The organism is Azospirillum sp. OGB3, from assembly GCF_014192915.1.
GTDB lineage: Bacteria > Pseudomonadota > Alphaproteobacteria > Azospirillales > Azospirillaceae > Azospirillum.
Genome location: NZ_JACHYN010000009.1, coordinates 1 through 55,448, shown reverse-complemented (window position 1 = coordinate 55,448; position 55,448 = coordinate 1). Strand labels below are relative to the sequence as shown.

55 protein-coding genes (1 of these 55 running past the window's edge) are annotated in these 55,448 nt (G+C 69.7%); 27 read left to right on the top strand and 28 right to left on the bottom strand.

Annotated features, from left to right (window positions below):
* Positions 1-349: the 5' end (the start) of a glutathione binding-like protein gene (locus FHW79_RS18300; protein WP_183180286.1), read on the bottom strand. It extends 353 nt beyond the left edge of the window; the window shows 349 of its 702 coding nt (coding positions 1-349); the start codon lies at positions 347-349; its stop codon lies off the left edge, out of view.
* Positions 350-517: 168 nt separating this feature from the next.
* On the opposite strand from FHW79_RS18300, the gene FHW79_RS18295 reads away from it, so the two are divergent.
* Positions 518-694, top strand: a complete 177-nt coding sequence (locus tag FHW79_RS18295; protein WP_183180285.1) for a hypothetical protein — start codon at positions 518-520, stop codon at positions 692-694.
* Positions 695-704: 10 nt separating this feature from the next.
* Here the strand turns inward: FHW79_RS18295 and FHW79_RS18290 are convergent, their stop codons facing one another.
* A complete protein-coding gene (locus FHW79_RS18290) occupies positions 705-923 on the bottom strand; it encodes a hypothetical protein (protein ID WP_183180284.1) in 219 nt (72 codons plus the stop codon).
* Positions 924-1,138: 215 nt separating this feature from the next.
* Here FHW79_RS18290 and FHW79_RS18285 point away from each other — a divergent pair, with 215 nt between their 5' ends.
* Positions 1,139-1,627, top strand: coding sequence for a response regulator (locus FHW79_RS18285; protein WP_183180283.1), 489 nt, complete (start codon positions 1,139-1,141; stop codon positions 1,625-1,627).
* Between the two features lie 66 nt (positions 1,628-1,693).
* On the opposite strand, the gene FHW79_RS18280 is transcribed toward FHW79_RS18285, so the two are convergent.
* The 5 genes from FHW79_RS18280 to FHW79_RS18260 all read right to left on the bottom strand — a co-directional run bounded on the left by FHW79_RS18280 (position 1,694) and on the right by FHW79_RS18260 (position 11,463).
* Positions 1,694-1,852 carry a hypothetical protein gene (locus FHW79_RS18280; RefSeq protein WP_183180282.1) on the bottom strand — a complete coding sequence of 53 codons (159 nt, stop codon included), beginning with the start codon at positions 1,850-1,852 and terminating at the stop codon, positions 1,694-1,696.
* 178 nt (positions 1,853-2,030) lie between these two features.
* A complete protein-coding gene (locus FHW79_RS18275) occupies positions 2,031-2,510 on the bottom strand; it encodes a cupin domain-containing protein (protein ID WP_211108365.1) in 480 nt (159 codons plus the stop codon).
* A gap of 5 nt (positions 2,511-2,515) precedes the next feature.
* Positions 2,516-5,284, bottom strand: a complete 2,769-nt coding sequence (treY, locus tag FHW79_RS18270; protein WP_183180280.1) for a malto-oligosyltrehalose synthase — start codon at positions 5,282-5,284, stop codon at positions 2,516-2,518.
* A gap of 129 nt (positions 5,285-5,413) precedes the next feature.
* Entirely contained in the window at positions 5,414-11,068 is a 5,655-nt protein-coding gene (treZ, locus tag FHW79_RS18265; RefSeq protein WP_183180279.1) for a malto-oligosyltrehalose trehalohydrolase, read from the bottom strand.
* Between the two features lie 80 nt (positions 11,069-11,148).
* Positions 11,149-11,463, bottom strand: coding sequence for a hypothetical protein (locus tag FHW79_RS18260; RefSeq protein ID WP_035677092.1), 315 nt, complete (start codon positions 11,461-11,463; stop codon positions 11,149-11,151).
* A gap of 352 nt (positions 11,464-11,815) precedes the next feature.
* On the opposite strand from FHW79_RS18260, the gene FHW79_RS18255 reads away from it, so the two are divergent.
* Together FHW79_RS18255 and FHW79_RS18250 are read left to right on the top strand one after the other, a co-directional pair.
* Complete coding sequence (locus tag FHW79_RS18255; protein ID WP_040134426.1) at positions 11,816-12,250, top strand: DUF983 domain-containing protein; 435 nt, start codon at positions 11,816-11,818, stop codon at positions 12,248-12,250.
* A 54-nt stretch (positions 12,251-12,304) separates the two neighbouring features.
* Entirely contained in the window at positions 12,305-12,445 is a 141-nt protein-coding gene (locus FHW79_RS18250; protein ID WP_183180278.1) for a hypothetical protein, read from the top strand.
* A gap of 111 nt (positions 12,446-12,556) precedes the next feature.
* Here the strand turns inward: FHW79_RS18250 and FHW79_RS18245 are convergent, their stop codons facing one another.
* The 7 genes from FHW79_RS18245 to FHW79_RS18215 all read right to left on the bottom strand — a co-directional run bounded on the left by FHW79_RS18245 (position 12,557) and on the right by FHW79_RS18215 (position 19,103).
* Positions 12,557-12,808 (bottom strand): hypothetical protein, encoded by a 252-nt coding sequence (locus FHW79_RS18245; RefSeq protein WP_040134425.1) that lies wholly within the window; start codon positions 12,806-12,808, stop codon positions 12,557-12,559.
* Positions 12,809-12,908: 100 nt separating this feature from the next.
* Positions 12,909-13,064 carry a hypothetical protein gene (locus FHW79_RS18240; RefSeq protein ID WP_014197509.1) on the bottom strand — a complete coding sequence of 52 codons (156 nt, stop codon included), beginning with the start codon at positions 13,062-13,064 and terminating at the stop codon, positions 12,909-12,911.
* 66 nt (positions 13,065-13,130) lie between these two features.
* Positions 13,131-14,309, bottom strand: coding sequence for an FAD-binding oxidoreductase (locus tag FHW79_RS18235; RefSeq protein ID WP_183180277.1), 1,179 nt, complete (start codon positions 14,307-14,309; stop codon positions 13,131-13,133).
* Between the two features lie 89 nt (positions 14,310-14,398).
* The gene (locus tag FHW79_RS18230) at positions 14,399-14,731 is read right to left on the bottom strand and encodes an HNH endonuclease signature motif containing protein (protein ID WP_183180276.1); all 333 of its coding nucleotides are present in this window, start codon (positions 14,729-14,731) and stop codon (positions 14,399-14,401) included.
* A 35-nt stretch (positions 14,732-14,766) separates the two neighbouring features.
* Positions 14,767-16,128, bottom strand: a complete 1,362-nt coding sequence (locus FHW79_RS18225; RefSeq protein ID WP_183180275.1) for an ATP-binding protein — start codon at positions 16,126-16,128, stop codon at positions 14,767-14,769.
* Between the two features lie 30 nt (positions 16,129-16,158).
* Positions 16,159-16,857, bottom strand: a complete 699-nt coding sequence (locus FHW79_RS18220; RefSeq protein ID WP_035676932.1) for a response regulator transcription factor — start codon at positions 16,855-16,857, stop codon at positions 16,159-16,161.
* An 89-nt stretch (positions 16,858-16,946) separates the two neighbouring features.
* On the bottom strand, positions 16,947-19,103 hold the full coding sequence (locus tag FHW79_RS18215; protein ID WP_183180274.1) for an ATP-binding protein: 2,157 nt from the start codon (positions 19,101-19,103) through the stop codon (positions 16,947-16,949).
* A gap of 324 nt (positions 19,104-19,427) precedes the next feature.
* Here FHW79_RS18215 and FHW79_RS18210 point away from each other — a divergent pair, with 324 nt between their 5' ends.
* Both FHW79_RS18210 and FHW79_RS18205 read left to right on the top strand, forming a co-directional pair.
* Positions 19,428-19,634 (top strand): cold-shock protein, encoded by a 207-nt coding sequence (locus tag FHW79_RS18210; RefSeq protein ID WP_014197503.1) that lies wholly within the window; start codon positions 19,428-19,430, stop codon positions 19,632-19,634.
* Between the two features lie 154 nt (positions 19,635-19,788).
* Entirely contained in the window at positions 19,789-20,046 is a 258-nt protein-coding gene (locus tag FHW79_RS18205) for a hypothetical protein (RefSeq protein WP_183180273.1), read from the top strand.
* A 40-nt stretch (positions 20,047-20,086) separates the two neighbouring features.
* Here FHW79_RS18205 and FHW79_RS18200 read toward each other — a convergent pair whose 3' ends face one another.
* A complete protein-coding gene (locus FHW79_RS18200; protein WP_183180272.1) occupies positions 20,087-20,599 on the bottom strand; it encodes a MarR family transcriptional regulator in 513 nt (170 codons plus the stop codon).
* Between the two features lie 140 nt (positions 20,600-20,739).
* On the opposite strand from FHW79_RS18200, the gene FHW79_RS18195 reads away from it, so the two are divergent.
* The 5 genes from FHW79_RS18195 (at position 20,740) to FHW79_RS18175 (ending at position 27,143) form a co-directional block, all read left to right on the top strand.
* A complete protein-coding gene (locus tag FHW79_RS18195) occupies positions 20,740-21,612 on the top strand; it encodes a branched-chain amino acid aminotransferase (RefSeq protein WP_183180271.1) in 873 nt (290 codons plus the stop codon).
* A 217-nt stretch (positions 21,613-21,829) separates the two neighbouring features.
* Positions 21,830-23,968 carry an excinuclease ABC subunit UvrB gene (gene uvrB / locus FHW79_RS18190; protein WP_183180270.1) on the top strand — a complete coding sequence of 713 codons (2,139 nt, stop codon included), beginning with the start codon at positions 21,830-21,832 and terminating at the stop codon, positions 23,966-23,968.
* A 97-nt stretch (positions 23,969-24,065) separates the two neighbouring features.
* On the top strand, positions 24,066-24,344 hold the full coding sequence (locus FHW79_RS18185; protein ID WP_183180269.1) for a neuropeptide-like protein 29: 279 nt from the start codon (positions 24,066-24,068) through the stop codon (positions 24,342-24,344).
* 148 nt (positions 24,345-24,492) lie between these two features.
* Positions 24,493-25,608 carry a DUF2336 domain-containing protein gene (locus FHW79_RS18180; protein WP_183180268.1) on the top strand — a complete coding sequence of 372 codons (1,116 nt, stop codon included), beginning with the start codon at positions 24,493-24,495 and terminating at the stop codon, positions 25,606-25,608.
* Positions 25,609-25,826: 218 nt separating this feature from the next.
* Positions 25,827-27,143 carry an MFS transporter gene (locus FHW79_RS18175; RefSeq protein ID WP_211108364.1) on the top strand — a complete coding sequence of 439 codons (1,317 nt, stop codon included), beginning with the start codon at positions 25,827-25,829 and terminating at the stop codon, positions 27,141-27,143.
* 46 nt (positions 27,144-27,189) lie between these two features.
* Here the strand turns inward: FHW79_RS18175 and FHW79_RS18170 are convergent, their stop codons facing one another.
* From FHW79_RS18170 to FHW79_RS18160, 3 genes are all read right to left on the bottom strand, one after another.
* Entirely contained in the window at positions 27,190-28,437 is a 1,248-nt protein-coding gene (locus FHW79_RS18170) for a hybrid sensor histidine kinase/response regulator (protein WP_183180267.1), read from the bottom strand.
* Between the two features lie 201 nt (positions 28,438-28,638).
* The gene (locus FHW79_RS18165) at positions 28,639-29,088 is read right to left on the bottom strand and encodes a DNA polymerase III subunit chi (protein ID WP_183180266.1); all 450 of its coding nucleotides are present in this window, start codon (positions 29,086-29,088) and stop codon (positions 28,639-28,641) included.
* Positions 29,089-29,159: 71 nt separating this feature from the next.
* Positions 29,160-30,662, bottom strand: coding sequence for a leucyl aminopeptidase (locus FHW79_RS18160; protein ID WP_183180265.1), 1,503 nt, complete (start codon positions 30,660-30,662; stop codon positions 29,160-29,162).
* 226 nt (positions 30,663-30,888) lie between these two features.
* Between FHW79_RS18160 and lptG the strand changes: the two genes are divergently transcribed.
* The 3 genes from lptG (at position 30,889) to pdxA (ending at position 34,593) form a co-directional block, all read left to right on the top strand.
* The gene (lptG, locus tag FHW79_RS18155; RefSeq protein ID WP_183180264.1) at positions 30,889-31,983 is read left to right on the top strand and encodes an LPS export ABC transporter permease LptG; all 1,095 of its coding nucleotides are present in this window, start codon (positions 30,889-30,891) and stop codon (positions 31,981-31,983) included.
* Positions 31,984-32,122: 139 nt separating this feature from the next.
* A complete protein-coding gene (locus tag FHW79_RS18150) occupies positions 32,123-33,568 on the top strand; it encodes a peptidylprolyl isomerase (RefSeq protein ID WP_183180263.1) in 1,446 nt (481 codons plus the stop codon).
* The gene (gene pdxA / locus FHW79_RS18145) at positions 33,568-34,593 is read left to right on the top strand and encodes a 4-hydroxythreonine-4-phosphate dehydrogenase PdxA (protein ID WP_183180262.1); all 1,026 of its coding nucleotides are present in this window, start codon (positions 33,568-33,570) and stop codon (positions 34,591-34,593) included. The genes FHW79_RS18150 and pdxA overlap by 1 nt, the downstream gene beginning before the upstream one ends.
* A gap of 19 nt (positions 34,594-34,612) precedes the next feature.
* Here the strand turns inward: pdxA and FHW79_RS33290 are convergent, their stop codons facing one another.
* Complete coding sequence (locus FHW79_RS33290; RefSeq protein ID WP_281390035.1) at positions 34,613-34,735, bottom strand: hypothetical protein; 123 nt, start codon at positions 34,733-34,735, stop codon at positions 34,613-34,615.
* Positions 34,736-34,856: 121 nt separating this feature from the next.
* Positions 34,857-37,163: an MHYT domain-containing protein gene (locus FHW79_RS18140; protein WP_348984208.1), complete on the bottom strand. Its 2,307-nt coding sequence runs from the start codon at positions 37,161-37,163 to the stop codon at positions 34,857-34,859.
* A 195-nt stretch (positions 37,164-37,358) separates the two neighbouring features.
* Here FHW79_RS18140 and FHW79_RS18135 point away from each other — a divergent pair, with 195 nt between their 5' ends.
* The 5 genes from FHW79_RS18135 to rsmA all read left to right on the top strand — a co-directional run bounded on the left by FHW79_RS18135 (position 37,359) and on the right by rsmA (position 41,243).
* Positions 37,359-37,883, top strand: a complete 525-nt coding sequence (locus FHW79_RS18135) for a hypothetical protein (RefSeq protein ID WP_247884487.1) — start codon at positions 37,359-37,361, stop codon at positions 37,881-37,883.
* Positions 37,884-37,959: 76 nt separating this feature from the next.
* Complete coding sequence (locus tag FHW79_RS18130) at positions 37,960-38,769, top strand: transglycosylase SLT domain-containing protein (RefSeq protein WP_183180260.1); 810 nt, start codon at positions 37,960-37,962, stop codon at positions 38,767-38,769.
* 28 nt (positions 38,770-38,797) lie between these two features.
* On the top strand, positions 38,798-39,649 hold the full coding sequence (locus tag FHW79_RS18125; protein ID WP_183180259.1) for an alpha/beta hydrolase: 852 nt from the start codon (positions 38,798-38,800) through the stop codon (positions 39,647-39,649).
* A 107-nt stretch (positions 39,650-39,756) separates the two neighbouring features.
* Positions 39,757-40,323 (top strand): hypothetical protein, encoded by a 567-nt coding sequence (locus FHW79_RS18120; protein ID WP_183180258.1) that lies wholly within the window; start codon positions 39,757-39,759, stop codon positions 40,321-40,323.
* Positions 40,324-40,376: 53 nt separating this feature from the next.
* Positions 40,377-41,243 carry a 16S rRNA (adenine(1518)-N(6)/adenine(1519)-N(6))-dimethyltransferase RsmA gene (gene rsmA / locus FHW79_RS18115; RefSeq protein WP_247884486.1) on the top strand — a complete coding sequence of 289 codons (867 nt, stop codon included), beginning with the start codon at positions 40,377-40,379 and terminating at the stop codon, positions 41,241-41,243.
* Between the two features lie 128 nt (positions 41,244-41,371).
* On the opposite strand, the gene gmk is transcribed toward rsmA, so the two are convergent.
* Both gmk and FHW79_RS18105 read right to left on the bottom strand, forming a co-directional pair.
* The gene (gmk, locus tag FHW79_RS18110) at positions 41,372-42,019 is read right to left on the bottom strand and encodes a guanylate kinase (protein ID WP_137104855.1); all 648 of its coding nucleotides are present in this window, start codon (positions 42,017-42,019) and stop codon (positions 41,372-41,374) included.
* A gap of 24 nt (positions 42,020-42,043) precedes the next feature.
* Positions 42,044-42,910, bottom strand: a complete 867-nt coding sequence (locus tag FHW79_RS18105; protein ID WP_183180257.1) for a YicC/YloC family endoribonuclease — start codon at positions 42,908-42,910, stop codon at positions 42,044-42,046.
* A 124-nt stretch (positions 42,911-43,034) separates the two neighbouring features.
* On the opposite strand from FHW79_RS18105, the gene FHW79_RS18100 reads away from it, so the two are divergent.
* Positions 43,035-43,796, top strand: a complete 762-nt coding sequence (locus FHW79_RS18100) for an SDR family NAD(P)-dependent oxidoreductase (protein WP_183180256.1) — start codon at positions 43,035-43,037, stop codon at positions 43,794-43,796.
* A gap of 10 nt (positions 43,797-43,806) precedes the next feature.
* Here FHW79_RS18100 and FHW79_RS18095 read toward each other — a convergent pair whose 3' ends face one another.
* From FHW79_RS18095 to abc-f, 3 genes are all read right to left on the bottom strand, one after another.
* Positions 43,807-44,421, bottom strand: coding sequence for a phospholipid N-methyltransferase (locus FHW79_RS18095; RefSeq protein ID WP_014197477.1), 615 nt, complete (start codon positions 44,419-44,421; stop codon positions 43,807-43,809).
* A 143-nt stretch (positions 44,422-44,564) separates the two neighbouring features.
* Positions 44,565-45,266 (bottom strand): exopolysaccharide biosynthesis protein, encoded by a 702-nt coding sequence (locus FHW79_RS18090; protein WP_183180255.1) that lies wholly within the window; start codon positions 45,264-45,266, stop codon positions 44,565-44,567.
* A complete protein-coding gene (abc-f, locus tag FHW79_RS18085) occupies positions 45,263-47,158 on the bottom strand; it encodes a ribosomal protection-like ABC-F family protein (RefSeq protein WP_183180254.1) in 1,896 nt (631 codons plus the stop codon). Before abc-f ends, FHW79_RS18090 begins: the two co-directional genes overlap by 4 nt.
* A 202-nt stretch (positions 47,159-47,360) precedes the next feature.
* On the opposite strand from abc-f, the gene ndk reads away from it, so the two are divergent.
* Both ndk and FHW79_RS18075 read left to right on the top strand, forming a co-directional pair.
* Positions 47,361-47,783: a nucleoside-diphosphate kinase gene (gene ndk, locus FHW79_RS18080; RefSeq protein ID WP_145623832.1), complete on the top strand. Its 423-nt coding sequence runs from the start codon at positions 47,361-47,363 to the stop codon at positions 47,781-47,783.
* A gap of 183 nt (positions 47,784-47,966) precedes the next feature.
* Entirely contained in the window at positions 47,967-48,446 is a 480-nt protein-coding gene (locus tag FHW79_RS18075; RefSeq protein ID WP_183180253.1) for a hypothetical protein, read from the top strand.
* Between the two features lie 42 nt (positions 48,447-48,488).
* Here FHW79_RS18075 and FHW79_RS18070 read toward each other — a convergent pair whose 3' ends face one another.
* From FHW79_RS18070 to purM, 3 genes are all read right to left on the bottom strand, one after another.
* Positions 48,489-48,638, bottom strand: coding sequence for an aa3-type cytochrome c oxidase subunit IV (locus tag FHW79_RS18070; protein WP_109072472.1), 150 nt, complete (start codon positions 48,636-48,638; stop codon positions 48,489-48,491).
* Positions 48,639-48,720: 82 nt separating this feature from the next.
* On the bottom strand, positions 48,721-49,404 hold the full coding sequence (gene purN / locus FHW79_RS18065; protein ID WP_183180252.1) for a phosphoribosylglycinamide formyltransferase: 684 nt from the start codon (positions 49,402-49,404) through the stop codon (positions 48,721-48,723).
* A complete protein-coding gene (gene purM, locus FHW79_RS18060; protein WP_183180426.1) occupies positions 49,392-50,474 on the bottom strand; it encodes a phosphoribosylformylglycinamidine cyclo-ligase in 1,083 nt (360 codons plus the stop codon). Before purM ends, purN begins: the two co-directional genes overlap by 13 nt.
* Before the next feature lie 108 nt (positions 50,475-50,582).
* On the opposite strand from purM, the gene FHW79_RS18055 reads away from it, so the two are divergent.
* From FHW79_RS18055 to FHW79_RS18035, 5 genes are all read left to right on the top strand, one after another.
* The gene (locus FHW79_RS18055; RefSeq protein WP_183180251.1) at positions 50,583-52,034 is read left to right on the top strand and encodes a DUF2066 domain-containing protein; all 1,452 of its coding nucleotides are present in this window, start codon (positions 50,583-50,585) and stop codon (positions 52,032-52,034) included.
* Between the two features lie 105 nt (positions 52,035-52,139).
* Positions 52,140-52,700: a CDP-alcohol phosphatidyltransferase family protein gene (locus tag FHW79_RS18050; protein WP_183180250.1), complete on the top strand. Its 561-nt coding sequence runs from the start codon at positions 52,140-52,142 to the stop codon at positions 52,698-52,700.
* Positions 52,697-53,758, top strand: a complete 1,062-nt coding sequence (locus FHW79_RS18045; protein ID WP_183180249.1) for an AI-2E family transporter — start codon at positions 52,697-52,699, stop codon at positions 53,756-53,758. Before FHW79_RS18050 ends, FHW79_RS18045 begins: the two co-directional genes overlap by 4 nt.
* 13 nt (positions 53,759-53,771) lie before the next feature.
* Positions 53,772-54,536, top strand: a complete 765-nt coding sequence (locus FHW79_RS18040) for a DnaA/Hda family protein (protein ID WP_247884485.1) — start codon at positions 53,772-53,774, stop codon at positions 54,534-54,536.
* On the top strand, positions 54,475-55,254 hold the full coding sequence (locus FHW79_RS18035; RefSeq protein ID WP_114858152.1) for an SDR family oxidoreductase: 780 nt from the start codon (positions 54,475-54,477) through the stop codon (positions 55,252-55,254). The genes FHW79_RS18040 and FHW79_RS18035 overlap by 62 nt, the downstream gene beginning before the upstream one ends.
* Positions 55,255-55,448: the final 194 nt, after the last annotated feature.

The following is a 55,448-nucleotide window of genomic DNA, read 5'->3' as shown; positions in this document are numbered from 1 at the left end:
GGTGGTTCTGCCCGGCCATCGGGCCGAGGCCACCCACCTGCCAGAACAGCCACTCCAGAACCGTCTTGCGGCCCCGCAGGTCGGCGGGCAGGAACGTGCCGGTCTTCTCCGCCAGATAAATCAGGATCGCGCCCGATTCGAAGATGGACACCGGCTCCCCGCCGTCGGCCGGCGCGCGGTCGACGATGGCCGGCATGCGGTTGTTCGGGGACATTGCCAGGAAGTCCGGCTTGAACTGGTCCCCGGCGGAGATGTCCACGGGATGAATCGTGTAATCCAGCCCGGCCTCTTCCAGGAACAGCGTGATCTTGTGCCCGTTGGGGGTCGGCCAATAGTGAAGGTCGATCATGGCGGTCCTTCCGGTTTGTCTCCTGCCCCGAAAAGTGATGGAGCGAAGGGTTTCAGGCAACCCGCGCCGTGCGCGGATCAGCCCTCCGGAAGGGGCAGGCGACGGGCGCAACGTCGCGGCCCCCGAAATGTTGAATACGGTGAACCGACAATCATCATGAGGACCGTCATGAGCGACGACCGGACACCCGCCACCCAGCCCCAGCGCAAGGACGACCGGATCGACGAGGCCCAGGAAGGCACCGTCAAGCCCGACCAGGGCGGCGAGGCCGAACTGACCGAGAAGGAGGAGCGGAAGCGCGGCGGCGCCAACACGTCCACGCCGGGGCCGATCTACGACGTGTGAGGCCGGCCCGTCACGAGACGAGCGCCAGGGTGGGGTCGGGCGGTATCGGCGTGGCGTCTTCCAGCGCCCGGGCCACCTCGTCCAGCGGGGCGGCGACCACCAGCGGTTCGGAGCGTCCGGCGAAGGTGATCTCGGTCCGCTCCCCTTCGGTGCCGCGCAGGTACAGAACACCCGCGGCGTTGATCAGAACCGGCGCCCCGGCGCGGTCGGTGAATTCGATGAACTTCATGCAGGACTCCCACGGAGGTTGCATCACGCTTGGACTGTCTCAAACACGCAAAGAGGGCGGCGGGTTCGCTTCCCCGTATGGCGCTGCCCATTCGGTGTCCTGCCGGCTCGTTCCATTGCGCGCAATCAGCCCCTTGATTGATGCACCGCATCGACAAACATGGGCGCTGCGGGCCATGTCGTTCCGCAGCCGTCCGCCAACAAGGAACAGATGCCGTGAAGTTGCTCGTCGTCGAAGACGACCCGTTGATCGGGCCCGCCATCAAGGCTGTGATGGAGAATGCCGGATACACGGTCGTCGGCCCTCTGCGCGACGCCGCCAAGGCGACGCGGCTGGGGGTCCGGGAACGGCCGGATCTCGCGCTGGTGGACGTCTATTTGGCTGGAGGTGAGAATGGGCTGACGCTGGCCCGGAAATTGTGGGAGGAACACAACATTCCCTCCCTGCTGATCACCGGCTTCGACCATCGTGGCGAGGAGGCGCGCGATTTCGCGGTCGGCCTGCTGCGCAAGCCGGTGATGCCCGACGCGCTGGTCGATGCGGTCGGGGCCGTCGGGGAAATCCTGGCGGGGCTGCGCCCTTCCTCCATCCCCCCGGCGCTGGAACTGTTCGGGCGGCCCGAACGCGTGTCCGCCACCGCGCCGCAGCCGGCGCCGCAGACCGCACCCCAACCCGTGCAACAGCCCATGCGGCGGCAGGGCTGAAGCCCTGAGGCCCCGCCCTGCCGTTTTCGCATGCTTTAAACAGTATCCTTAGACAATGACCGTTGGTCAGCGGTCCGGAGTCTCTTCCGGACCGCCCGATGCCGGGGCTTCCGCCGGCTGCGCGGAGTTCTGTGCGGGGGGCGCGGCGGACTGCCCGTCCTGCGGCTTGGTGTTTTCGGAGCCGTTGCTGGGGTCCAGTTCGACCCACTGGCGATGATCGCTCATGACTTGTCTCCCGTCCGTCTGTGGTCGCGTCCCGTGGTGCAGGAATGGTCCGATGAGGCGCCTCTCGTTTCTCGGATTGGGCGCCTGTCCTTTGGAATAACGCGTGGCGAAGGGATTCGATCAATCCCGACCGAAGAAATCGGGTATTTTGTGAGATCGCCCTGTCCGGGGTTCTCTTTTAGAAGCCCCCTCGGGCCAGCGCCGGCTCGCCCCGCCGCAACAGCCGGCGGGCCAGCGACAGCGGGGCGCGCAGCATCCGCCCCACGGCGGCGCGGGGGCCGAGCGGCTTCTCGATCGCGTAGTATTTGCGGATCGTCTCCCGCACCTCCCAGACGCCGGTGAAGCCCCTGGGAATGACGAAGGCGTCGCCCTGCGCGTGCTCCTGCGGCGTGCCGTCCCGGGGGGTGATGACCACCCGCCCGGCCAGCAGGACGCAGAATTCCTCATAGGGCCAGTCGGTCATGGCGATGCTGCCCGGCGTGCATTGCCACACCCCGCAGGCGAACCGCCCTCCGCCGCCGTCATACAGGTTCAGGAAGCTTTCCTGAGGGTCGCCGGACAGCACGGTCCCGAAGACGGCGGGCTTGCCGGGATGTTCCCCGATCAGCCTCTGGTCGATGGGGACGAGCGTCCGGCGCGGCGGCGGGTTGCGGTCCATGGCACTCACCCCTCCCGCACCAGCAGGGCGACGGGGAAGCTCCGGAAGAGCTCGGTGGCGGTCACCGCGTTGGCGGCCTCCAGCGTCCCGTCGGTCAGCGCGTTGCGCCAGCGCTGCCCGCGCGGCAGCGGGACGGAGGTGTCGCCCCAGTCCGGAGTCTCGCCCAGCGCGCCGACCAGACGCGGGGCGGCAACCACCACGGTGTCGTCGCCGAGGCGGCGGGCAAAGGCCACCACATGCTCCGCCCGCTGGCCCGTCGCCTCCAGCGGCAGGTAATCGCCCTTGGCGAAGAGGTCGGGCATGGCCGTCCGCAGGGCCAGGGCGCGCCGGGTCAGGGAGAGCTTCACCGCCCCGTCCTGCCAGCGGTCCAGCAGGCTGCCGATCGCCGTCCCTTCGGCCTCGTCGAGCAGGCGGCGGCGGGCGTCGTAGTCCACCGGGCGCCGGTTGTCGGGATCGACGAGGCTGAAGTTCCACAGCTCGCAGCCTTGATAGATGTCCGGCACGCCGGGGCTGGTCAGCTTCAGCAGGGTCTGGGTCAGCCCGTTGACCATGCCGATGCGGGCAAGCCGCGCCTGGAAGGGCAGGAAGGCGTCGAAGAAGGCGGTGCTGCGCGTCACGTCCAGCGCGTCGTGGACGAAGCTGGTCATGGCGCTCTCATAGGCCTCGTCAGGGGCGGCCCAGGTGCTGTGCACCTTGGCCTCGCGCATCGACTTGGTCATGGCGCCGGCGAGGCGTTCCGCGAACTCCGTCATCGCCTGCGGGTCGAGGCTCGCGGGGTCCGCGCCGGTCAGCTCCGCCGGCCAGGCCCCGACGAGGAGCTGGTAGAACAGATACTCGTCGTTGCGGTCGGGCGGGGCGGTGCCCTCCACGTCGCCGCGGCGGGCGCGCAACAGGCGGCTCCAGGTCTGGATCTGCCGCTCCCACTCCTCCGGCATCTCCGACAGGGCGTAGAGGCGGGCGCGGGTGTCCTCGCCGCGCTTGGTGTCGTGGGTGGTGCTGCCCAGCATGGCGTGGGGCCAGCGCTCCGCCCGTTCGGCGTTGGCGTGGTGGAAGTTGGCGGTGCCGACCCCGAAATGCTCGGGATGACCGCCCACCTCGTTCAGCGCGGCCAGCCGGTTGTAGCGGTAGAAGGCGGTGTCCTCCAGCCCCTTGGCCATCACCGGGCCGCTGTACTGCTGGAAGCGCATGGCGAAGCGCAGCACCTGCTGGCGGCTGTAGCCGCTGCGCGGCTGGGCCACCAGATCGGTGGTCAGCAGCCTGTGCAGGAAGTCGTAGGCGGAGCCGTCGGTGTTCGGGTCGGCCTTGCGCGCCTGGGTGATCGCCCAGTCGATGCTCCGCCGGTCCAGCTCGCTGACGCCGCGCCAGTCGACATAGGTGCGGTAGACCGGGAAGCGGGCGATGGTCTCCTTCAGCGCCTGATGCAGGATGTTGGCGGTGAAGTCGGCGGTGCGCGGGTTGGCGCGGGCGATGCGCGAGGCCTGCCGGGCCAGCACGTGAAGCTCGCTGGCCATCTCGCTTTCCATGATGCGGATCTTGCTCGTCCGCACCACCTCGTCGAAGCTCTCGCGCCGCCCGGTGAAGTCGGCATAAAGCTTGGTGAAGGCCTCCTCCCCCCGCGGATCGACGAACAGGCCGCCCATCAGGTTGGCGAACTCGTAGCCGGTGGTGCCATCGATCGGCCAGTCCTCGCGCAGCCGCTCGTGGCGGGCCAGGATCTTCTCGACCACCAGATAGAAGGGCCGCTCGGTTGCCTGGGCCAGCCGCTCGCAATAGCCCTTGGGATCGTAGAGGCCGTCGATGTGGTCGATGCGCAGCCCGTCCAGCGTGCCGTCGTCGACCAGCTTGAAGGCCAGCCGGTGGGCGACGTCGAACAGCTCCCGCTCTTCCATGCGCAGGCCGGCGAGCTCGTTGATGTTGAAGAAGCGGCGGTAGTTGATGTCGTCCGCCGCCACCTTGAAATAGGCGGCGCGCCAATTCTGGGCGGCGATCAGCTCGGTCAGGCGGCGCCAGCTCTCCGGTTCACCCTCTTCGCCGCGGAAGCGCTTCAGCCGGCGCTCCACGGCCTCGGCCACGTCGGGCTTCTCGGAGACCAGCGCGGCCAGCTCGGCCTTCAGGGCGTTGGCGCGGCGGATCTGGTGCGGGCGCACCTGGTCGAGATGGCGGAAGGCGTCGCCGATGCGCTCCAGGTCCGGCTGGTCGTCGCCCAGGATCGTACCATAATCGGCGGGCCGGATGGGCAGCTTGTGGGTGTCGTAGGCCCAGACGGCGAAGCCGCCCGTCTCCTTGTCGAAGCGCAGTTCCAGCCCGCCGGATTCCAGCACCGCGCCGAACTGGTCGCCGAGCAGCGGCACCAGCACCTTGCCGTGCAGGTAACGGCGGTCGGGCTCCCACTCGATGTCGAAATAACCGGCGTAGGGGCTGTCCGGCCCCCATTCCAGCACGTCCAGCCACCAGCCGTTGTCCGACCCGCCGACGCCCATGTGGTTGGGCACGAAGTCGAGGATCTGGCCCAGCCCGTTGCGCTTCAGGGCGTCCACCATGGCGTGGAAGGACTCCTCGCTGCCCAGCTCCGGGTTCAGGGCGTTGTGGTCGACGATGTCGTAGCCGTGGGTGCTTCCCGGCCGCGCCTTCATGTAGGGCGAGGCGTAGAGGTGGCTGACGCCCAGCCGCGCCATGTAATCGGCGATTCCGGCGGTGCGGTCGAAGCCGAACTCGGCGCGCAGCTGCACGCGGTAGGTGGCCAGGGGGATCGGCTTATCGGCGTCCGCCGCCATGGGTTGGTCTCCTGAATCAGGAACGGTGAAAGCCCCTCTCCCGACCCGGGAGAGGGAGGGGCCCGCCGCAGAGCGGCGGGAGGGTGAGGGTACCGGCGACGGGCAAAGGGCTGATCCTCGGCTGTACCCTCACCCGGCGCCTCCGGCGCCACCCTCTCCCGGGGCGGGAGAGGGGCGAGCGGCGGCCACCGCGGCCGGCCGGGCGGCAGCCATGATGGCGGCGATGGCGCCGGCCTGCGGGCAGTCGGCCATGTCCTCCAGCGCAAGGCGCAGCTTGCGGCGCCAGTTGGGGTACTGATCCACCGTGCCGGGCAGGTTCACCTGCTCCAACTCGCCGGTCAGGTCGTCCATCTGGACCATGGCGATGGCCGAGCCGGTGCGGGCCAGGAAGGCGTGCACCGCGTGGCCCAACGCCTCGCTGTAGGGGCTGTCGGGGCCGAAGCTGGCGGGCAGCGGCAGGTAGGCGTCGGCGAGCGCCTCGAGCAGGCGGGCGCGTTCGGCCATGCGGCGGTCGCGCTGGCGCTCCGCCTCGCCTTCGGCGGGGTAGAGTCCGCGCTCCTCCTTCAGTGTGATGTCGTGCCCCTCCCACCAGCCGCGCAGCGTGGCGAGGTCGTGGCTGCCCACCGTGGCGAGCGCCGCGTAGGGGTAGTCGTCGGGGCCGCGGAACCCGCCGTCCTCGGTCCATTCGAAGAACATCACCCGGTAGCTCAGGACACCCGCCTCCGCCATGCGCTCGCGGAATCCCTCGGGCACGGTGCCCAGATCCTCGCCGACGACGAGGCAACGGTTGCGCTGGCTCTCCAGGGCCAGGATTCCGAGGAGGTCGTCCATCGGGTAGGCGACGTAGGCCCCTTCGGAGGGCGGGTGCCCCTCCGGTATCCAGTAGACGTGCTGGAGCGCCATGGCGTGGTCGATGCGCAGCGCCCCGGCGTGGCGCATGTTGGCGCGCAGCAGCTCGATGAAGCGGGCGTAACCGCCCTCGCGCAGCGCGTGGGGATGGAAGGGCGGCAGGCCCCAGTCCTGCCCGGCCGGGTTGAACAGGTCGGGCGGGGCGCCGACATGGGCCTGCGCCACCACCACATGCGGGTCGGCCCAGGTCTCCGCCCCGCCGCTGTCCGCCCCGACGGCGAGGTCGCGGAAGAAGCCGACGGCCATGCCCCGCTCCCGCGCCCGCTCCGCCGCCGCCTGCAACTGGCTGTCGGCCAGCCATTGGAGCCAGACGAAGACGTCGATGCGCTCCCGCTGCTCCTCGGCGAAGCGGCGGACGGCGGGGGAGGCGGCGTCCCGATACTCCTCCGGCCAGCGGCGCCAGTCGGGCGTGCCGTCCTTGGCGAAACGCTCGCGCAGGGCCTGGAAGGTGCAGAAGCGCTCCAGCCCCTCGCCCAGTTCGGCCCGGAAGGCGGCGAGTGCCCGATGCCGCTCCTCGCTGCCCTCCGCCTGGAAATGGGCGAACAGCCGTTCCAGGACCGGCAGCTTCAGCGCCGCCACGGCGGCGTAATCGACCAGCGGCGCGGCCTCCGCCGCCCTGACGTCCCGCAGGAACGCCTCATCCGCGATCCGGTCGCGCGCCTCGGCGCAGCCCATCAGTTCCGGCACCGCCAGCACGTCGATGTAGAGCGGGTTGAGGAACAGGCGGCTGGCGGGGGAATAGGGGCTGGCCTGATCGGGCTGGTCGAGGAACAGAGCGTGCAATGGGTTCAGCCCGACGATGCCCGCCCCGCGCGCTGCCGCCATCTCCGCGACGCTGACGAGGTCGCCGAAATCGCCGATCCCCCAATCCCCGGCGCAGCGCAGGGCGTAGAGCTGGACCGACAGGCCCCAGATCCGCTCGCCCATCTGGAGCGGGGCGGGAAGGTGGCAGGTGGCGGGGGCGGCGATGACCGTCATCTCCAGGCCGGGATGCTCCGCCCGCAGGCCCTCGACCTCCAGCCGCAGCCGGTGGTAGCCGGGTGCCACCGGCCCGCCGAGGTCGAGGCGGCGCACCTCGAAGCGCTGCCCCTCGGCACCCGCCTTGCGGACCAGCGGCAGGTCTCCGAAATCGGCCTCGCCGCTGCGCTCGCCCCCCTCTTCCAGGGTCAGGGTCCAGCGCAGCGCCCCGCTGCCTTCCGGCAGGGTGACGGTGACCGAGAAGGGCGGGCGGTCGACGCGCAGCACCGCCACCGGCGGCAGGGGGCGGGCCAACTCGCGCCGCTCCAGCGCCGCCAGCGCCTCCTCCGGGTCGTCGGCATCGACCTCCATGGCCGTGAGCAGGGCGCGGATGGTGCCCTCCGACGCCTGGATCGTCTCGCCCGACGCGCCGGTGTAGTGCGTCTCGATGCCCATCCGCTCGCCGAGCCGGTCGAGCGCCGTCGTCTCCTCGATGGTCCACAGGACGGACAGCGGCGCCATGGTACCGGCGTTGGGCTTGTTGGCATCGAGGCCGTCGCCCTCGGTCCACAGCACGCGGCCCACGGCCTCGCCCATGCCCTCGACCGGCGCGTCGGACAGGTTGGCGAGCAGATGCAGACGGCTGCCGTCGCCCATCCGCCAGGAGACGCGGATGCCCCGACCGTCGATCACCTCGTGGACGGCCGCCCCGCCGGGCGCGTTCTCCAGCCGCGGCGCGATCTCCTTGTGGCGCACCGCCAGGATGCGGCGGTACCAGTCCAGCCACTCCCCATGCTCGCCCTTGTCGCGGTCGTCCCAATCGAGCTTGGCCGACTGGAAGGTCTCCGGCGCGGTCGGGTCGGGGATGCGGTCGCGCACCTTCGGGTCCTGGAATTCGGGGAACTTGGCGAACTCCTCCCGCCGGCCGTTGCGCACCGCCTCGGCCAGCTCGTCGGCGAAGTCGCAGAAGAAGGGGAAGGGGCGGTCGGACGCCCACTCCTCGCCCATGAACAGCATCGGGATGCCCGGCCCCAGCAGATAGAGCGAACTCGCCGCCCGCACCGCCTCGGGCCGCGAGAAGCGGGTGATGCGGTCCCCGAAGGCGCGGTTGCCGATCTGGTCGTGGTTCTGGATGAAGGTGACGAAGGCGGTCGGCGGCAGATGCGCCGACGGCTCGCCGCGCGCCTCGCCGCCACGGTAGGAGGAGGCGTGGCCCTGGAAGGCGAAGCCTTCGGCCATGGCGCGGGCCAGCTTCACCGCGTCGCCGGCGTAGTCGGCGTAATAGCCGGCGTCCTCGCCGGACGCCCAGACGTGCAGGCAGTGGTGCAGGTCGTCGTTCCACTGCGCGGTGTGCCAGCGCGGGTCACCCTCCGGGTGGCGTTCCAGCAGGTGGGCTTCGTTCTCGTCGTTCTCCAGCACGAGATGGACGTGGCGGCGGCAGCGCACGGCGTCCTGCACGCGCTCGGCCAGCTCCTGGAGGAACAGCTTGTCGCTGTCGTCGAGGATGGCGTGGACCGCGTCGAAGCGCAGCCCGTCCATGTGGAACTCCTCGATCCAATAGAGCGCGTTGTGGATGAAGTAGTCGCGCACCGTGGCGTTGCGCGGCCCGTCCACGTTGATGGCGTCGCCCCAGGGGGTCTTGTGGCGGTCGGTGAAGAAGGCCTTGGCGTAGGCGTGGAGATAATTCCCGTCAGGCCCGAAATGGTTGTAGACGACGTCGAGGAAGACCATCAGCCCCTTGGCGTGGGCGGCGTCGACCAGCGCCTTCAGGTCCTCCGGCCGGCCGTAGGCGGCGTCCGGGGCGTAGGGCAGCACCCCGTCGTAGCCCCAGTTGCGGGCGCCGGGGAAATCGGCGACCGGCAGCAGCTCGATGGCGGTGACCCCCAGCTCCACGAGGTGGTCGAGCTTGTCGATGGCGGCCCGGAAGGTGCCTTCCTCGGTGAAGGTGCCGACGTGAAGCTCGTACAGCACCGTCTCGTGCCAGGGGCGCCCGGTCCAGGCGGCGTCGGACCAGCGGAAGACGGTGGGGTCGATCACCTCGCTCGGCCCGTGCACGTCCCCCGGCTGGTGGCGGGAGGCCGGGTCGGGCACGCGCAGCCCGTCCGGAAGCTCGAACTGGTAGCGGGTGCCCGCCTGGGCCTGGGCGGTGGTCCATTCGAACCAGCCGTCGGGCCGCCGCACCATGGGCAGCAGGGCCTGGGTGTCCTCCAGCCACAGCGACACCTGCTCAGTCCCCGGCGCCCACAGGGTGAAGCGGACGGAGCCGTCGGGCTGCACCTGCGCACCGAAGGGCATGGCGTGCGCCCGCGCCTCGCCGATGCGGGTGGCCCCAGGGGCGGCCAGCCCGACCGGGCCGGACGCGCGGTCGGCCACCTCCGGCCCGGCGTCGGCGCCCAGGATGCCGATGGCGCCGGCCAGCGGGATGGCCAGCCAGTCGGGCCGGTTCGCCAGCTCGTATCCGATTTCGTAGAGCGCCTTCTCCAGCAGGAAGAGTTTCAAAAGCTGCGTGGCCGTCGCCGCGTCGGCGGGCCAGCCGGGGCAGTCCCCGATGGCCTCGCGGTATCCGGCGACGAAGGCGGCCGCCGCCTCGCCCTCCCACCAGTTCAGCCAAGCGGTGCGGGCGCCGCGCGCCGTCTCGTCCAGGTCGGCGGGCAGGGCGGCCCGCGCCCCGGCGGCGGCGTAGGTGATGGAGCGCAGCATCCCCGCCACGTCGCGCAGGATGCAGTGCTTGGCCCGCCGCTCGGCCAGCGGGCGCATCGGCTCGCCTTCGAAATCGACGATGAACAGGTCGTCCTTGCCGGCCAGCACCTGCCCCAGGTGATAGTCGCCGTGCAGGCGCATCGCGTGGAAGTCGCCGCGTGGCGGCGTCAGCGTCGCGATCTGGCGCATCACCGTCGCCTCGCTGTCGGCCAGCGACGCGGCGTAAGGGGCGATGTCGGCGTTCAGCCGCGGAGCGGCCTCGCGCAGCTGGCCCAGCACGCGGCGGGCGAGGCTGTGCACCCCGTCCGCCCAGCCCGTCAGCATGGCGGGAGTGACGGGTTCCGGCGTGAAGGCGTCGCCGCCGCCGGGGGTGGCCAGCGCCCGGTGCATCTCCGCCGTGCGGCGGCCCAGCCGGCGCATGACGGTCATCAGCGCGACGTCGTCCGCCTTGTCGTCGTCGAAGCGCTCGACGCGCTCCGCCAGGGCGGCGGTGACATGGCTCCAGGCGTCGCGGGCGTCGGGGACCAGCTCCTGCAGGATGCACAGGGTGGCGGCCTCGCCGTCGCCCGTGCGCTCCACCCAGCCGAGCAGGGCGGGAGTGTTGCGGAACTTGGCAACCTCGGTCAGGAAGCGCCCGACCTCCAGTTCGGGATGAGTACCGGACTCCAGCTTGCGCAGCCCCTTCAGGATCGCCGCATCGCCGACGCGGACGGAGGTGTTGGATTGCTCCACCCCCGTCCAACGCAGCGGGGCGCCACCATCCAGCGCGCCCTTCACGGCATCAAGGGCGCGGCTTTGCCCAAAGCGCAGGCCGCCGCTCTCCCCACCCTTGCGGATGCCGTCGAGCAGGGCGCGCACCACCTCCTCGTCGCCGTAGCCGTCGCGCAGGCTGCCCGGCCAGGGGAGCGCCTCGGGGCCGGCGATGGCGAAGGAGTCGGCGGAGTCGCTCTTGCCGCCGCGGTCGAGCACGAGGGGAAGCTGGTAGAGCTGGGGCTCGCGCCCCGGCGCCTCCACCCGCAGCAGGCAGAGCTGGGCGGAGCCGGAGGCCAGCGGAAGCGGCAGCGCATCGACGATGCGCACGGTGGGTGTGCCGGCGTCCTTGGCGGCGTACCAGCGCCGTCCGGTCAGGAAGCCGGGAAGCAGTTTGTCCTGAAGCAGGGACAGGGCCTCGCCCTCGATGGGGCCGGAAAAAGCGTTCGATTTGGGCGCTGTCGGCAAGACACGTCTCCCCTGTTGGGCGGCACGGCTCGCACAACAACCGGGGCGGGTCGGTGTTCCTCCCGCCTGACCGTAGGTGGCTAGCCGTCGGACATGCGCGGATGGTGGGGCAGGCGGCCCAGCCGGCCGATCCGTTCGGCCAATTGCAGCGCCTCGACCACGTCGTCGAGCCGCCCGCACTGCATCAGCGTGTGGGCGTGGGTGTTGAGCGCGGCAACCACCGCGCGTTCGTCGGACACGCCGTCGGCCGGACGCCCGTCGCGGTCGAGGATGACCGCGCCGAGCGCGGCCAGCGCCTCCGCCGACAGATTCACGGCGTCGAGCATCGCCGCGTCATCCTTCTCCGCGGCGTTCAGCACGGGTTCCAGCACCTCGGCGAGCAACCGGGGATTCATGAAGGCACGCTCCTGACGGCATCTGTGCTTTAAAACACTGAAAATGGCCCGTTGTGCCGCCGCCGCAAGCCGATGCCCCGTCAACTGAACGGGAGGTAGAGGCGTTGGCGCTTCCCAAATTCCATCTCACGGAGGGGAGAGGGACTCTGAACCCTGTCTGACGTTCAGGAAGGCGCAGTCAGGCCTGCACCGGCGCACAGCCGTTAGCCTTGTCCCAGGCCGCATCTCCCATTTTGTATGAATTCCGGCGGCGTATTGGATGCATTCAAATTGACATTGCCAGCCTTGATGGTGCATACGATCACGCATTGCATGCAGGCATTGCTTGCCATTGCCCTCGAAGGAACACGCGATGTCATCCGAACAGGAGTGGCCGCCTCTTCCCCCGTTCAGCACCGGCGCGCGTGGTCGCTGCCCGCGCTGCGGCCAGGGTCATCTGTTCAACGGCTTCCTGGCGCTGCGCTCCCACTGCGAGGTCTGTGGTCTTGACCACTCCTACGCCGATCCGGCCGACGGCCCCGCCTTCTTCGTCATCTGCTTCGCCTCCATTCCCACGGTCATCCTGGCGCTCTGGATCGAGGTAAAGTTCGAGGCCCCTTACTGGGTGCACCTCGTTACGACCCTTCCGTTCCTGTTGCTGACCTGTGTGCCGCCCTTGCGGCCGTTGAAGGGGTGGCTGGTGGCCAGCCAGTACGTCTACAAGGCCGAGGAAGCCCGTTTCGTTGCGGCTCCGCCAACCCACCCGTCTGCGGCCCCGCCCGCAGACAAAATCTCGCGCTCGACCTGACTGTCGTCAGGTTTCCTTGACGATAGACGGTGTCATAGCTTGGAGATGTTCAAAATGTATGACTGGTTCCCTTTGGTCTTCTTCCCATTCAAGATCATCGTTTTGGGAACGGGCATGTTCTTCGCCATCAAGTGGCATCACGATCAGGCGAAGAAGGAGAAAGCGAAGAAGAACAACGAAAACAGCGCATCGTAAGCGCCCGTTGAACACAACGGCCGCCGCATTCCGCGCCCTCCCGGCTGCCGATCAGCAACGAACAGACGGGCATGACCGCCAGGGCCATTGGACAAGTCCGTCGAAAAGGACCTACGCCTCCAGGACGGATTCGACCTCGGACAGGTCGCTCAGACGGCGGGCCAACTTGTCCGTGCACTGGATTTCCAGGATGCCGAATCCGGCGTTGGGGGCGATCGCGTGAAGGTCGCCGGCCATGCCGTTCTGGCTGGCAAAGCGTTTGAGCCGCTCCACCATGGCGTCGCGTTCGGGCCGGCCAGGACGCAGGCCGGGCAGGGGGCGGGTGAACAGAACCTTGTAGCGCTTGAACATGGCGTGAGCCATGGGAGGGGCTCCCGGCCTGGGTGAGGATGGACGTGCCAGGGGGTTTGGCACGCCCGCCCCCGCCGGCGCAAGCCCTTCGGGCCGGGATCAGTCCCCGGCGTCAGTCCTTGGTCGGCTCGACGTTCTCCGCGCCCTTGCGGGTGCCGCCGAAGCGGTCGGCGCCCTTGGCATCGGGGGCGTCCGGCTTCTTGTGGTTGCCGGTGTTCTGCTGGTCGTCGGTGTGCTTGACGGTCTCTTCGGTGTGGGGCTGCTTCATCGCGGGGCCTCTTGCTCCGTTCGGAAAGGTCACCCCCATCAACCGGCCAGGCTTGCGCCCGTTCCCTCAGATGACGTTCGTCTCCAGCAGGGGGCGGTTCTCCACCAGACGCTCATAGGCGAAGGCCGACAGGTTCAGGCTGCGGTAGGCGCCGGTCGTGATCAGCTCCGCCAGCCCGCGCCCGGCGCCCGGCGCCTGTTGAAGCCCGTGTCCGCTGAAGCCGTTGCAGAACAGGAAGTTGCCGAGCTCCGGATGCGGCCCGATGACGGCGTTCTGGTCGATCTCGTTGTATTCGTAGAAGCCGGCCCAGGCGTTGGTGACCTTGATCGCCTCGAAGGCGGGGACTCGCTCGGCCAGCGCCGGCCACATCATCTCCTCGAACAGGTCATGCTCCACCGTCAGGTCGTCGGTGTCCGGGTCGCGGTCGGCGGGCGGCGGGGCGCCGCAGATGAACTGCTTGCCCTCGGGCCGGAACCACACGCCGGACGGATCGATGACCAGCGGGCAGCCGGGAAGCTCGTCGCGGCAGTCGAACACGAAGACGCAACGCTTGCGCGCCGCCACCGGCAGTTCCACCCCGGCCATGGTGGCGACGCGGCGGGCCTGCGGCCCGGCGGCGTTGACCGCCACCCCGCAGGACAGCCGCCGCCCGTCGGCCAGACGCACAGCGGCGACCTTGCCGTCGGCGGTGTCGATGCCCGCGGCCTCTCCCGCGATCATGGCGACGCCCAGCGCCTTGGCCTTGCGGCGGAAGGCCTGCATCAGGCTGTAGCCGTCGAACCAGCCCTCCCCGGACAGGCCGAGCGAGCCGAGCGCGATCCCCTCCACCGACAGCCAGGGGAAGCGGGCGGCCAGTTCCTCCGGCGACAGCAGCGCCACGTCGGCGCCGCAGGAGAGCTGGATGGCGTTGTTCCGGCGCAGGATGTCCGCCCCGGCCCCGGTCGCCAGATAGAGATAGCCCGGCTCGCGCAGGCCCAGGTCCACCGGGTCGCCGTCTACGGACAGATGTTCCGTCGCGTTGCGGATGAAGGACAGGCCGAACTGCGACAGCGCGATGTTCGCCGGGGTCGAGAACTGCTGCCGGATCGAGCTGGCCGACAGGGCGGAGGAGGCGCGCTGGTAGGTCGGGTCCCGCTCCACCACCGCCACGCTGCCGCCGAAGCCGGGGTCGTTCGCCAGGAAATAGGCCACAGCGCAGCCCATCACACCACCGCCGACGATCACGACGTCGTACCGATCCGCCATCGAACGCTCCCGAATTAACCTTGTTTATCGTTCCGGTGATCGGGCCAGAAGGCGGGGCCGCCGTCAAGGGGGCTTGGCAGGACCGGCGCTCAAAGCCCGGCGATGGCGCGGGCGACGGTCATCCACTCGTCGCCCGGCTCGGCGTCGCGCAGCGCCAGCAGCGGCGGCCAGACGCCCAGTTGGCTGCGGCGGCGCTGGGCGACGAAGCGGTCGATCTCCTCCGGGGTCGGCAGGCGGTCGGCCTTGCGCTGGTTGCAGCGGCGGTGCGCCAGCACGACGTTCGGCGCCGCGTCGAGGCCGCCATAGGCCAGCGGGATCAGATGGTCGAAGGTCGCCTTGGCCCCCACCGGCTCCCCGCAGTAGAAGCAGCACCCGCCCTGCTGGACGTCCATGAGGCGGTACTCGTCGGGGCTGACCGGCATGGCAGGTTCTCCAGGGCGGGGGGCTCCTATGAGTCTCACACCGGCAGGCGGATCAGCACGCGCAGACCGCCGTAGGGGCTGTCGCTGAGCGTGATGTCGCCGCCGTGGCTGCGGGCGACGTCGCGGGCGATGGTCAGCCCCAGCCCGGCCCCGCCGGTCGCCTGGTTGCGGGAGCTGTCCAGCCGGAAGAAGGGTTTGAACACGTCGTCGCGGGACGCCTGCGGGATGCCCGGCCCGTCGTCGTCCACCAGGATGTCGATGAAGCCGTCCTCGCGCTCCGCCCGCACCCAGATGCGGTCGCCGTGGCGCCGCGCGTTGGACAGCAGGTTGGCGAGGCAGCGCCGCGTCGCGTTGGGGCGCAGCGGCAGCGTCAGCCCGTCCGGTGCCGCCAGGGCCACGTCCGCCCCTTCGCGGCGGACGCCGGAGACCACCTCGTTGAGGATGCGGGTCAGGTCGGTCGGCTGCACGGCCTCCGTCCCCTCGCCGCGGGCGAAGGCCAGATAGCCCTCGATCATCGTCTCCATCTCGGTGACGTCGGTCAGCAGCTCCTCGACCTCCGGCCCGTCGCCCAGCATGTCCAGCGCCAGCTTCATGCGGGTCAGCGGCGTGCGCAGGTCGTGGCTGACGCCGGCCAGCATCTCCGTGCGCTGGGTGATCTGGCGGTGGATGCGCTCGCGCATGCGCAGGAAGGCGACGGCGGCCTGCCGCACCTCGGTCGCCCCCTCGGGCTTGAAGTTGCGCACGTCGCGGCCCTTGCCCAGTGCGTCCGCGGCGGCGGCCAAGCGCTTGATGGGACGGATCTGGTTGCGCATGAAGATGATGGCGACGGTGAACAGCACCAGGGCCGAGCCGACCATCCACAGGATGAAGATATAGCTGGTCGGGCTGAACAGGCGTCGCTCCGGCGACATCACCGACAGCACGCCGTCGGGCATCTGCACGCGGATCTCGTACCATTCGCGGGTGATCCGGGTGTTGATGGCGAAGGGCCGCCGCACCCGTTCGTGCAGCGCCTTGCTCAGCGTGTTCTCCAGCATGCCGCGCAGCTTCGGCGGATGGTCGGGCAGGGTGCTGCCGGGCTCCAGCGTCACGATCAGGTCGGTGCTGCGCGCGGTGGCGGCCAGCGTCCAGTTGCGCCCCTCCGGGGTCGGGTCGTGCTCCAGCATGCCGATGACCATGGCGATGTCGCCGGCCACCGCGAAAGCCAGCCGGTTCGTCATGGTGTCCCAATGCCGGTCGTAGAAGATCCAGGTGGCCACCGCCTGCGCCAGGATGACCGGCGTCACGATGATCAGCAGCGAGCGCCCGAACAGCGTGCGCGGCAGGAACCGCTTCAGCAGCCCCGTCTGCTCGCGGCGCGGCATCGGCATCGGTGCGGCGGCGGTGTCGGTGGTCATGGTCCTGGTCCTGGCTTTCCGGCGGTCCCGTTACGGGTCCGGCCTCAACACATAGCCCTCGCCGCGCACGGTGTGGAGGTAGCGCGGCTCCCGCGGGTCGGGTTCGATCTTGCGGCGCAGACGGGTCACCTGCACGTCGATGGTGCGGGCGTTGCCGGCGACCTTGCTGCGCTCCGTCAGCTCCTCGCGCGAGAAGATGGTGCCGGGAGAGGCGGCGAGCACGCGCAGCAGCCCGGCCTCCGCCGTGGTCAGCCGGACCACCTCCTCGCCCGCCCGCAGCTCGTCGCGGTCGGGCAGATAGATCATCGGGCCGAGCTTCACCGGCTGCGGCGGCACCGGGTCGGCCGGGCGGCTGGCCTGACGGCGCAGGATCGAGTTGATGCGCAGCAGCAGTTCGCGCGGGTTGAAGGGCTTGGCGAGGTAGTCGTCGGCCCCGGCCTCCAGCCCGGCGATGCGGTCGTCCGGCTCGCCCCGCGCGGTCAGCAGCAGGATGGGCAGGTCGCGCTCCCGCCGCAGCGATTCGGTCAGCTCCAGCCCGGTCTCGCCCGGCATCATGATGTCGAGCACCAGCAGATCGAAGGCGAGCCCGGCCAGCTTGGCCCGCGCCTCCGCCGCGTCCTTCGCGGTGGCCACCAGGAAGCCGTTGCCGGCGAGATACTTGCGCAGCAGCTCGCGCAGGCGGGTGTCGTCATCGACGACCAGGATGTGGGGCTGGTCTTCTTCGGTCATGCCGCGACTGTAGCGCAACCGTGCGCCGCGCACCAAGGGAAGCGGCGGTGGCCGGACGGGGCATCGGGCCGCATGCGCCGGGAGCCGCATCAGGCCGCGGCATCGGCGCCCGCGGTCAGCTCCGCCAGGGCGGACAGGATGCGGTTGGGTGCTGCGGGCTTGGTCAGCACGAGGCATCCCGCCTCCTTGGCGGCGCGCACGAGATCGGCGGACAGCTCCCCGGTCAGCAGGATGGCCGGGACGTCGCGTCCCAGCACCCCGCGCAGGGTCTGGATGCCGCTCAGCCCGTCGGTGCCGCCGGGCAGCCGGTAATCGCTGAGGATCGCCGAGGGCGCCTGGAGGGTCGCCTGGGCGGCGGCGAGGGCGGCATCGAAGTTGTCCGCCGCCATCACCCCCGCTCCGGCCTGCTCCAGCAGCAGGGTCAGGGAACTGCGCTGCAGCGGATCGTCCTCGACCACCAGAACCCGTCGTCCGGACAGCCGCTGGCTGGAGGTGTCGGCGGGGTGGGCCCGCGGGGCAGGCTCCATCGATGGAGGCATCGCCACCGGCGGCGGGACGGCGGGGACGGCAACGCGGGGCAGGGTGACCGCGAAGACCGAGCCGCGGCCGACCCGCGACCGGACCTCCAGCGGATGGCCGAGCAGGCGGGCGGTGCGCTCGACGATGGACAGGCCGAGGCCGGCGCCGCGCGACCCGTCGCGGGCGGGATTGCCGATCTGGTAGAACTCCTCCCAGATCGTGCCCAGCTCCGCCTTGGCGATGCCCTGGCCGCTGTCCCAGATCTCCACCCGCAGGCCGTCGCCGCGCGGCCGCGCCCCGACCACCACCCCGCCGCGCGCCGTGTATTTGACGGCGTTGGACAGCAGGTTGCGCAGGATCGGCTGAAGCCGCGCCGGATCGCTGCGCACCCAAGCCTTGGTGGGCATCACGGTCAGCCGCAGGCCCTGGCCCTCGGCCTCCGCCCGCAACTCGGCGGCAAGCTGGTCGAGCAGCGGGGCGAGCGGGAAGGCGCCGGTCTCCACCGGCACCACCCCGGCCTCCAGCCGCGACAGGGTCAGCAGATCGTCGAGCAGCCGCTGCCCGGCCTGGAGCGACGCCGACGCCATGGCGCCCAGCTGCTGGAGCGTCGGGTTCGGGGCCTCCTTCAGCAACAGTTCGTGGAAGGCGGCCAGACCTTGCAGGGGTTGGCGCAGGTCGTGGCTGACGGTCGCCAGCACCTTCATCTTGGCGAGGCTGGCCGTCTCCGCGCTGCGCAGGGCCTTCTCCAGGTCCGCCGTGCGCTGGCGGACGCGTTCGTCCAGGCTCTGGTTCGCGCGCAGAAGCTCCGCCCGGACCGCCTCCTCCCGCCGGGCGCCGGCCAGCGCGAAGACGAACAGCACCGTCGCGCCGGTCAGGATGCCGCCGCTGACCGCCGTGGTCCACAGCGCGCGTTCGCGCCAGGGGGCCAGCACCTCGGCCAGTGGGCGGCTCGCGACCACCACGATCGGGAGACCGGCCAGCATCCGCGCGGCGGTGATTTGTGTGCCCTCGATGATCGCCGGGCCGCCCGCCGGGTCCCAGGGCTGGGGCCAGGCGGCGTCGGGCGGGGCGACGGCGCTGTCCGGCGGCCATTCCGCCAGCTTCTCCTTGCCACTGGTGAACAGGGCCAGCCGCGCGCCTTCGCCCCAGCCGGCCTCGCCGTACATTTGCGAGAAATAGGTGTTCTGAATGCCGACGACCGCAATCGCCTGCAGCGCTCCCTCCTCGTCGCGCAGGGCACGGCTGATGGTGAAGCGTCCCTGGTCGCTTCCAGGGGCGGGCAGATGGGATCCGACATGGAGGCCCGGGGATGGCCCCGGCGCGGCGCCCAGATGGGCCTTGGCATAATCCCGCCCCGACAGGTCGCGGGGCGGGGCCGGGTGTTCCGCGCTGTCCAGAAGCAGCCGGCCTTGCGCGTCGAGCGCCCAGACGCCGCCGATCTGTGGCAGTCGTTCCGCGCGGGTGTTCATCGCGGCCTGGATGCGCTGCCCTTCCGCGGGGTCGCGGCGGTCCCACCGCTCCAGCGCGTCGAGCAGGATGCGCAACTGGGCGTCCCCCGCTTCGATGGCGCGGCTGGCGTGCTCGTCGAGCAGATGGGCGGTCGCGGCGAACTCGCGGCGGGCCTGTTCCAGCGTGGCGTGGCGGTCGCGCGACACCGACAGGGCGGACACGCCGACACACAGGGCGGCAAAGGTCAGGAAAGCGGCCACGAGATGGGCACGCTGCATGCCGCCGGCTCCTTCAAGACAGCTAAGACAAAAGAATCGGGTCGTCAAAACTATGGGCTAAGCAACAAGCCGGGGACAACTCCGCCGAAGGGCAGGGCCGACGCCGACGAACGAGGCAAGAGTCGTGAGGCGAATCAAGTGCGCGGGGCTTTGGCCGAAGGGCTCGGGTTGCATCCCGGCCTTTCGATCCCCACATGAAAAGAGTCGAATTTCTTTGGGTCTACGGTCCGCTTGCAGAACGCTGCGTCTGGTCCTTCCCCTCGGTGATTTGATGTGAACCCGTGGCACGAGCGCCATGGGAAACCTCGTTCAAGGAACTGCCAGATGGCTACTGGAACCGTGAAATGGTTCAACACCACCAAGGGCTACGGCTTCATCCAGCCGGACGATGGGACGGCCGACGTGTTCGTCCACATCTCCGCTGTCGAGCGGTCGGGCATCAACATTCATGAAGGCCAGAAGCTGTCCTACGAACTCCAGCGCGACCCCAAGAAGGGCAAAAGCGCCGCGGCCAACCTGAAGGAAGCGTGATTTTTTAGCCCCGATTTTTTCGGGGCCGCCCGTTCAGGGGCCGGTTGCCCCCAATCCTGCAACAGCCGCTTCACAAAAGAAACGCATGCTCCATGGACCGCCGGGACCGCCCGGATGGTGCCACGGGGCACGATGACGATCACAGGAGGCATGCATGGCATCCGATAACCGCAGCGCGGATCGGAATGATCTCGACTCCATGACCCGCGAGTTTCTTGCGAAGGGGGGTAAAATCGTTCAGTGCCCGCCGGGGTCTTCGGACAGCGTGGTGTACAAGCGCACGTCCTTCCGCCGCCGCGGCGCCGCGAACGCCGCGGGCAAGGAAGGGGCGGACGGCACCGCCGCCGGCGCGCCGCCGGCGGATGCGGCTCCCGCCGCTTCTCCGGAGACGGTTCCGGCCAAGGACAGCTGATCGAGGGCCGGGCCGACCGGCCCTTCTTCCGGCCCGGTTCCTACCGCTTCACGGCGGCGAGCCGGGCCGGCACCGGCGGGGCGAACTTCACCCGGTCCTCCTCGTCCATCATGCCCAGCATCACCTTGCGGAAGCCCTCCACGGCCTCCGCCCCGGCCATGCGGTAGGCGCGGGCGATCCGCTGCCGCTGCGTCTCGGAGAGCTGGCGTTCCAGCTCCACGCCCTTTTCGGTCAGTTCCAGCAGACGCTGCCGCCGGTCCCGCACGCCCGTCTGCTGCAGAATGAATTCCTGCCGGACCAATTCCCCCAGCACGCGCGACAGGCTCTGCTTGGTGATCTTCAGGATCGCCAGAAGCTCCGACACGGTGATCTTCGGGTAGCGCCCGACGAAATAGATGACGCGGTGGTGCGCCCGGCCGAAGCCGATCTGCGCCAGGATCTCGTCCGGCTCCGCAGTGAACTCCCGATAGGCGTAGAACAGCAGCTCCATGCCCGTGCGAAGTTCCTCTTCGCGCAGGAAAAGCTGGTTCACGCCCGCTTTTATGTCAGCCATGTTGACGTGATCGGTGCGATTCGTTACAAATGGGTCAATAAGCCAGACATAAACGAACAAAGCCCGCGAGACAAGCGCGGCTTTCGACAATTCCATTCCAAGTCCCGAGCAACGGGCCAAAGACCAAGGTGGGAGCCGCCATGTCCATCCTTCCCTTCGACGACCGCGACGGCGTGATCTGGTACGACGGCGCGCTGGTGCCGTGGCGCGACGCGAATCTGCACGTCCTGTCGCACGGCCTCCATTACGCGAGCTGCGTGTTCGAAGGCGAGCGCGTCTACAACGGCACGGTGTTCAAGCTGACCGAGCACAGCGAGCGTCTGGCCGCCTCGGCCCGCATCCTGGGCTTCGAGCTTCCCTATTCGGTGGCGGAGATCGACGCGGCGACCAACGAGACGGTGAAGGCGATGGGCTTCACCGACGCCTATGTCCGCCCGGTGGCGTGGCGTGGCAGCGAGATGATGGGCGTGGCGGCGCAGGCCAGCCGCATCCACGTGGCCATCGCCGTCTGGCAGTGGCCGAGCTATTTCAGCCCCGAGGCGAAGATGGCCGGCATCAAGCTGACCTGGTCCCGCTGGCGCCGCCCGGCCCCGGACATGGCGCCGACGGCGTCGAAGGCGGCGGGTCTCTACATGATCTGCACGCTGTCCAAGCATGAAGCCGAAGCCGAGGGCTATCAGGACGCGCTGATGCTCGACTACCGCGGTTATCTGGCCGAGGCGACCGGGGCGAACCTGTTCCTGGTGATGGACGGCAAGATCCACACGCCGAAGCCCGACTGCTTCCTGGACGGCATCACCCGCCGCACGGTGATCGACCTCGCCAAGGCCCGCGGCATCGAGGTGATCGAGCGTCACATACAGCCCGATGAACTGTCGAACACCCAGGAGGTCTTCCTGACCGGCACCGCCGCGGAAGTGACCCCGGTCGGCCAGATCGGCGACCACCGCTTCACGCCGGGCCGCGTCTGCGAGACGCTGGTGAAGGACTACGACGCGCTGGTGCGCGGGTAACGGGCACGCCCTTTTTCTCCTCCCCTGCGCAGCTCTCGCGCAAACCAAAGGTTTGCGCTGACGCGGCAGGCGGACCATAGGTCCGCCAAGAGCGGGGGAGGGCCAGGGAGGGGGGAAGCGCGAGCGAACGCTCCGGACAAGCCCACGCTCGACAGCGGGGGTGGGGTGGGCCATATACTCGGTTCCCGTTCCGTACCCCTGGCGCGAGCGCACCCGCATGTCCCATCCCGTCCTGACCACCCTTCCGCAGAAGTCCCTGCCCAAGCTGGAGGCTGGCAAGAAGTTCGAACTGGTGTCGGAGTTCAAGCCGTCCGGCGATCAGCCGCGCGCCATCGGGGAACTGACCGAAGGGCTGCGCGCCGGCGAGAAGGACCAAGTGCTGCTCGGCGTCACCGGGTCCGGCAAGACCTTCACCATGGCGCACGTCATCCAGCACGTCCAGCGCCCCACCCTGGTCCTCGCCCCGAACAAGACGCTGGCGGCGCAGCTCTATGGCGAGATGAAGTCCTTCTTCCCGAACAACGCGGTGGAATACTTCGTCTCCTACTACGACTACTACCAGCCGGAAGCCTACGTCCCGCGCACCGACACCTTCATCGAGAAGGAATCCTCGATCAACGAGCAGATCGACCGGATGCGCCACTCGGCGACGCGGGCGCTGCTGGAGCGGGACGACGTCATCATCGTGGCGTCGGTGTCCTGCATCTACGGTATCGGCTCGGTCGAGACCTATTCGGAGATGACCGTCGATCTGCGCAAGGGGCAGGTGGTCGCCCAGCCCGATCTGCTGCGCAAGCTGACCGAGCTTCAGTACAAGCGCAACGACGCGGCCTTCGGGCGCGGCCTGTTCCGGGTGCGTGGCGACACGGTGGAGCTGTTCCCCGCCCACATGGAGGACCGCGCCTGGCGCATCTCGCTGTTCGGCGACGAGATCGAGGGCATCCACGAGATCGACCCGCTGACCGGCGAGAAGATCGCCTCGCTGGAGGCCGTGCGCATCTATCCCAACAGCCACTATGTGACGCCCAAGCCGACGCTCAATCAAGCCATCGAGCAGATCAAGCGCGAGCTGAAGCTCCGGCTGGAGGAGTTCAACGCCCAGGGCAAGCTGCTGGAGGCGCAGCGGCTGGAGCAGCGGACGACCTTCGACATCGAGATGATGGCGGCCACCGGCGCCTGCGCCGGCATCGAGAACTATTCCCGCTACCTGACCGGCCGCGCGGCGGGCGAGCCGCCGCCGACGCTGTTCGAGTATCTGCCGGGCGACGCGTTGCTGATCGTGGACGAGAGCCACGTCATGGTGCCGCAGATCGGCGGCATGTACCGCGGCGACCGGATGCGCAAGGAGACGCTGTCCGAATACGGCTTCCGCCTGCCCAGCGCCATGGACAACCGTCCGCTGAAGTTCGAGGAGTGGGAGGGCATGCGGCCGCAGACGGTCTTCGTCTCGGCCACCCCCGGCCCCTGGGAGATGGAGCGCACCGGCGGCGTCTTCGCCGAGCAGGTGGTCCGCCCGACCGGTCTGATCGACCCGGAGGTGATCATCCGTCCCACCGAGACGCAGGTGGACGACCTGATCCACGAGTGCAAGGAGGTGGTGGCGAAGGGCAACCGCGTGCTGGTCACCACCTTGACCAAGAAGATGGCGGAGGCGCTGACCGAATACATGCACGAGGCGGGGCTGCGCGTGCGCTACATCCACTCCGACGTGGAAACGCTGGAGCGCATCGAGATCATCCGCGACCTGCGGCTCGGCGCCTACGACGTGCTGGTCGGCATCAACCTGCTGCGCGAGGGGCTGGACATCCCCGAATGCTCGCTGGTCGCCATCCTGGACGCCGACAAGGAGGGCTACCTGCGCTCCAAGACCTCGCTGATCCAGACCATCGGCCGCGCCGCGCGCAACGTCGAGGGGCGGGCGATCCTCTACGCCGACAAGATCACCGGCAGCATGCAGTACGCCATCGACGAGACGGCGCGCCGCCGCGAGAAGCAGCGGGCCTACAATCTGGAGCACGGCATCACGCCGGAATCCGTGAAGAAGGCCATCGGCGACATCCTGGAGAGCGTCTACGAGCGCGGCGACCACGTCACCGTCAAGACCGGCCTGAACGCGTCGGAGCTGGTCGGCCACAATCTGAAGTCGGTCATGGCCGACATGGAGAAGCGCATGAAGGCTGCCGCCGCCGACCTGGAGTTCGAGGAGGCGGCCCGTCTGCGCGACGAACTCCGCCGGCTGGAGGCGATGGACCTCGGGCTGGAGCAGCCGGGCAGCATCGGCATCAGCTCCGCCCGCCAGGGTCGCGGCATTCCCGAGGGCGCTCCGAAGAAGCAGGGACGACGGGGACGGCGCTGACCACAGAGCCACTTGCGGAATAATGTCCCCGTCGCAGGCGTTCATCCTGCCAGTACGGCCCGCTCGCCGGGCCGCGATCCCTGGCACAGGAACGCCAATGACGACGCTCCGCTCTCTGTTCCTTCTGTCCTTCGCCGCCCTTCTGCTGTCCGGCTGCTACGTCGCCGCCGGGAGTCCAGGACCTGTTTATGGCTACGGACACCGTTCCTATGGCTACGGCTATTACGAGCGCCCACAGTATCGCCATTACGCGCCGCCGCCCGTGGTGTACGGTCGCCCCTACTACGGCGGCTATTATGGGGGATATCGCGGTGGTCACCATGGCGGCCCTCGTCACCATCACCGGCACGGCGGGCACCGGCACGGCGGCTGGTGAGGAGCGGCCGGGGCTTGCCCGTGACCGGAAATCGTCGTTAACAAAGGCTCAATGCTTTGGTCCGATCATGACCTGAATACATTCGCTCCCGCTGATGCACGAATCCGAGGCACCGGGGCGACGCAGGGCAGGAAAGGGTCAGCGACCCATGAGCGACCAACTCACCAAGGACGACGTGTCCCGGCTGCTGTCGGACCCGTCGCCGAACAGCCGTTCCGAACTGGCGGTCAAGATCGCCAAGCAGTTCTCCGCAACCACCCTGTCGGACAGCGAGCGGCGGCTCGCCGAGGACATCATCCGCTTCATGGCGCGCGACGCCGTCGTGCGCGTGCGCCAGTCGCTGGCCGAGAATCTGAAGGCCAACCCGGCGCTGCCGCGCGACGTCGCGCTGATGCTGGCGCGCGACGTGGAGGCTGTGGCCATCCCGGTGCTCAGCGTTTCCACGGTGCTGACCGACGCCGACCTCGTCGAACTGGTGCGGACCGGCACGGACGCCAAGCACACCGCCATTGCGCAACGCCCGGACCTCTCGGCCAGCGTCGCCGACGCGCTGATCGACACGGCGTCGGAAGGGGCGGTGGCGGTCCTCGTCGCCAACGAGAGCGCCGACCTTGGCGAGCAGACGCTCGGCCGGGTCATCGAGCGCTTCGCCGACAGCGAAACCGTGCAGGAGCCGCTGGTTCAGCGCGCCCGTCTGCCGATCACCATCGCCGAACGGCTGGTCGCCGTGGTCTCGGAAAAGCTCCGGCAGCATCTGGTGACCAACCACGACCTTCCGGCCAAGGTCGCCGCCGACCTGATCCTGCAAAGCCGCGAACGCGCCACCGTTTCCCTTTTCTCCGGGGAAAACGACGAAGGCGCGCTGGAACGGCTGGTCGCGCAACTGTCGCGCAGCGGCCGCCTGACCCCGTCGCTGATGGTGCGGGCATTGTGCATGGGCGACGCCGCCTTCTTCGAGACGGCCCTGTCCTTCCTGGCCAACGTGCCGCTGACCAACGCCCGCCTTCTGATCCACGATGCCGGGCGGCTGGGCCTGAAGTCCATCTACGACAAGGCGAAGCAGCCGCCGGCCCTGCTGCCGGCCTGCCGGATCGCCTTGGATGTGCTCAAGGAAACCCCCTACGACGGCGAGGCGCACGACATCGAACGCCACCGCCGCCGGGTGATCGAGCGCATCCTGACCCAATACGAGGATCTGGCGGCGGAAGATTTGGACTATCTGCTCGACAAGCTCGGTGATCTCATGCGCGTGGAAACGAAATAACGCCACAGACTCCGAAAGTCGCTCGGCGTGCAGTTTTCGGTTGCGGTGACGGGCGACTCCGGCAACCTTTTATTTTTCAAATCCTTGACGTGATCTGACCGTCCCGTCACGGGCATCGTGCGCAATCCGTTCCGTGGTGCCATTTCGCGGTGCCCGCTGTTCCCAACCTTTGCGTCTGGCCGCGGTCCTCTTGCCAGAGCCTTGGAAAGGACAGCGCGTTGCCTGCTGACAGCAATGGACGGATATCGGCGCCTCCGGGCGAAATCGATCGGAGTTTCCGGCCGGCGTCGCTGGACGCCGTAAATTTTCTGCTGGCGGACGTGCGGGGGGCGCTTGGCCCCTATCTGAACGTCTTCCTGGTGACCCAGCAGCATTGGAGCCAGTCGGAGGTCGGTCTGGTGACGAGCCTGGCCGGCTGGCTCGGGCTCGCCGTGCAGACGCCGATCGGGGCGGCCATCGACGCCACGCACCGCAAGCGCGAGGCCATCGTCCTGGCGCTGATCGTGCTGGGTGTCGGGGCGGTGTGCATCTACCTGTTTCCCACCTTTTGGCCGGTCCTGATCGCGAACACGCTGATCGCGGTGGTCGGGGATGTGTTCGGTCCGGCGGTGGCGGCGTTGACCCTCGGCCTCGTCCCGCAGCGCCTGCTCGCCCGACGAATGGGGCGCAACGCCGCCTTCGACCACGCGGGCAACGTCGCCGTGGCGGCTCTCGCCGGGCTGGTCGGCTGGCTGTTCTCACAGCAGGCGGTCTTCCTGCTGGTCCCGGTGTTCGCGGTCCTGTCGTCATTCGCCGTCCTGTCGATTCCGGCCTCCGCCATCGACCAGCGCCGCGCACGCGGGGTTGAGGCGTCGGCGGCTGACGGGACGGGTAAAGGGCCGGGCGGCGGGGAGACGGTGTCGGGCATGGGCATCCTGGTCCATTGCCGGCCGTTGCTGATCTTCGGCAGTTGCGCCTTGCTGTTCCATTTCGCCAACGCGCCCCTGTTGCCGCTGGTCGGGCAGAAGCTGGCCGCGGCGCACCCGGAATGGGCGACAATCATGATGTCGTCCTGCATCATCGCCGCCCAGCTCGTCATGCTGCCCATCGCCGTCCTGGTCGGGCGGACGGCGGACCGTCTGGGCCGCAAGCCGATCCTGCTGGTCGGCTTCGCCATCCTGCCCTTGCGGGCGGTCCTTTACACCCTGTCGGACGACAGCGCCTGGCTGATCGGCGTGCAGCTTCTGGACGGGGTTGGCGCCGGCATCTTCACCGCGTTGACGCCGCTGGTGATCGCCGACCTGATGCGCGGCACCGGACGCTACAACCTCGCCTTCGGAGCGGTCGCCACGATGCAGGGGGTGGGAGCGGCGACCAGCGGCTTCGTCACCGGCGTGATCGTGGACCGCTTCGGCTATTCCGCCGCGTTCCTCACCGCCGGGGCAATGGCCATGATCGCGCTGGCCGCCCTGTTCCTGGGCCTGCCGGAAACCGCGCCGGCCACCTCCGCCGAGGCCGAGGTTGACGCGTTGGATGAGCCAACCCTCGCCGAATGATCCCTTCCGGAGCCGGGCGCCCGACCCGCGGTGGGGCGCGCATGCCCTACAACGCCCTCGCTTGCCGGATCCCCGCGATGGGTGGCGCGGTCAGGCGGGCGGCGGGCAGCAGGATGGTCACGGTGGTGCCACCCCCCGGTGCGCTGTCCAACTCCACGCTGCCGCCGTGCAGTTCGGCGAAGCGGCGGACGATGGGCAGACCGAGCCCGATCCCTTCATGCTGGCGCACCAGGGAGCGCTCGCCCTGGATGAACGGGCGGAACACGTGATCGACGATCTCCGGCGGGATGCCGGGGCCGTCGTCGGCCACGGCGATGGCGATCATCCCCCCCTGAAGGGCGATCCGCAGCGAGACGCGTCCGCCGCGATGGCCGAACTTCACCGCGTTGTCCAGCAGGTGGACGATCATCTCCCCCAGGCGGCGCTGGTCGGCGCGCAAGGTGACGGGCGGTCCGGGCTGCAGCGTGATGGTCTGGGACTTTGCCCGCGCCTTGGCGCCGAGCAGTTCAATGCAGTGGATCAGCAGGCCCGGCAGGTCGATGGACGATTCGGCGAGGTCGATGCCGCCGGACCCCCGCGTGAAGTCCAGGATGTTGTTGACCATGCCGAGCAGCGCCTTGCCGCTCTCCTCGATGAGCCGGACATAGTCCATGTAGTCGTCGTGACCGAGCGGCCCGTGCGCCTCGCTGGACAGCACCTCGGCGAAGCCGATGATGGCGTTCAGAGGGGTTCGCAACTCGTGGCTGGTCACCGAGAGGAAGTCGAGCTTGGCCCGGTCGGCCTGCCGCGCCGCCTCCAGGGCGGCGCTGAGTTCCGCGGTGCGCTCCGACACGCGGCGTTCCAGCCCGCGGTTCTGCTCGGCCGCGCGCTGGTAGAGCTTGCGGATCTCCAGCACGCTGCGCACCCGGTGCAGCAGCTCCCAGGCGATGAAGGGCTTGGTGAGGAAGTCGTTGGCCCCCATTTCCAAGGAGCGCCGCCGCGTTTCCTGGTCGGTGTGGGCGGTCAGCACCAGGATGGGCACGATATCGTCGCCGTACAGGGCGTTGACACGCTCCATCAGGTCGAAGCCGCTCATGTGCGGCATGCGGATGTCAATCAGCAGAAGGTCGAAGCGCTGCGCCTCGCACAGGGCGGGCACGCGGCGGGGATCGGTTTCGCCCCGCACGGCGGTGTAGCCCTCGTGGGTCAGGATGTCGCGCACCAGATCGACGTTCGAGGCATTGTCGTCGACGATCAGGATGGCGGCGTCCTTGACGTCCCGCGCCAGGGTCGGGTCAAGAGCGCTGCGGGTCATGGCGCAGCCGTGCCCGCGCTTCGGACGCACCTATGCATATTGCCCTCCACCTGTGCGCCGCCCCGCGGGATTTTACGGGTTTTAGATTAACCTTGCGCACAGGAGGCCCGTCAAGAACGGTTGGTACAATCGAATGCATTATTATGCCGCGTTAGCGGTATCATTCGAAGAATGTTTCAATGCATATAAGGTTTGTCGGCTTTAAGCGCGTTTTTCCCAGCCGCCACGGTCGTTTTGTTGCCAGTAGGTGAGGGAATGGCCGGCGGCCTTGCACACCTTCCAGCGCTCCCGCGCCGCCAGCACGGCATCGCCGTCGTTGCCGTCGAACAGGTCGCAGACGAGGTCGAAGGACCCCATCGCGCCGCTGGTCACTCCGTCCACCAGGACCAGGACGGTGGCCGCGTTGGGGTTCTCCTCCTCGGCCGTCAGCCAGACCGGCTGTTCCGCGGCGAAGCCGTCACGCGCCGCGCCGTGCGGCAGGAACGAGGAGGGATCGTAGGTCCACAAATGCTGATTGAGCGCGTCCACCCGCTCCGGCGAGCCGGCCAGGACCACGGCGCGCCAGTTTCGCTCCAGAACCTTTTCCAGGATCTTTGGCAACGCCTGTTCGAGCGTGCGCCGCTGGAGGTGATAGAAACGGACCTCGGTCATGGCCCCTCGTAGAAATTTCCCTCTCCCCGAGGGGAGAGGGAAAAAAAACGGCATCCTCCGGACGGAGATTCTTACTTGCCTTCGTGATAGCTCGCCACGAAGCGGTCGAGCAGGCGGACGCCGAAGGCGGTGCCGCCCTTCGGCACGGTGGCCGTGTCCTTCTTCGACCAGGCGACGCCGGCGATGTCGATGTGCGCCCAGGGCAGGTCCTCGACGAAGCGCTTGAGGAACTGTGCGCCGACGATGCTGCCGGCCCCGCGGCCCGACCCGACGTTCTTCATGTCGGCGATGTCGGAGTTGATGTCCTTGTCGTAGGCGTCGCCCATCGGCAGGCGCCACAGCGGCTCGCCCACCGACTTGCCGGCAGCCAGCAGGTTCTCGGCCAGCCAGTCGTCGTTGGCGAACAGGCCCGCGTGCTCATGGCCCAGCGCGATGATGACGGCACCGGTCAGGGTGGCGAGGTCGACCAGCAGGCGCGGCTTGAAGGTCTCCTGCGCGTAGGTCAGGCAGTCGGCCAGGACGAGGCGGCCTTCGGCGTCGGTGTTGATCACCTCGATGGTCTGGCCGGACAGCGAGGTCACCACGTCGCCGGGGCGCTGCGCGGTGCCGGACGGCATGTTCTCGACCAGGCCGACGATGCCGACGGCGTTCACCTTCGCCTTGCGGGCGGCGAGCGCGCGCATGGTGCCGATGACCACCGCGGCCCCGCCCATGTCCCACTTCATGTCCTCCATTCCGGCGGCGGGCTTGATGGAGATGCCGCCGGTATCGAAGGTCACGCCCTTGCCGATGAAGGCGAGCGGGCGGCGGTCCTCGGCGTCGGGGGCGCCGTCCCAGCGCATCACGACGACGCGCGGCTCGAAGGCGCTGCCCTGGGCGACGCCGATCAGCGCGCCCATGCCGAGCTTCCTCAGCTTCTTGAGGTCCAGCACCTCGACCTGCAGCCCGACCTCGGTCAGGTCCCGGCAGCGGTCGGCGAGGCTTTCCGGGTTCAGGACGTTGGCCGGTTCCGACACCAGGTCGCGGGTGTAGGCGACGGACTCGGCCAGAGGTTCCAGGCGGCCATAGGCACGCTTGGCGGTGTCCGGCTCGGCGGTCAGGACGATGATCTTCTTGAGGGAGGGCTTGGCCTCCTTCTTCTCGGTCGTCCGGTACTTGTCGAAGCGGTAGGAGCGGAGCTGCGCGCCGAAGGCCAGCTCCGCCGCCGCGGCGTCGGGGGCCACGGTGCCGCCGTCCGGCAGGTCGAGCAGGACCGAGACCTCCGTCTCGCCCGACTTGTCCAGCGCGGCGACGATGGCGCCGCCGACGGCCTGGAGCGTGGCCTCGGACAGATCCTCGCCCTTGCCGATGCCGACCAGGAGGATGCGGTCGAACTCGACTCCGGCGGGGGCGAGGATCGCCAGCGTCTCCTCCCTCTTGCCGGTGAAGCGGCTGGCCTTCATGGCGCGGGACAGCGTGCCGCCCGTCTTCTGGTCGAGATCCTGCCCCGCGGCGCCGAGCGCGCGATCGGTGGCGACGGTGACGGCGACGGTGCCGGACTTGGGCAGCGCGGGCTTCGCAAAGGCGAACTTCATCGGCTCCTCTCAGGCTCCTCTCGGCTGGGTCGGCCGGCGCGCGGGCGCCGGGGCGGGTGGGATCGATCCGCAACCACCCTGGGATAAAGACCTTCCCGTGCGCCCTGTCAAGGCGCGGACCGGTTGTTTCCCGCGCCCGTCCGCAGTACATAGCCCCGGCACGCCGTGGTGGAAGCTCCCGGCGCGCCGCGTACCGCCCGTCGATCGGCCGGGGAGGCCGGAGCCCATGTATTCATCCGCCACGCTGTCGCGCTACATCGGGCGCCAGTTCGTCACCTGGTTCCTGCTGCTGCTCGGCATCCTGCTGTCGATCATCCTGCTGCTCGACGTCGTGGAGCTGCTGCGCCGCGCCGGAACCAAGCCGGACATCACCTTCTGGCTGGTCCTGCGCATGGCCCTGCTGAAGCTGCCGGAGATCGGCCAGCAGATCTTCCCCTTCGTGATCCTGTTCAGCGGCATGTTCACCTTCTGGCGGCTGACGCGCAGCGCGGAACTGGTGGTGGCCCGCGCGGTCGGCGTCTCGGCGTGGCAGTTCCTGACCCCGGTGCTGATCGCCGCTCTGATGATCGGCGCCGTGAAGGTGACGATGATCAACCCGGTCGGCGCCGTCTTCATCGCCAAGTACAACCAGCTCCAGGACCGCTATCTGAAACTGAAGTCGAGCAGCTTCGACGTCTCGCGCAGCGGCCTCTGGCTGCGCCAGCAGGAGGCGGGGGAGCAGTATTTCATCCACGCCGACGGGGTGAACCCGCTGACCTTCGAGATGTCGCAGGTCATCGTCCTGCGCTTCGACACCAACATGACCTACATCGGCCGGGTGGACGCGCCGCGCGCCGTGCTGCGCGACCGGAAGTGGGAGCTGCAGGACGCGACGATCAACCTCGGCAAGAAGGAATCGGAGACGGTTCCGGCCTACGTCATCCCGACGGAGCTGAACCGGACCACCATCGAGGAGAGCTTCGCCGCGCCGGAGACGATCTCCTTCTGGGAACTGCCGCAGTTCATCCGCACGCTGGAGGCCACCGGCTTCCCGGCGGTGCGGCACCGGCTGCACTATCAGTCGCTGCTGTCGCAGCCCCTGCTCTACGTGGCGATGGTTCTGTTCGCCGCGGCCTTTTCGCTGCGGCTGCCGCGGCGCGGCGGCACCATGACGATGGTGTCGGGCGGCGTTCTGACCGGCTTCGTGCTGTTCGTGATGACCGACGTGATCCGCACCTTCGGCATCTCCGAAACCATCCCGCTGGCCATGGCGGCCTGGAGCCCGGCCTGCGTCAGCGTGCTTCTGGGAACCGCGGCGCTGCTGCATCTGGAGGACGGCTGACGCCGGATCCGGAGCAGGGCCGACGCCGGTCGCCCGGTCTTTGGACACAATTCCGTTCCAGGATGCGGTCCACGATTCCGTTTACACGCGCCCGGGGGGGCCGTATTAAACGGCAAACACCTCTGGAGTCTGGAGCACCATGCAGAGTTTGCGAGCCGTCCGGTCTGCCTTCGCCGTGGCGACCGCCTGCGCCCTTCTTGCCGCCGGCGCGCCCGCCGCGGCCCAGACGCGGGCTCCCAACGCTCCAAACAGCCCTGCTGCGGGAACGCAAGGCCCCGCGGAACGCATCGCCGCCGTCGTCAACGACGAGGTCATCTCGCTGTCCGACGTGCACGCGCGAATCCGCCTCGCCCTGCTGAACGCCGGCGCCCAGGACAGCGCGGAGACGCGCCAGCGCCTGACCCCGCAGGTGCTCCGCCAGCTGATCGACGAGCGCCTCCAGCTCCAGGAGGCCAAGCGTCTCGGCGTCTCGGTCCCGTCGAAGGAGATCGACGAGGCGATCGGACGCATCGCCGAACAGAACCGGATGGGCCGTCCCCAGCTCGAAGCCATGCTGAAGGCCCAGAACGTCCCGGTGTCCACCCTGCGCGAGCAGGTGCGGGCGCTGCTGTCCTGGCAGCGGGTGATGCAGCGCCGCATCCGGCAGGAGGTGGTGATCGGCGACGAGGAGATCGACGCCGTGATGCAGCGCATCAAGGCCAACATCGGCAAGCCGGAGTATCTGGTGGCCGAGATCTTCCTGGCCGTCGACAGCCCCGACCAGGACGAGGAGGTGCGGCGCAACGCCGAGCGGCTGGTCGAGGAGGTGCGCCGCGGCGGCAACTTCGCCGCACTCGCCCGCCAGTTCTCGCAGTCCGCTGGCGCCGCCTCGGGCGGCGACATGGGCTGGGTGCGCACGGGCGAGCTGAACGCCGAGCTGGACAAGACCCTGTCCACCATGCGCGCCGGCCAGCTCTCCTCGCCGGTCCGCACGGCGACCGGCTATCACGTCCTGCTGGTGCGCGACCAGCGGCCCTTCGGCAGCACCGCCTCCACCGCTCCGCCGCCGCCCCCCCCGCCGCGCCCGCGCGCCCAGCCGAAGCCCGATCTGGCCAAGGCCAAGGTCAACATGAAGCAGATCGTCATCCCGGCCCCCTCGAAGGAGGAGCTGAAGGCAGTCCAGGCGCAGGCGGAAAAGCTGCGCAAGTCGATCAAGAGCTGCACCGACTTCGACGAGAAGGCCCGCGCCATGGGCATTCCGGAGTCGGGCGACATGGGCACGCTGCGGGTCAAGGACCTGGCGCCGGGCCTCCAGCAGCTCGCCGTCGGCATTCCGCTCGGCCAGCCCAGCCCGGTGCTGATGAGCCCGGGCGGCGCCGTCATCCTGATCGTCTGCAAGCGCGACGTGCCGATGATCGAGCCGCCGCCCGAGGCCGAGCCGCAGCCGGTGGCCGCCCCGGCCCCGCCGCCGATCGACCCCAAGGACATCAAGATGCCGCCGCGCGAGGAGATCGAGCGCGACCTGATCAACGAGCGCGCCGACCTGCTGGCCCGCCGCTACCTGCGCGACCTGCGCCGCACCGCCTTCGTGGAGATCCGCAACTGATGACCGCATCCGGCGTCCGGCCGCCGCTCGCCCTGACCATGGGCGAGCCGGCGGGGATCGGCGGGGAGATCGCACTTAAGGCCTGGTCGATAGCCAGGGGGGCGGCCCGCGCGGACGGCGCGGTGCCGCCCTTCGTCCTTCTGGACGATCCCGCCCGCCTGGAGGCGCTCGCCGCCAAGCTCGGTCTGCCGGTGCCGGTCAGGGCGGTCGGCAGCATGGCCGAAGGCGCTGCGCTGTTCGGCGCGGCGCTGCCAGTGCTGCCCCAGCCGCTGGCGGCGCCGGTCACGCCGGGCCGCCCCGACCCGGCCAACGGTGCGGCGGTGATCGCCAGCATCGACCGGGCGGTCGAGCTGGTCCGCCGTGGCGAGGCGTCGGCGGTCGTCACCAACCCGATCCAGAAATCGGCGCTCTACGCCGCCGGCTTCCGCCATCCCGGACACACCGAGTATCTGGCCCATCTGGCCGGGCTCACCGAGGAGCCGGTGATGATGCTGGCCGCGCAGGATCTGCGCGTCGTGCCGGTGACCATCCATGTCTCGGTCCGAGACGCGATGCCGCTGGTGACGCGGGAGGCGATCCTCCACGCCGGGCGGGTCACCGCGGCGGCGCTGGCCCGCGACTTCGGCATCGCGCGGCCACGGCTGGCCGTTGCCGCGCTGAACCCCCACGCGGGGGAGGGCGGCGCCATGGGGCGTGAGGAGATCGACGTCATCGCCCCGGCGGTCGCCGACCTGCGGGCGGAGGGCATCGACGCGGTGGGGCCGCAGCCCGCCGACACGCTGTTCCACGCGGCGGCGCGGCGCGGCTACGACGCGGCGCTGTGCATGTACCACGACCAGGCGCTAATCCCGCTGAAGACCATCGACTTCGACACGGGGGTCAACATCACGCTGGGGCTGCCCTTCGTCCGCACCTCGCCGGACCATGGGACGGCGCTGGACATCGCCGGCACCGGCAAGGCCGGCGCGTCGAGCCTGATCGCCGCCCTGACGACGGCGGAGGCCATGGCCGCCCGCCGCGCCTGACCTTCGCCGCGGGTAAGCGTCAGAGGCGGACCGAGCTGCTGGAAAAGCGGCTGGCCGAGCTGTGGTCGATGGAGGTCAGCGCGACCGACGCGCCGATGGCGATGACGATGGCGGCGGCGAAGCCGAGCAGCATGGCTTTCATGGGGGCGCTCCTGGAACCTGATTCTTGGTCGTGGTTTCGGCGCAAAGGCGCCTTTTTCCAAGACCATAAGCGGGGCGGAGCGCGCTTTCAACCACACTCGGGGCTCGACCAGGGGCGGAGCCTAGGCGGCGGAGGTCAACGCGTTGCGCAGCACCTCGGGCGCCACCGGCTTGTGCAGAAGGCGGTGGCCGCTCTGCTGGACCTCGGCGATGCGGGCGGGGTCGGTGTCGCCGGTCAGCACCAGCGCCGGCACGCGCACCCCGCAGACGCCGTAGATGTCGCGGATGGCTTGAAGCCCCGTGCGCCCTTCGCGCAGGCGATAGTCGGCGACGATCATGTCGGGGCGCTGGCCGAGGCTGGTCAGCGTGCCGACCGCCTCGTCGGCGGAGACGGCGGCCACCACCTCGTACCCCCACTCCTCCAGCATGGTCCGCATGGAAAGCAGGATGATGGCGTCGTCCTCCACCACCACGACCAGCCCTTTTCCACCGTTGGCGGGGGGCTGGGCGGCCGGGCGGCAGGTCTTCATCACCCGGCGCGGCGCGACCGACGGCACGGTCAGCCCGAAGGCGCTGCCCCGCCCCGGTTCGGAGCGCAGGGTGACCTCGTGCCCGAGCAGCCCGGCCAGACGCCGCACGATGGCGAGCCCCAGCCCCAGCCCCTTGCGCCGGTCGCGCTCGGGGTTGGCGAGCTGGGCGAACTCCACGAACACCTCGTCGCGCTTGTCCTCGGGAATGCCGATGCCGGTGTCGAGGACCTCGATCCGCAGGCCATTGCCGGTGCGGCGGCAGCCGATCAGAATCCGCCCGCTCTCCGTGTAGCGGATGGCGTTCTCCATGAGGTTGCGCAGGATGCGCTCGACCAGCGCCGGGTCGCTGCGCGTCCAGCCGTCGGTGGGGACGTGGCGCAGGGCGATGCCCACCTCCGCCGCGCGGCCCCGGTACTCGTCGGCCAGCCGCTGCAGCAGCGGGCCCAGCGCGAACTCGGTCACCGCGGGGGTGACCACCCCGGCGTCGAGCCGCGACACGTCCAGCAGGCTGTCCAGCAGCGTGCGCAGGCCGTTCAGCGACTCGCTCATGCTCGCCAGCAGAGGGGAGGCGGGATGGCCGTCGAGCCGGTCGGACAGAGCGTGCGCGAAGAAGAACAGCGACTGCACGGGCTGGCGCAGGTCGTGGCTGGCCGCGGCGAGGAACTTGGTCTTCGCCATGTCCGCCCGTTCGGCGTTGTCGCGGGCGGCCAGCGCCTCCTCGCGGGCACGCTCCGCCTCCGCCTTGGCGCGGTGCAGGGCCTCTTCCACCGCCTTGCGGGCGGTGATGTCGCGCATGATGCCGGTGAACAGACGCTGCCGGCCGTCGTGCCATTCGGCCACCGACAGTTCCAGCGGGAAGAGAGAGCCGTCCTTGCGCCGGCCCTCGACCTCGCGCCCGATGCCGATGATCCGCCGCTCGCCGGTCTCGCGGAAATGCGCCATGTAGCCGTCATGGGCGGAGCGGTGCGGCTCCGCCATCAGGATGCGGACGTTCGCGCCGACGGCCTCTTCCGCGCTGTAGCCGAAGGTCGTCTCGGCCGCCCGGTTGAAGGACTGGATGGTGCCGGTCTCGTCGATCACCACGATGGGGTCCACGGCGGAGTCGACGACGGCGCGGTAGCGCGCCTCCTGCCCCGCGGCGCGCTCCGCCGAGCGGCGCCGGTCGATCAGGACGGAGAGCAGCCCCAGCGAGAGGATCAGCAGGGTCCCCACCCCGGTCCCCACCGCCAGGGACGGCGTGGACAGCACGAAACCGAGGTCATCCCCGGTCGGGACGGCGTCCGTATTGGCGGCATGCCCAATGGCGGTTACGGCCGCGCTGGCGGCGGCCATGCCGATGTAATGCATGCTGACCACCGCAGCGCCGAGAACCAGCGCGCCGGACAGGCGCTGCAGAGGGCTGGCCGTGCGGAAGGCGAGCCAGAGCGCGGCGGTGGAGGCGGCGACGGCGATGACCACCGACGCGGCGACCAGAGGCGTGTCGTAGATCAGCGGCACCGGCAGCCGCATGCCGGCCATGCCGACATAATGCATGGAGACGATCCCGAAACCGGTCAACAGACCCGCCGCCGCCAGGGTCGCCCGGCCGCCCCCGCCGTGCGCCACCGCGAAAAGGCCGGTCCCCGACACCCCGACGGCCAGAAGGAACGATAACGCAGTCAGCAGGATGTCGTAGGACACCGGCACGGGCATGCGCATCGCCATCATGCCGATGAAGTGCATCGACCAGATACCCGCCCCGAGCGCGAGCGCCGCGGCGCCCAGCCAGCCGTTCCGTCCCCGCCCGGCCTCCCGCGCGTGGGAGGCGAGGTCCAGCGCCACATAGCCGCCGAAACAGGCGACGACCACGGAAAGCGCAACGAGGTAAGGATCGTAATGGCCGAGCACGATGGGACGCACCGAGAGTAACCGAGGGGACGGACGCGCAGTGGCAGAAATGTTAGACTTAGATAGTGGAAATCCGCGGCGAACCCAAGCCGGCGAAACGCCCCTGTACGCCTGACGAAAGACCTAATGGCTACCTCGAACGGAGACTCCTCCTCCCGGGCTTCGGACCGGACCGTAAGTCGAAGGCTGGGAGCGCTGCTGCGCCGCATGGTCCTGCGTCCGCTGCTGACCGCGGCGGCGCTGGTCTATTTCCTGATCGACGCGGTGGCGTTGGAAGCGTTGCGCCCGCTGGCCGCCTGGATCGGACGGCAGCGCTTCGCCGAACGGCTGGCGGCGCGCATCCGCCGGCTCGGCCCCTATCCGACGCTGGCGCTGTTCGTGATTCCGCTGGTGGTTCTGGAGCCGCTGAAGCCGGTCGGCCTGTACCTGATGGGGACCGGGCATGCGGTCCAAGGCGCGCTGCTGCTGGGAGCCGTGGAACTGGTCAAGGTCACGCTGGTGGAGCGGCTGTTCCACATCGGCAAGGACAAGCTGTTGACCATCCCGGCCTTCGCCTGGTGCTACGTCCGGGTGGTGCGCTGGCTGGCCTGGCTGACCGCCCTGCCGCCCTGGCAGGCCGCCAAGCGTCTGGTCGCGCGGGTGCGCGCGGCGACTCGCCCGGTGCTGGCGGTGGTCCGTGGATGGGCGCGGTCGCTGCGCAACCACCTGCGCGCTGTGTTGAAAAGAGGGTAACCCTGTCCTGCGCTTGCCGTGACTTGCGGGCAGCCTCATATCAATGCGGTTTTGCAGACCGTTCCAAGGCCAACCCGTGCGTTTCCTTCCCCTGACCTTCGCCCTTTTCGTCGCCTTGGCGGCCCCCGCCGCCCTCGCGGCGGGCAAGTCCGGCTCCGTCTCCTCGCGCGAGTCGCGCATGGCCGACTGCGAGGCGGCGGAGAAGGGCGATCCGGAGGCGTCCTACCGCATGGCGCGGCGTTTCCTGTTCGGCGTCGGGGTGAAGCGGGATCAACGGGTCGGCACGGCGTGGCTGCGCGCCGCGGCCTCGCGCGGCCACAAGGAGGCGCGGCGGCTGGTCGCCTATGTGCCGGGCCGCATGGGCCATGTCCGCCCCTGGTGCCGCCCCGGCGCCGCTCCCCTGCGCGAGGCGTCGCCCCCGCCGCCGGAAATCATCGCGCTGGTCCACAAGACCGCACCGCAGTACGGGCTGGACCCGGCGCTGGTGATGGCGGTGATCCGGGTGGAGAGCGCCTTCCGCTCCGACGCGGTGTCACCGAAGGAGGCGGCCGGGCTCATGCAACTCATCCCCGACACGGCGGAGCGGTTCGGCGTGTCCGACGTCTTCGACCCCGCTCAGAACATCCGCGGCGGCGTGCGCTACCTGCGCTGGCTCTTGGCCTATTTCCAGGGGGACGTTACGCTGGCCCTTGCCGGCTACAACGCGGGGGAGCGGGCCGTGGACCGCTACCGGGGCGTTCCGCCTTACGAGGAGACGCGGAACTACGTGCGCTCCATCCGCCGCCTGTACGACGCGCCGCGTCATCCCTTCGACGCGGCGGCGGCGGAACCGTCGCCCATGGTCGTCCGGCAGGCGGCGGAACTGGCGAAGCCCGGCAAGGGCTGAGAACGAACCAACAGGGGAGGGGCCACCCGTGCCGATGTCCGAACGCAGCTTTCTCGGCCTCAGCGCGGCGGGGTTCCACCGCGTCGCCTACACCCAGTGGGGGCGCGAGGATGCGGCCCGCACCGTCGTCTGCGTGCATGGCTTGACCCGCAACGGCCGCGATTTCGACGCGCTGGCGCTCGATCTGGCCGACCGCCTCCGCGTCGCCTGCCCGGATGTGGTGGGGCGCGGCAAGAGCGGCCGGCTGGCCAACCCGACGCTCTACGGCTACCCGCAATACTGCGCCGACATGGCGGCGCTGATCGCCCGGCTGGGGGTGGAGTCGGTGGATTGGGTCGGCACCTCCATGGGCGGGCTGATCGGCATGCTGCTGGCCGCCCAGCCCGACAGCCCGATCCGCCGTCTGGTGATCAACGACGTCGGCCCCTTCATCCCGAAGGCGGGCTTGCAGCGCATCGCCGATTACGTCGGCAAGGACCCGGTGTTCGAGGATCTGGCGGCGGTCGAATCCTACCTGCGCTTCGTCCTGATGGGATTCGGGCGGCTTTCCGACGAGGCGTGGCGCCACATGGCCGAGCACAGCGCCCGTCTGCGTCCGGACGGCTGCTACGGCCTCGCCTACGACCCGGCCATCGCCCAGGCATTCAAGGCGCAGCCGATGGAGGATGTGGACCTGTGGGCGGTCTGGGACCGCATCCGCTGCCCTGTGCTGGTGCTGCGCGGCGCCACCTCGGATATCCTGCCGGCGGAGACGGCGGAGGAAATGACACGCCGCGGCCCCAAGGCCCGTCTGGTGGAGTTCGCCCACACCGGCCACGCCCCGGCGCTGATGACCGGGGACCAGATCGCCGCGGTGCGCAACTTCCTGCTGGAGGACTGACGGGGTACCCCGGCATGCGGCCCGCAAGCGGGCTGGATATGGCGGCGGTCCTGCCATAGCATGAATGGTACGGTTGCGCCGCAACGATGGTCCGGAGGCCCGACGCCATGAGGGGTTTCGCCGCGCTCGTCCTGTTGCCGTCCTTCATGTTTCTGACCTTCGTCTCTGGTCCGGTTCAGGCCCGCGACGCGCTGGACTGGCTGGCGCGGGAACCGGTGACCCTGCTCGACTGGGGCATGACCCGGCTGCGCGGCGACCTGCACGACACGGTGGACGGGCTGTCCCGCGATCTGCGGACGGAGGTATCGCGCAGCGGCGTCTTCTACCGCTTCCAGGACCGGCGGATCGTCGCCTACGCCAACTTCGTCGACCTGTCACGTAACCGGACGGAGGAGGTGTGCAAGGATGTCTACACCCGGCTGGCCGGCGCTCTGGTCCGTGGCGGGCCGCAGGGGGCGGGCGGGGCGGCCTGGTACCTGGAGAGCGTGTTCAGCCACGATTCCCAGGGCGGCGACCGGCCCCAGGATCTGGGCGACCAACTGGCCGACAAGGTGGTCCTGCAGGTGACCATCGGGCCGAAGCCGTCCCAGGCCTTCGACGACGGGCGCCGCATCACCTGCACGGGCCGCCTCGACGCCACGCCGGAGAACATCGCGCTCAAAAGCGAAGGGTGAGGATCGACGCGCGGCAGATGACGGCGGGCCTGCGCCGTCCTATAAGTGCGGCCATGACCGACGCCACGCCCGATTCCACTCCCATGCCCACCGCTTTCGACCCGCAGGCCCTGCCGCCGCTGCGCGAGGTGATCGCCCGCTTCGGGCTGGATGCCCGCAAGGCGCTGGGGCAGAACTTCCTGCTCGACCTCAACCTGACGGGACGCATCGCGCGCTCGGCGGGCGACATGACCGGCGTGACGGTCGTGGAGATCGGCCCCGGTCCGGGCGGGCTGACCCGCGCGCTTCTGGCGACCAAGGCGACCCGGGTGATCGCCATCGAGCGCGACCACCGCTTCATCGAGGCGTTGCAGGACGTGATCCAGGCGGCGGACGGGCGGCTGTCCATCGTCGAGGGCGACGCGCTGGACGTCGATCCCATCGCGATCGCCCCGGCCCCGCGGGCCATCGTGGCGAACCTGCCCTACAACGTGGCGACGCCGCTGCTGATCGGCTGGCTGGGGCGGATCGAGGAGTTCGTCAGCCTGACGCTGATGTTCCAGAAGGAGGTCGCGGACCGTCTGGTCGCCAAGCCGGGCAGCAAGGCCTATGGCCGCCTGTCGGTGATCACGCAATGGCGGTCGGACGCGCGGGTGCTGTTCAACCTGCCGCCCAAGGCCTTCACCCCGCCGCCCAAGGTGGAGTCCACCATCGTCCACCTGACCCCACGCGCCAACCCGGAGCCGGCGGAATGGAAGGCGCTGGAGCAGGTGACCGCCGCCGCCTTCGGCCAGCGCCGCAAGATGCTGCGCCAGAGCCTGAAGAGCCTGGGGAACGCGGAGGCGCTGCTGGCCGCCGCCGGCATCGAGCCGACCGCGCGGGCGGAGGAGGTGGATGTGGCGGGGTTCGCGGCGATGGCGCGGGCGTATCGGGGGAGGTAGGTCCTTGCCCCCTCCCTAACCCTCCCCCGCTCCGCAGGGGAGGGGACAAATCTCCCTCCCTTGCGAAGCGGGGGAGGGAAGGGGCCCGCGGCGAAGCCGTGGGAAGGGTGGGGGCAATGCCCCGACGCTTACAGCGCCGCCTGCACGCTCTCCACAAACGCCGGCATCCCGACCTGCCGCGTCCGGCGCAGCCGCTCGGCGCGCAGGATGGCCTGGACCGCCTGCACGCTCTCGTCCACGTCGTTGTTGACGATCACGTAATCGTATTCGCCCCAGTGGCTGATCTCGTCCGACGCCTTGGCCATGCGCTGGGCGATCACCTCCGCCGAATCCTGGCCGCGGGCGTGGAGGCGGCGCTCCAGCTCGGTGCCCGAGGGCGGCAGGACGAAGACGCTGACCAGATCGGCGCGGGCGTTGGCCGCCAACTGCTGCATGCCCTGCCAGTCGATGTCGAACAGCACGTCCCGCCCGGCGCTCAGCGCCGTCTCCACGGCGTGGCGCGGCGTGCCGTAGCAGTTGCCGAACACGCGGGCGTGCTCCAGAAGCTCGCCCTGGCCGGCCATGCGGTCGAACTCCGGCATGTCGACGAAGTAGTAATGGACGCCCGGCTGCTCGCCGGGGCGCATCGGCCGGGTGGTGACGGACACCGACAGGGTTATGCCGGGATCGCGGTCCAGCAGGCGGCGCGAGATGGTGGTCTTGCCCGCCCCGGAGGGGGAGGACAGCACGAGCATCAGGCCGCGCCGGGCGATCTTCGTGTTCATGGTCTCAGGCATATGATCTCGGGCATGGGGCGGGTGTCACTCGATGTTCTGGACCTGCTCGCGAAGCTGCTCGATGGAGGCTTTCAGCGACAGGCCGATGCGGGTCAGCTCCACGTCGGCGGACTTGGAGCACAGGGTGTTGGCTTCGCGGTTGAATTCCTGGCACAGGAAGTCGAAGCGGCGGCCGATGGCGCCCCCCTCCGCCAGCATGTCGCGGGCGGCCTGGATGTGGGCGCGCAGGCGGTCCATCTCCTCGCGCACGTCGGCCTTGGCGATCAGGATGGCGGCCTCCTGGGCGAGCCGCTCCTCCGGCAGGGCCGGGGCGGCGTCGAGCAGGGCGGCGACCTGGCTGCGCAGCCGTTCGCGCAGGGCCTCGGGCTGGGTGCTGGCGCAGGCGGCGGCGGCGGTGATCAGCCGCTCGATCTCGTCGAGATGACCGTTCAGGACGGTGACCAGACGGGCCCCCTCCGACAGGCGGGCGGTGACCAGCTCGCCGATCAGCCGGCCGAGGTCGGCCTTCAGCGCGGCCTCCACCCGCTCCCGCGCGTCGCCCTCGTCCTCCTCCACCGGCTCGATGATGCCGCGGACGGACAGCAGCGAATCGAGCCGCGGCGGGGCGGCCCCGGCGCCCTCGATCTCGCGCGCCAGCTCCAGCACCTGGGCCAGAAGCTCGCGGTTGATGCGGAGCTGCGACACCGATTGGCTGCGGGTGACGGTCAGGTTCAGGTTGACGCTGCCGCGGGCCAGCCGCTTGGGGATTTCGGCGCGGGCGGCGGCCTCCAGCGTGTCGAAGCCGGCGGGCTGGCGGCAGCGGATGTCGAGGTTGCGCCCGTTGACGCTCTTCACCTCGAAGGTCCAACTGTAGCCGTCGGCATGCCCGTCCACGCGTGCGAAACCGGTCATGCTGGATACGGCGGAGCGTTGGGCGGGCAAAGCGGCCTCGACGAGTATTTGTGGGATCGGGAGGCTCACGTTATAGCGTCGGGCGGCCAAGGCAACAAGCGTCAGGGACAAGGGGGAAAGGGGCATGCGCGATCCGCGCTCGATCGTCATCACCGGGGCGTCCAGCGGCATCGGGGAGGAGCTGGCCCGCGCCTACGCCGCCCCCGGGGTCGCGCTGGCCCTGAGCGGGCGCGACTCCGCAAGGCTGGAGGCGGTGGCGGAGCGCTGCCGCGCCGCCGGGGCGGCGGTGGAAACGGCGCTGGTCGACGCGGCCGACCGCGAGGCCATGGCGGGGTGGCTGAGCGCGCTGGACGCCCGTGCGCCGGTCGACCTGGTCATCGCCAACGCCGGGATCTCCGCCGGCACGGGGGGCGGCGTGGAGAGCGCCGAGCAGGCGCGGCGGATCTTCCAGGTGAATGTCAACGGCGTGCTGAACAGCGTCCACCCGCTGCTGCCCGGCATGCGGGCGCGGCGGCGCGGGCAGATCGCCCTGATGGCCTCGCTGGCCGGCTTCCGCGGCATGCCCGGCGCGCCCGCCTATTGCGCCAGCAAGGCGGCGGTGCGGGTCTACGGCGAGTCGCTGCGCGGCGATCTGGCGGGGCAGGGGATCGGGGTGACGGTGATCTGTCCGGGCTTCGTGAAAAGCCGGATGACCGCGGTGAACCGCTTCCCTATGCCCTTCCTGATGGAGACGGACCGCGCCGCCCGGGTCATCAAGAGCGGGCTGGCCCGCAACAAGGCGCGCATCGCCTTCCCCTGGCCGATGGCCGCCGCGGTGTGGCTGCTGGCGGCTCTGCCGGTGGGACTGACGGATGCCCTGCTGCGGCAGGCACCGCGCAAGGAATGAGGAAAGGGGATTAGGGCTTGGCTTTCCAATAACCCCAGACGGAGGCCGGCGGGACGTTCAGCGGGGTGAAGCCCAGCCGCTTGCCCTTGACGCCCAGCGCGCGCTGGTTCAGCGGCGACACGAGGCCGTAGGTGTAGAGAACGAATCGCCCGCCTTCGGGCAGGATGCGGAAGCAGGCCTCGACGACCTCCTTCTGGGCGCGCATCGGCAGGTTCAGCATGGGGATGCCGATCACCACCGTGCCGACCTTGCCGACCAGCTCCGGGCCGAGGATGTCGGCGGCCTTGCGGCAGTCGTCATGGACGACGTTGACGTCCGGGTAATGGCCGCGCAGGAAGCGCGACAGGTGGTCGTCGATCTCGAAGGTGAAGATGCGGTTGCCCGGAATGCCGCGCTGAAGCAGGGCCTTGGTGATGGCGCCGGTGCCGCCGCCGAACTCCACGACGACCTGATCCGGGCCGCACAGGACCTGTTCGCCGATCAGCCGGCAAAGCGCGCCCGAGGACGGTGTAACGGAGCCCATGGAAAGGGGATTTGCCAACCAACGCTGGAAGAAAAGCCACGCGGCCGGCGGCGTCTTGCCGCTTTTCTGCTTCTCCGCGACGGTGATTTCCGTTGGTGTCATGATCGGCCTTTCGCCGTTGGCTGTTGAGCGTTTTACCCCGGGGCTAAACAAGCTGGAGCCTCGGGGGGTCCCGAACCTAACAATCCCAGAGCGCACTTATGTCGCATCCCGGGTTCCCCCGCAACCGGCCGAAGCGGCGGGAGCTATGCCATAAACGCGGGATATGACGTGAGGGACAGCAGGGTCTGGCCGGCGTAGGACAGGCTGCTGGCGACCAGCGCGAAGAAGACCAGGGCGGCCACGGTGAGGGCGAGGCTGACCGCGACGGCGGCCCCGTCGCGCTCGATCAGGCCCAGGGACAGCAGGACCAGGGCGAAGCCGGGCAGCCAGCCGGTCAGCGGCAGCGGCACCACGCAGGTCAGCGACAGAAGCAGCACCAGCACGCCGAACCAGCGTTCCCCGTCGATGCTGGCGAAGCGGCTGTGGCGCGGCTTCAGCATCCTCTCGATGGCGGTCAGCCGCGGCATCGCCTTGTCGATCATGCGGGCGGCGAGGGAGCGGCTGACCGAGCGGCGCAGAATCCAGCCGGGCAGGGCGGCGCCGCGCTTGCCGAAGGCCATCTGGGCGGAGAAGAGCAGGATCGGGAGGTCGAACAGGCAGGACACGCCCAGCGGCACCGGCGCGATGGTCGGCAACGACAGGGCCAGCAGGATGGTGCCCAGCGAGCGGTCGCCCAGCGCCTGGATCAGGTCGCCCAGCGACACCCGTCCATCCGGCAGGTTGGCGCGGAAGGCGGCCAGGACGTCGGAAGTCCGCTCCTCCCCGTGGTCCTGCCGCCCGCGGCGGGCGACCGTGGCGGGGAGCGAGCCCGCTCCGGTGAAGGCCACGTTGCGCGGCACGCTCATACGCCGGCCTCCGCCGCCGCCGACTCATAGGCTTCGAGATGCTCCAGCCACGCCTCCTCGGCGGCGGACAGCTTCTTGTCCACCAGCCCGAGATCGATCTGCAGCTTCTGCAGCTTGTCGCTGGGACCGCTGTAGAGGGAGGGATCGGCCAGCTTCGCCTCGATCTTGCGCTTCTCCTCGGTCAGCTTGCTGACCTGCGACTCCGCGTCGGTGGCCTTCTTCTTCAGCGGGGCCAGGGCGGCGCGGGCCTCCGCCGCGGCGCGGCGCTGGTCCTTGCGGCTGGCCCCGGCGTCCGCCGGTTCGCCGCCCTTGGCGGCGGCCCGCTCGGCCCGCGCGCGGTCGAGCAGGAAGCGGCGGTAGTCGTCGAGGTCGCCGTCGTAGGGCTGCACCGTGCCGTCGGCGACCAGAAGCAGCCGGTCGGCGGTCAACTCGATCAGGTGCGGGTCGTGGCTGATGAGGATGACGGCGCCCTCGAAGCCGTTGATCGCCTCGATCAGCGCCTCGCGGCTGTCCACGTCCAAATGGTTGGTCGGCTCGTCGAGCATCAGGATGTGCGGCGTCTCGCGGCTCATCAATGCCAGGAGCAGCCGGGCCTTCTCGCCGCCGGACAGGTCGGAGATGCGGGTTTCCGCCTTGCTCTGCTGGAAGCCGAAACGGCCGAGATGGGCGCGGACCTTCTCCTCCGGCGCCAGCGGCATGATGCGCTGGGTCTGCTGGATGGGGGTCAGCGACAGGTCCAGCTCGTCCTGCTGGTGCTGGGCGAAATAACCGACGCGCAGCTTGGTCGGGCGCTTCACCTCGCCGGCCATGGCGTCCAGCCGCCCGGCCAGCAGCTTCACCAGCGTGGATTTGCCGTTGCCGTTGGCGCCGAGCAGGGCGATGCGGTCGTCCATGTCGATGCGCAGGTTGACGCGGCGCAGGATGGCGCGGTCGCCGTAGCCGATGGTCACCCCGTCCAGCGAAATCAGCGGCGGGGGCATCTCGTCTGGCTGGGGGAAGTTGAAGACGACCTCGGCGTCGTCCTCCATCAGCGTGATGGTCTCCAGCTTCTCCAGGGCCTTCAGGCGGCTCTGCGCCTGGCGGGCCTTGGTCGCCTTGTAGCGGAAGCGTTCGACGAAGGCCATCATGTGCTTGCGCTTGGCCTCCTGCTTGGTCGCCATGGCCTGCAGCCGCTCCATGTTGGCGCGGCGCTGCTTGAGGAACTGGTCGTAGTTGCCGGCGTAGGTCACCAGCTTTCCCTGGTCCACATGGATGGTCGTCGTGGGGACCGAGTTCAAGAGGTCGCGGTCGTGGCTGACCAGCAGGATCGTGTGGGGGTAGTTCTTGAGGTACCCCTCCAGCCAGATGGTCGCCTCCAGATCGAGGTGGTTGGTCGGCTCGTCGAGCAGCAGCAGGTCGGGCCGGGCGAACAGCACGCCGGCCAGCGCCACGCGCATCCGCCAGCCGCCCGAGAAGTCGGAGCAGGGCCGGGCCTGCGCGTCGGCGTCGAAGCCCAGGCCGGAGAGCACCTGGGCGGCGCGCGACGGCGCCGAATGCGCCTCGATGTCCGCCAGCCGCGCGTGGATCTCGCCGATGCGCATGGGGTCGGTTGCCGTCTCGGCCTCGGCCAGCAGGGCGGTGCGCTCCGTGTCGGCGGCCAGGACGGCGTCGATCAGCGTGGTGGCGCCGCTCGGGGCCTCCTGCGCCACCATGCCGATCTTGGTGCCGGTGGGCACGCCGATGGCTCCGGCGTCCGTCTGGAGCTGGCCGGCGATCAGCTTGAGGAGGGTGGATTTTCCGGTGCCGTTGCGGCCGACCAGCGCCACGCGGTGGCCCTTCGACACGACCGCGGTGGCGCGGTCGAACAGCACACGTCCGCCGTAGCGGAACGTCAGGTCGTTGATGTGCAGCATATCGGCGCCGGTTTACCACGGGGAAACCACGATTTGAAGCGGGACCCGCGGGGCAACCCTTCATGGCAGCCGCGCGGCAGGACGTGAAGCGGCCTCACGAACCGGTTGCCGTGGCCGAAAAGCGGCTATATAACCCCGCGCAATCGGCGCCCCGGCCAAACCAGCGGCGCCCATAACGCATTTCCAGCAGGAGCCCACCGCCATGGCCGTCGAACGCACCCTCTCGATCATCAAGCCCGATGCCACCCGCCGCAACCTGACCGGCAAGATCAACGCCAAGTTCGAGGACGGCGGCCTGCGCATCGTCGCGCAGAAGCGCGTCCAGCTGTCCCAGGCCCAGGCCGAGCAGTTCTACGGCGTGCATCGCGAGCGTCCGTTCTTCAACGACCTCGTCTCCTTCATGATCTCCGGCCCGGTCGTGCTCCAGGTCCTGGAAGGCGAGAACGCCATCGCCCGCAACCGCGAGATCATGGGCGCCACCAACCCGGCCAACGCCGCCGAGGGCACCATCCGCAAGGAGTTCGCCGAGTCGATCGAGGCCAACTCGGTGCACGGCTCCGACGCTCCGGAGACCGCCGCGCAGGAGATCGCCTTCTTCTTCGCCGGCATCGAGCTGGTGGGCTGATCGCGGTTTCTCCGCGTCGCCGTCTTGCGCGAAGGGCCGTCCCGACCGGGGCGGCCCTTTTCGATTCAGAGGCGATTCAGGGCATTCCGCCCGCAACTTGTCGCCCGCGCCGGGTCACGGCGTCGTGGACAGGCGTGGCGAAGTCGAGTATTCGGGGATTCTACCGCTAGGAGTACCCCCGCCATGGAAAATCCGGACGTCAAGCCGATCGTCGCGGCCCTGCTGGAACCGCTGCCGCCCCTCGTGAAGGGCAGGAACGACCTGAGCGATCCGGGCGTGGTGGAACTGCTGGTGCGCGGCTACGTCGACCAGTGTCTGGCGGCCTTCCAGGAGGTGCTGCGCGGCAACATCGAACAGGACGCGGCCATCGACGCGATCAACGCGCAGGCGACGGCCCTGAACGCGGTGTTCCTGGGGACCAGCGGCTTCAACACGGTGGTCGTCCACCCTTGGAATTCCGCCGACCAGCTCGGCCAGTTCCTTCAGGACACGATTGGGCTGGATTTCCCGGCCGAGGATTGCGTGCGCGCCGCGCTGATCCATCTCGCAACCCACGTCATGCACGCCATCCAGGGCGGCACCGAGACGTGGGAGCAGCAGGTGGATTCTCTGGTCGGCGAAATGCGCGACCTTCTGATCGGCCGTCTGCCGGACGGGGCGTAAGCGCCCCGCCATAGCTTTCCGGTTGGCCGCTTGAACGGGCCGTCAGACCAGGAAAATCGCCATGAAGACCAGCACGGCGATTACGCCTGCGGTCGCCAGCGTCATGAAGCGCGTGAAGGCGTGCCAGCCCGCCTCGTGGCGGCGGACGACATCCTCGCTGACCGGATTGTGGCCGTGATCGGTAACCGCCATCGCCCTTTGCCTCCCCTGTTATGGTTCCGGCGGAGAATGTGGGGAGTGCGGACGGTTGCGGCAAGGGTCTCGCTTGGGCGACTTAGGCTGGCGGGTTGATCAGCGTCGGCAGATTCGTATCAGGACCGGACAGGGTCACCCGGCCATCCTCGACGCGCGCGCGGCCCTCGGCGATCAGGCGCAGGGCCTGGGGATAGAGCCGGTGCTCGGCCTCCAGCACGCGGGCGGACAGCCGGTCGGCGTCGTCGCCGGGCAGGACCGGCACCGCGGCCTGGGCGATGATCGGCCCCTCGTCCATCTCCGGGCGCACGTAATGGACGGTGCAGCCGTGGAAGCGCACCCCGGCGTCCAGCGCCCGCTGGTGCGTGTCCAGCCCCTTGAAGGAGGGCAGGAGCGACGGGTGGATGTTGATCATCCGATCGTGCCAGCGCTCGACGAACCAGGGCGACAGCAGCCGCATGAAACCGGCCAGACAGACCAGCTCGACGCCCGCCTCGCGCAGCCGCGCGTCCATGGCCTCTTCGAAGGCGCGCTTGTCGCCGGGGAAGTCGCGATGGTTGACCACGGCGACCGGGACTGCGGCGGCGGTGGCGCGCTCCAACCCATAGGCGTCGGCCTTGTTGGAGAGCACCAGAGCGATCTCCGCCGGAAAGTCCGGGGCGGCGCAGGCGTCGATCAACGCCTGCAGATTGCTGCCGCGCCCGGAAATCAGGACCCCAACCTTCAGAGCGGCTGCCTTTAGTCCGGATGCCGTCAGGCCGACCATGCCGTGTCCATGCCGGTGACGGTGACGCGGGCGTCGCCGTCCTTGACCGCATGCACGGTGCCGACGGTGAAGACCGTCTCGCCGCCCCGGGCCAGGATCTCGACCGCCTGCTGCGCCTTGTCCGCCGGGACCACGACGACCATGCCGAGGCCGGTGTTGAAGGTGCGCGCCATGTCCAGCGGGGTCAGCCCGCCCGTCTTCATCAGCCAGTGGAAGACCGGGGGCAGCGGCCACTTGGACGCGTCGAGCGTGACGCCCAGCCCGTCCGGAAGGACGCGCGGGATGTTCTCGATCAGGCCGCCGCCGGTGATGTGGGCCATCGCCCGCACCGTGCCGGCGCGCACCGCGGCCAGCGTGCTCTTCACATAGATGCGGGTCGGGGTCAGCAGGGCCTCGCCCAGCGTCTTCGAGGCGTCCCAGGGGCAGGGCGAGTCGTAGCCGAGGCCGGATTTTTCCACCAGCTTGCGGACCAGCGAATAGCCGTTTGAATGCACGCCGGAGGAGGCGAGGCCGAGCACGACGTCGCCGTCCCGCACGGTGGCGCCGGTCAGCGCGTCCTTGCGCTCGACGGCACCGACCGAGAAGCCGGCGAGATCGTAGTCGCCGTCGGCGTACATGCCCGGCATCTCCGCCGTCTCGCCGCCGACCAGCGCGCAGCCGGCCTGACGGCAGCCTTCCGCGATGCCGGCGACGATGGCGCGGCCCGCGGCGACGTCCAGCTTGCCCGTGGCGTAATAGTCGAGGAACAGCAGCGGCTCCGCGCCCTGGACGACGAGGTCGTTCACGCACATCGCCACGAGGTCGATGCCCACCGTGTCGTGCCGGTTCGCCAGGATGGCGACCTTCAGCTTGGTGCCGACGCCGTCCGTGGTGGCGACCAGCAGCGGGTCGTGATACCCGGCCGCGCGCAGGTCGAACAGGGCGCCGAACCCGCCCAGCCCGGCGTCGGAGCCCGGGCGCGCGGTGGAACGGGCGAGCGGCTTGATCGCGTCAACGAGCGCGTTGCCCGCATCAATGTCCACGCCGGCCTGCTTGTAGGCGTCGGACGTGTTATTAGACTGGGTGCTGATGGTATCCTCGCTTGGGCTGAGCTATATACCTGGGCCACCTGAACCGGGTCATTTTGGGCCGGGTCAATAGGGAACGGGCCGAACATACTCGAATCGGAAGGCTTTGCAATGCTCCACCGCCGCCATGCGCCGCTGTTTGCGGGCTTCGCCGCCATCACCGTGGCCCTGGCCGTTCCGGCCGGCCCCGTGGACGCGCAGGTGCCCGGTGCCGCGCCACCCGCGGTGGCGGCTCCGGCAAGTTCTGGGACGGCGCCCGCGGCGGTTCCGGCGGCGGACCCCTTCACCGTGTCAGGCGTGAAGGTGGACGTCAGCGCCGCCAACGCCAACGCCGCCCGCGATCAGGCGATCCGCGATGCGCAGGTGAAGGCCTGGGCGGAGCTGTACAAGCGCCTCGTCCCCACCGCCACCAGCGTGCCGCGGGTGTCGGACATCGAGCTCGCCCGGCTGGTCCAGGGCTTCGAGATCGACGACGAGAAGGTGTCGGCCACCCGCTATGTCGGCAGCATCACCGTGCGCTTCCGTCCCAATTCCGTGCGCGAGACGCTGGCCGGCGGCGGCCAGCAGTATGTCGAGCCGCCGGCCCGGCCCTACGTGATCCTGCCGGTCACCGTCGTGGACGGTCGCCCCGTGCTGTGGGAGGACCGCACCGATTGGCGCGAGGCCTGGGAGGGCCGGCAAACCGGCGCCTCGCTGGTGCCGCTGGTCGTTCCGGACGGGGAGTTGGCCGACATTTCCGCCATCGGCGTGAACGAGGCGCTGTCCGGCGATCCCGAGGCATTGGCCCGCATCGCCCAGCGCTACAACGCCGGCGGCGTGGTCGTCGCCAAGACCGACCTGCCGGCGGGCGGGCTGGATCTCGGCCGTCCGCTGGCGGTCGAGGTGACCCACTACACCCCCGACGGCGCGCGGGACCAGCAGACGGTGAACGTGAAGGCCGACATGGCCGACCGGGCCGGCGACTTCCTGACCCGCGCGACGACCTTCGTATCGGCCGCCATCGACGAATCCTACCGCCGCGACAACACCGTGGCGAGCGGGCCGGAGCAGGCGACGCTGGTGCGCGTGCCGCTGGCCAGCCTCAACGACTGGGTGGAGGCGCGCAAGCGGCTCGCCACGGTCAACGCCGTCACCCGCACCGACGTGCTGTCGATCAGCCGCTACGAGGCGCTGGTCGCGCTGACCCACCGCGGCGACGTGGAGCGGCTGCGCCAGGCGCTGGCCCGCCGCGACCTCGGCCTCGCCCGCACCGGGGCGGTCGCCGCGCCGGTTCCGGTCCCCGTTCCGGGCCAGCCGCTTCCGCCGGCCGCGCCCACGCCGGAATGGCAGCTCCAGGTGCTGGCGAAGGGCGCCGGGGCGTCGTCCCCGGCACAGCCCGCCGCGGCGTCTCCGGCGTCCGTCCCGGTGACTCCGTCCGCCTTCTCGCCGGCCACCGCCGCGCCGTCGGCCTATCCCAGCATGACTCCGGCCCCGATCGGCGCGCCGCCGACCGCGCCGGGGGCGCCGGGGGCGCCGCCGCGCATCCTGGGCACGCTGCCGGCCACCGGCACGGCGCGCCCCTGATGGTTGGAAGGGCGTGACGGCAGGCCGTCCAGCGGCGTTACAGACGGGCCGGGACCGACACCCATGGAAACGGCGGCGTAAGGGACAACGGCAGAAGGCACCGCGGTGAGCATCCCGAACATCATCACCTTCGGCCGCATCCTGGTGGTGCCGGTCGCCGTCTATTTCATCCTGGCCGGGGAGCTGGGGGTCGCCTTCTGGCTGTTCGTCGGGGCAGGGGTGTCCGACGCCGTGGACGGCGCTGTGGCCCGCATGTTCCGTGCCCGCACGGTGCTGGGCGCCTATCTCGACCCGATCGCCGACAAGGCGCTGCTGGTCAGCGTCTACGTCTCGCTAGGCCACATCGGCGTGCTGCCGCTGTGGCTGGTCATCCTGGTGGTGTTCCGCGACCTGATGATCGTCGGCGGGGTGATGCTGCTCTACACGCTGAAGGAGTCGCTGGCGATGCAGCCGCTCTACGTCAGCAAGATCAACACGGCGGTGCAGCTTGCCCTGGCGGCGGCGGTGCTGGCCCCGGCGGGGCTGGGGCTGCCCGACTTCCACCTGTTCGGGCGGGAGCTGGTGCCCCTGCTGATCTGGGTTTGCGCCGCGACGACGGTGCTGTCGGGGCTGGCCTATATCTACCGCGGCGGCCTTCTGTTCAGCCGGCACGGAGGGGTGCCGTGACGACGGGCAAGCAGATCCGCTTCTGGCTGATCGGGCTTGGCCTGTTCGTCCTGGTTCTGTGGCTGCTGTCCGGCATGCTGCTGCCCTTCGTGGTCGGGCTGGCGGTCGCCTATCTGCTCGATCCGGTGGTCGATCGGGTGGAGCGCTGGCGCCTGCCGCGCTGGCTCGCGACGACGCTGGTGCTGCTGTCCTTCGTCCTGGTCCTGGTGGTGATGGTCCTGCTGCTGCTGCCGCTGGTGCAGTCGCAGGTGTCCCACCTGATCGAGGTGCTTCCCAACTACGCCAACGCCGCGCGGGACCGGCTGATGCCGATGCTGGACCGGCTGGTGCACCGCCTGTCGCCGGAGGATGTGGAGCGGCTGCGCGGCGCCGCCGGCACCTACGCCGGCGATGTCGTCGGCTGGGTCGGCCGGGTGCTGAAGCACATCCTGTCCGGCGGGCTGGCGCTGTTCGACGTCCTGTCGGTGATGTTCATCACGCCGATCGTGGCCTTCTACCTGATGCGCGACTGGGACATCCTGGTCGCCAAGGTGAACGGCTGGCTGCCCCTGCATCACGCCGCGACCATCCGCGAGCAGGCGCGGGAGGTCGACGAGACGTTGGCCGGCTTCGTCCGCGGGCAGGCGCTGGTCTGCCTCGTGCTCGGGGTGTTCTACGCGGTGGCGCTGTCGCTGGCGGGGCTGGATTTCGGGCTGGTCATCGGGCTGATGGCGGGGCTGTTGTCCTTCATCCCCTATGTCGGCTCGCTGTTCGGATTCGTGTCCAGCACCGGGCTCGCCCTGCTGCAGTTCGACGACCCGTGGCGAGTCGCCATCGTCATTGCGATCTTCCTGTTCGGGCAGGCGGTGGAGGGCAACGTCCTGACGCCGAAGTTGGTGGGCGAGAAGGTCGGGCTGCACGCGGTCTGGGTGATTTTCGCCCTGCTGGCCGGCGGGTCGCTGTTCGGTTTCGTGGGGGTCCTGCTGGCCGTTCCGGTGGCGGCGGTGATCGGGGTGCTGACACGCTTCGCGTTGGGGCGCTATCTTGAGAGTCCCTACTACCGCGGTACCCCTTCCTGATGGCCTCCGCCTTATGACCCTTGCGGCTCAGATACCGCTCGACCTTGGACACCGCGCCGCCATGGGGTGCGAGGACTTCCTCGTGGCGCCCAGCAACGCCGAGGCGGTGGCGTGGCTCGACCGCTGGCCGTCCTGGCCGGCGCCGGCCCTGACGCTGTACGGGCCGGACGGTTGCGGCAAGACGCATCTGGGCCATGTCTGGCGGGCGCGCAGCCACGCCCCCATCGCGCTGGGCGAGGCGTTGGACCGGATCGACCCGCACGCGCTGCTCGCCCGCGCCAACGCCGTGGTGGTGGAGGACGCGGACCGCGTGGCCGGTGCGCCGGCGCGGGAAGAGGCGCTGTTCCACCTCTACAACCTCGCCCGCGACTCGGGCGGGCATCTGCTCCTGCTGTCGCGGCGCCCGCCGTCGCGCTGGCGGATGAAGCTGGCCGACCTGCGCTCCCGCATCAAGGCGGCCCCCGCGGTGGGGGTGGAGGCGCCGGACGACGCCCTGCTCGCCGCCGTGCTGGTCAAGCTGTTCGCCGACCGCCAGTTGCGGCCGGGCATGGACCTCATCACCTACCTGCTGACCCGGATGGAGCGGTCGCTGGAGGCGGCTGGGCGGGTGGTCGCGGCGCTTGACCGCGCCTCGCTGGCCGCGCACCGTCCCCTGACCGTGCCGCTGGCCCGCGAGGTGCTGGCCGGTCTGGAGGCCGGGAAGGGAGGAGACGAGGATGGATCTGGGAATCGCCGGACGCCGCGCCATCGTGTGCGCAGCCAGCAAGGGACTGGGTAAGGCCTGCGCCCTGGCGCTGGCGCGCGAAGGGGTGGCGGTCACCATCACGGCGCGCGGCCGCGACCTGCTGGAGGCCGCCGCCGAGGAGATCCGCAAGGAGACCGGCGCCACCGTGACCACCGCCGTCGGCGACATCGCGACGGAGGAGGGGCGCGCCGCCGCGCTGGCCGCCTGTCCGGAGCCGGACATCCTCGTCAACAACGCGGGCGGCCCGCCGCCGGGCGACTTCCGCGATTGGGAGCGCGACGACTGGGTCCGCGCCGTCGAGGCCAACATGCTGGCCCCGATCTTCCTCATCAAGGCGACGGTGGACGGCATGATCGGCCGCCGCTTCGGGCGGATCGTCAACGTCACTTCGGCGGCGGTCAAGGCGCCGATCCCCATCCTCGGCCTGTCCAACGGGGCGCGGGCGGGGCTGACCGGCTTTGTCGCCGGGCTGTCGCGCCAGACCGTGCGCCACAACGTGACGATCAACAACCTGCTGCCCGGCCCCTTCGAGACCGACCGCCTGCGCGCCACCATGGAAGGCGGGGCCAAGGCCAACAACCGCAGCCTGGACGAGGAGATGGACCTCCGCCGCGCTGGCAACCCGTCCGGCCGCTTCGGCGATCCGGCGGAGTTCGGCGCGGCCTGCGCCTTCCTCTGCTCCGCCCACGCCGGCTTCATGACCGGGCAGAACGTCCTGCTGGACGGCGGCGCCTATGCGGGGACGCTGTAGGGCGCTTGTCGTTGAGGGCCTTGCCCCCACCCCGGCCCACCCCCGCTAACGCAGGGGAGGGAGGATGATTCCCTCCCCTGCGAAGCGGGGGAGGGCTAGCATTACAGTTGCGCCTTACGCTTGTGGGCTTGGTTGGCGATGGCCTGATGGCATCGTCTCCAAGCTGACCATGCGATGACGGCAGCGGGCTCGAT

Coding starts and splice junctions, on each gene's coding strand:
- treY (WP_183180280.1), bottom strand. CDS start 5,284: ATGGCGGCGGACGCCGATAAGCCGATCCCCCTGGCCACCTACCGCGTG.
- FHW79_RS18205 (WP_183180273.1), top strand. CDS start 19,789: ATGGCATCCGATAACCGCAGCGCGGATCGGAATGATCTCGACTCCATG.
- FHW79_RS18040 (WP_247884485.1), top strand. CDS start 53,772: ATGACCCTTGCGGCTCAGATACCGCTCGACCTTGGACACCGCGCCGCC.
- FHW79_RS18215 (WP_183180274.1), bottom strand. CDS start 19,103: ATGCAGCGTGCCCATCTCGTGGCCGCTTTCCTGACCTTTGCCGCCCTG.
- FHW79_RS18035 (WP_114858152.1), top strand. CDS start 54,475: ATGGATCTGGGAATCGCCGGACGCCGCGCCATCGTGTGCGCAGCCAGC.
- FHW79_RS18240 (WP_014197509.1), bottom strand. CDS start 13,064: ATGAAGCAGCCCCACACCGAAGAGACCGTCAAGCACACCGACGACCAG.
- abc-f (WP_183180254.1), bottom strand. CDS start 47,158: ATGCTGCACATCAACGACCTGACGTTCCGCTACGGCGGACGTGTGCTG.
- FHW79_RS18235 (WP_183180277.1), bottom strand. CDS start 14,309: ATGGCGGATCGGTACGACGTCGTGATCGTCGGCGGTGGTGTGATGGGC.
- FHW79_RS18105 (WP_183180257.1), bottom strand. CDS start 42,910: ATGACCGGTTTCGCACGCGTGGACGGGCATGCCGACGGCTACAGTTGG.
- FHW79_RS18250 (WP_183180278.1), top strand. CDS start 12,305: ATGTATGACTGGTTCCCTTTGGTCTTCTTCCCATTCAAGATCATCGTT.
- FHW79_RS18170 (WP_183180267.1), bottom strand. CDS start 28,437: ATGACCCGCAGCGCTCTTGACCCGACCCTGGCGCGGGACGTCAAGGAC.
- FHW79_RS18260 (WP_035677092.1), bottom strand. CDS start 11,463: ATGAATCCCCGGTTGCTCGCCGAGGTGCTGGAACCCGTGCTGAACGCC.
- pdxA (WP_183180262.1), top strand. CDS start 33,568: ATGACCGCATCCGGCGTCCGGCCGCCGCTCGCCCTGACCATGGGCGAG.
- FHW79_RS18275 (WP_211108365.1), bottom strand. CDS start 2,510: ATGGACCGCAACCCGCCGCCGCGCCGGACGCTCGTCCCCATCGACCAG.
- FHW79_RS18090 (WP_183180255.1), bottom strand. CDS start 45,266: ATGAGCGTGCCGCGCAACGTGGCCTTCACCGGAGCGGGCTCGCTCCCC.
- FHW79_RS18150 (WP_183180263.1), top strand. CDS start 32,123: ATGCAGAGTTTGCGAGCCGTCCGGTCTGCCTTCGCCGTGGCGACCGCC.
- FHW79_RS18075 (WP_183180253.1), top strand. CDS start 47,967: ATGGAAAATCCGGACGTCAAGCCGATCGTCGCGGCCCTGCTGGAACCG.
- FHW79_RS18255 (WP_040134426.1), top strand. CDS start 11,816: ATGTCATCCGAACAGGAGTGGCCGCCTCTTCCCCCGTTCAGCACCGGC.
- uvrB (WP_183180270.1), top strand. CDS start 21,830: ATGTCCCATCCCGTCCTGACCACCCTTCCGCAGAAGTCCCTGCCCAAG.
- FHW79_RS18070 (WP_109072472.1), bottom strand. CDS start 48,638: ATGGCGGTTACCGATCACGGCCACAATCCGGTCAGCGAGGATGTCGTC.
- FHW79_RS18055 (WP_183180251.1), top strand. CDS start 50,583: ATGCTCCACCGCCGCCATGCGCCGCTGTTTGCGGGCTTCGCCGCCATC.
- FHW79_RS18245 (WP_040134425.1), bottom strand. CDS start 12,808: ATGGCTCACGCCATGTTCAAGCGCTACAAGGTTCTGTTCACCCGCCCC.
- FHW79_RS18185 (WP_183180269.1), top strand. CDS start 24,066: ATGACGACGCTCCGCTCTCTGTTCCTTCTGTCCTTCGCCGCCCTTCTG.
- FHW79_RS18135 (WP_247884487.1), top strand. CDS start 37,359: ATGGTCCTGCGTCCGCTGCTGACCGCGGCGGCGCTGGTCTATTTCCTG.
- rsmA (WP_247884486.1), top strand. CDS start 40,377: ATGACCGACGCCACGCCCGATTCCACTCCCATGCCCACCGCTTTCGAC.
- FHW79_RS18280 (WP_183180282.1), bottom strand. CDS start 1,852: ATGAGCGATCATCGCCAGTGGGTCGAACTGGACCCCAGCAACGGCTCC.
- FHW79_RS18180 (WP_183180268.1), top strand. CDS start 24,493: ATGAGCGACCAACTCACCAAGGACGACGTGTCCCGGCTGCTGTCGGAC.
- FHW79_RS18120 (WP_183180258.1), top strand. CDS start 39,757: ATGAGGGGTTTCGCCGCGCTCGTCCTGTTGCCGTCCTTCATGTTTCTG.
- gmk (WP_137104855.1), bottom strand. CDS start 42,019: ATGCCTGAGACCATGAACACGAAGATCGCCCGGCGCGGCCTGATGCTC.
- FHW79_RS18160 (WP_183180265.1), bottom strand. CDS start 30,662: ATGAAGTTCGCCTTTGCGAAGCCCGCGCTGCCCAAGTCCGGCACCGTC.
- FHW79_RS18220 (WP_035676932.1), bottom strand. CDS start 16,857: ATGACCGAAGAAGACCAGCCCCACATCCTGGTCGTCGATGACGACACC.
- FHW79_RS18225 (WP_183180275.1), bottom strand. CDS start 16,128: ATGACCACCGACACCGCCGCCGCACCGATGCCGATGCCGCGCCGCGAG.
- FHW79_RS18210 (WP_014197503.1), top strand. CDS start 19,428: ATGGCTACTGGAACCGTGAAATGGTTCAACACCACCAAGGGCTACGGC.
- purN (WP_183180252.1), bottom strand. CDS start 49,404: ATGGTCGGCCTGACGGCATCCGGACTAAAGGCAGCCGCTCTGAAGGTT.
- FHW79_RS18165 (WP_183180266.1), bottom strand. CDS start 29,088: ATGACCGAGGTCCGTTTCTATCACCTCCAGCGGCGCACGCTCGAACAG.
- FHW79_RS18200 (WP_183180272.1), bottom strand. CDS start 20,599: ATGGCTGACATAAAAGCGGGCGTGAACCAGCTTTTCCTGCGCGAAGAG.
- FHW79_RS33290 (WP_281390035.1), bottom strand. CDS start 34,735: ATGAAAGCCATGCTGCTCGGCTTCGCCGCCGCCATCGTCATCGCCATC.
- FHW79_RS18230 (WP_183180276.1), bottom strand. CDS start 14,731: ATGCCGGTCAGCCCCGACGAGTACCGCCTCATGGACGTCCAGCAGGGC.
- lptG (WP_183180264.1), top strand. CDS start 30,889: ATGTATTCATCCGCCACGCTGTCGCGCTACATCGGGCGCCAGTTCGTC.
- FHW79_RS18100 (WP_183180256.1), top strand. CDS start 43,035: ATGCGCGATCCGCGCTCGATCGTCATCACCGGGGCGTCCAGCGGCATC.
- FHW79_RS18195 (WP_183180271.1), top strand. CDS start 20,740: ATGTCCATCCTTCCCTTCGACGACCGCGACGGCGTGATCTGGTACGAC.
- FHW79_RS18095 (WP_014197477.1), bottom strand. CDS start 44,421: ATGACACCAACGGAAATCACCGTCGCGGAGAAGCAGAAAAGCGGCAAG.
- FHW79_RS18290 (WP_183180284.1), bottom strand. CDS start 923: ATGAAGTTCATCGAATTCACCGACCGCGCCGGGGCGCCGGTTCTGATC.
- FHW79_RS18295 (WP_183180285.1), top strand. CDS start 518: ATGAGCGACGACCGGACACCCGCCACCCAGCCCCAGCGCAAGGACGAC.
- ndk (WP_145623832.1), top strand. CDS start 47,361: ATGGCCGTCGAACGCACCCTCTCGATCATCAAGCCCGATGCCACCCGC.